Source organism: Pantoea sp. DY-5 (genome assembly GCF_019795955.1).
Taxonomy (GTDB): Bacteria; Pseudomonadota; Gammaproteobacteria; order Enterobacterales; family Enterobacteriaceae; genus Pantoea; species Pantoea leporis.
Genome location: NZ_JAIMIE010000001.1, coordinates 1 through 56,094 on the forward strand (window position 1 = coordinate 1; position 56,094 = coordinate 56,094).

General features: G+C 55.7%; 55 protein-coding genes, 1 tRNA gene and 1 pseudogene (1 of these 57 only partly in view). 40 read left to right on the top strand and 17 right to left on the bottom strand.

Annotation, left to right across the window (positions count from 1 at the left end):
* Positions 1–160 precede the first annotated feature (160 nt).
* A pseudogene (cbl, locus tag K5Y30_RS24780) lies at positions 161–477 on the top strand (HTH-type transcriptional regulator Cbl); the annotation flags it as partial.
* Positions 478–616: 139 nt separating this feature from the next.
* Here the strand turns inward: cbl and K5Y30_RS00010 are convergent.
* Complete coding sequence (locus tag K5Y30_RS00010; protein ID WP_222210214.1) at positions 617–3,286, bottom strand: Ig-like domain-containing protein; 2,670 nt, start codon at positions 3,284–3,286, stop codon at positions 617–619.
* 587 nt (positions 3,287–3,873) lie between these two features.
* Between K5Y30_RS00010 and phnF the strand changes: the two genes are divergently transcribed.
* From phnF to phnE (K5Y30_RS00075), 13 genes are all read left to right on the top strand, one after another.
* Positions 3,874–4,590 (top strand): phosphonate metabolism transcriptional regulator PhnF, encoded by a 717-nt coding sequence (gene phnF, locus K5Y30_RS00015; protein WP_008105516.1) that lies wholly within the window; start codon positions 3,874–3,876, stop codon positions 4,588–4,590.
* The gene (phnG, locus tag K5Y30_RS00020) at positions 4,587–5,033 is read left to right on the top strand and encodes a phosphonate C-P lyase system protein PhnG (protein WP_222210215.1); all 447 of its coding nucleotides are present in this window, start codon (positions 4,587–4,589) and stop codon (positions 5,031–5,033) included. Before phnF ends, phnG begins: the two co-directional genes overlap by 4 nt.
* Entirely contained in the window at positions 5,033–5,608 is a 576-nt protein-coding gene (phnH, locus tag K5Y30_RS00025; RefSeq protein WP_222182828.1) for a phosphonate C-P lyase system protein PhnH, read from the top strand. The genes phnG and phnH overlap by 1 nt, the downstream gene beginning before the upstream one ends.
* The gene (locus K5Y30_RS00030) at positions 5,608–6,684 is read left to right on the top strand and encodes a carbon-phosphorus lyase complex subunit PhnI (protein WP_222210216.1); all 1,077 of its coding nucleotides are present in this window, start codon (positions 5,608–5,610) and stop codon (positions 6,682–6,684) included. The genes phnH and K5Y30_RS00030 overlap by 1 nt, the downstream gene beginning before the upstream one ends.
* Entirely contained in the window at positions 6,677–7,525 is an 849-nt protein-coding gene (locus K5Y30_RS00035) for an alpha-D-ribose 1-methylphosphonate 5-phosphate C-P-lyase PhnJ (protein WP_222210217.1), read from the top strand. The genes K5Y30_RS00030 and K5Y30_RS00035 overlap by 8 nt, the downstream gene beginning before the upstream one ends.
* A complete protein-coding gene (gene phnK / locus K5Y30_RS00040; protein ID WP_222182823.1) occupies positions 7,515–8,276 on the top strand; it encodes a phosphonate C-P lyase system protein PhnK in 762 nt (253 codons plus the stop codon). The genes K5Y30_RS00035 and phnK overlap by 11 nt, the downstream gene beginning before the upstream one ends.
* Before the next feature lie 130 nt (positions 8,277–8,406).
* A complete protein-coding gene (phnL, locus tag K5Y30_RS00045; protein WP_222210218.1) occupies positions 8,407–9,111 on the top strand; it encodes a phosphonate C-P lyase system protein PhnL in 705 nt (234 codons plus the stop codon).
* Positions 9,108–10,244, top strand: a complete 1,137-nt coding sequence (gene phnM / locus K5Y30_RS00050; RefSeq protein ID WP_222210219.1) for an alpha-D-ribose 1-methylphosphonate 5-triphosphate diphosphatase — start codon at positions 9,108–9,110, stop codon at positions 10,242–10,244. Before phnL ends, phnM begins: the two co-directional genes overlap by 4 nt.
* Complete coding sequence (gene phnN / locus K5Y30_RS00055; protein ID WP_222210220.1) at positions 10,244–10,774, top strand: ribose 1,5-bisphosphokinase; 531 nt, start codon at positions 10,244–10,246, stop codon at positions 10,772–10,774. Before phnM ends, phnN begins: the two co-directional genes overlap by 1 nt.
* A gap of 158 nt (positions 10,775–10,932) precedes the next feature.
* The gene (phnC, locus tag K5Y30_RS00060; RefSeq protein ID WP_222182819.1) at positions 10,933–11,763 is read left to right on the top strand and encodes a phosphonate ABC transporter ATP-binding protein; all 831 of its coding nucleotides are present in this window, start codon (positions 10,933–10,935) and stop codon (positions 11,761–11,763) included.
* Between the two features lie 26 nt (positions 11,764–11,789).
* Entirely contained in the window at positions 11,790–12,716 is a 927-nt protein-coding gene (phnD, locus tag K5Y30_RS00065; protein WP_222210221.1) for a phosphonate ABC transporter substrate-binding protein, read from the top strand.
* 239 nt (positions 12,717–12,955) lie between these two features.
* Complete coding sequence (gene phnE / locus K5Y30_RS00070; RefSeq protein WP_222210222.1) at positions 12,956–13,819, top strand: phosphonate ABC transporter, permease protein PhnE; 864 nt, start codon at positions 12,956–12,958, stop codon at positions 13,817–13,819.
* Entirely contained in the window at positions 13,816–14,700 is an 885-nt protein-coding gene (gene phnE / locus K5Y30_RS00075; protein ID WP_176972909.1) for a phosphonate ABC transporter, permease protein PhnE, read from the top strand. The genes phnE (K5Y30_RS00070) and phnE (K5Y30_RS00075) overlap by 4 nt, the downstream gene beginning before the upstream one ends.
* Here the strand turns inward: phnE (K5Y30_RS00075) and K5Y30_RS00080 are convergent.
* The gene (locus tag K5Y30_RS00080) at positions 14,654–17,242 is read right to left on the bottom strand and encodes an ATP-binding protein (protein WP_222210223.1); all 2,589 of its coding nucleotides are present in this window, start codon (positions 17,240–17,242) and stop codon (positions 14,654–14,656) included. The genes phnE (K5Y30_RS00075) and K5Y30_RS00080 overlap by 47 nt on opposite strands.
* A gap of 144 nt (positions 17,243–17,386) precedes the next feature.
* Between K5Y30_RS00080 and K5Y30_RS00085 the strand changes: the two genes are divergently transcribed.
* The 6 genes from K5Y30_RS00085 to K5Y30_RS00110 all read left to right on the top strand — a co-directional run bounded on the left by K5Y30_RS00085 (position 17,387) and on the right by K5Y30_RS00110 (position 23,794).
* Positions 17,387–18,892, top strand: coding sequence for a sugar ABC transporter ATP-binding protein (locus K5Y30_RS00085; RefSeq protein WP_222210224.1), 1,506 nt, complete (start codon positions 17,387–17,389; stop codon positions 18,890–18,892).
* A 10-nt stretch (positions 18,893–18,902) separates the two neighbouring features.
* Positions 18,903–19,886 (top strand): ribose ABC transporter permease, encoded by a 984-nt coding sequence (locus K5Y30_RS00090; RefSeq protein ID WP_222210225.1) that lies wholly within the window; start codon positions 18,903–18,905, stop codon positions 19,884–19,886.
* Positions 19,887–20,107: 221 nt separating this feature from the next.
* Positions 20,108–21,046: an ABC transporter substrate-binding protein gene (locus K5Y30_RS00095; protein ID WP_222210226.1), complete on the top strand. Its 939-nt coding sequence runs from the start codon at positions 20,108–20,110 to the stop codon at positions 21,044–21,046.
* Positions 21,047–21,184: 138 nt separating this feature from the next.
* Complete coding sequence (locus K5Y30_RS00100; RefSeq protein ID WP_222210227.1) at positions 21,185–21,868, top strand: D-lyxose/D-mannose family sugar isomerase; 684 nt, start codon at positions 21,185–21,187, stop codon at positions 21,866–21,868.
* An 11-nt stretch (positions 21,869–21,879) separates the two neighbouring features.
* The gene (locus K5Y30_RS00105) at positions 21,880–22,740 is read left to right on the top strand and encodes a ketose 1,6-bisphosphate aldolase (protein ID WP_222210228.1); all 861 of its coding nucleotides are present in this window, start codon (positions 21,880–21,882) and stop codon (positions 22,738–22,740) included.
* Positions 22,741–22,744: 4 nt separating this feature from the next.
* Positions 22,745–23,794, top strand: coding sequence for a carbohydrate kinase family protein (locus tag K5Y30_RS00110; protein ID WP_222182810.1), 1,050 nt, complete (start codon positions 22,745–22,747; stop codon positions 23,792–23,794).
* On the opposite strand, the gene K5Y30_RS00115 is transcribed toward K5Y30_RS00110, so the two are convergent.
* On the bottom strand, positions 23,731–24,477 hold the full coding sequence (locus tag K5Y30_RS00115) for a response regulator (protein ID WP_222182808.1): 747 nt from the start codon (positions 24,475–24,477) through the stop codon (positions 23,731–23,733). The two genes, K5Y30_RS00110 and K5Y30_RS00115, sit on opposite strands and share 64 nt — an antisense overlap.
* 387 nt (positions 24,478–24,864) lie before the next feature.
* Here K5Y30_RS00115 and K5Y30_RS00120 point away from each other — a divergent pair, with 387 nt between their 5' ends.
* Entirely contained in the window at positions 24,865–26,163 is a 1,299-nt protein-coding gene (locus K5Y30_RS00120) for an NCS2 family permease (RefSeq protein ID WP_008105472.1), read from the top strand.
* Between the two features lie 168 nt (positions 26,164–26,331).
* On the top strand, positions 26,332–26,898 hold the full coding sequence (locus K5Y30_RS00125; protein WP_255606545.1) for a hypothetical protein: 567 nt from the start codon (positions 26,332–26,334) through the stop codon (positions 26,896–26,898).
* A gap of 50 nt (positions 26,899–26,948) precedes the next feature.
* Here the strand turns inward: K5Y30_RS00125 and K5Y30_RS00130 are convergent, their stop codons facing one another.
* Complete coding sequence (locus K5Y30_RS00130; RefSeq protein ID WP_222210229.1) at positions 26,949–28,397, bottom strand: AMP nucleosidase; 1,449 nt, start codon at positions 28,395–28,397, stop codon at positions 26,949–26,951.
* Between the two features lie 398 nt (positions 28,398–28,795).
* On the opposite strand from K5Y30_RS00130, the gene K5Y30_RS00135 reads away from it, so the two are divergent.
* The 9 genes from K5Y30_RS00135 (at position 28,796) to ybiX (ending at position 39,063) form a co-directional block, all read left to right on the top strand.
* Positions 28,796–29,911, top strand: a complete 1,116-nt coding sequence (locus K5Y30_RS00135; protein ID WP_222210230.1) for a branched-chain amino acid ABC transporter substrate-binding protein — start codon at positions 28,796–28,798, stop codon at positions 29,909–29,911.
* 82 nt (positions 29,912–29,993) lie between these two features.
* Complete coding sequence (locus K5Y30_RS00140; RefSeq protein ID WP_008105462.1) at positions 29,994–30,908, top strand: branched-chain amino acid ABC transporter permease; 915 nt, start codon at positions 29,994–29,996, stop codon at positions 30,906–30,908.
* A 10-nt stretch (positions 30,909–30,918) separates the two neighbouring features.
* A complete protein-coding gene (livM, locus tag K5Y30_RS00145; protein ID WP_222210231.1) occupies positions 30,919–32,199 on the top strand; it encodes a high-affinity branched-chain amino acid ABC transporter permease LivM in 1,281 nt (426 codons plus the stop codon).
* Positions 32,192–33,067, top strand: a complete 876-nt coding sequence (locus K5Y30_RS00150; RefSeq protein ID WP_222210232.1) for an ABC transporter ATP-binding protein — start codon at positions 32,192–32,194, stop codon at positions 33,065–33,067. Before livM ends, K5Y30_RS00150 begins: the two co-directional genes overlap by 8 nt.
* Positions 33,060–33,809, top strand: a complete 750-nt coding sequence (locus tag K5Y30_RS00155) for an ABC transporter ATP-binding protein (protein ID WP_222210233.1) — start codon at positions 33,060–33,062, stop codon at positions 33,807–33,809. Before K5Y30_RS00150 ends, K5Y30_RS00155 begins: the two co-directional genes overlap by 8 nt.
* A 120-nt stretch (positions 33,810–33,929) precedes the next feature.
* A complete protein-coding gene (locus K5Y30_RS00160; protein ID WP_222182797.1) occupies positions 33,930–35,342 on the top strand; it encodes an EmmdR/YeeO family multidrug/toxin efflux MATE transporter in 1,413 nt (470 codons plus the stop codon).
* Positions 35,343–35,526: 184 nt separating this feature from the next.
* Positions 35,527–35,694 carry a hypothetical protein gene (locus tag K5Y30_RS00165; RefSeq protein ID WP_167391193.1) on the top strand — a complete coding sequence of 56 codons (168 nt, stop codon included), beginning with the start codon at positions 35,527–35,529 and terminating at the stop codon, positions 35,692–35,694.
* A 355-nt stretch (positions 35,695–36,049) separates the two neighbouring features.
* On the top strand, positions 36,050–38,335 hold the full coding sequence (locus K5Y30_RS00170) for a catecholate siderophore receptor Fiu (protein ID WP_222210234.1): 2,286 nt from the start codon (positions 36,050–36,052) through the stop codon (positions 38,333–38,335).
* Between the two features lie 50 nt (positions 38,336–38,385).
* On the top strand, positions 38,386–39,063 hold the full coding sequence (gene ybiX, locus K5Y30_RS00175; RefSeq protein ID WP_222210235.1) for a PKHD-type hydroxylase YbiX: 678 nt from the start codon (positions 38,386–38,388) through the stop codon (positions 39,061–39,063).
* A gap of 44 nt (positions 39,064–39,107) precedes the next feature.
* Here the strand turns inward: ybiX and K5Y30_RS00180 are convergent.
* From K5Y30_RS00180 to K5Y30_RS00190, 3 genes are all read right to left on the bottom strand, one after another.
* Positions 39,108–39,183 (bottom strand) — tRNA-Asn (locus tag K5Y30_RS00180).
* Between the two features lie 103 nt (positions 39,184–39,286).
* Positions 39,287–40,063, bottom strand: coding sequence for a DgsA anti-repressor MtfA (gene mtfA / locus K5Y30_RS00185; protein ID WP_222210236.1), 777 nt, complete (start codon positions 40,061–40,063; stop codon positions 39,287–39,289).
* A 204-nt stretch (positions 40,064–40,267) separates the two neighbouring features.
* Positions 40,268–40,942 (bottom strand): hypothetical protein, encoded by a 675-nt coding sequence (locus K5Y30_RS00190; RefSeq protein WP_101763938.1) that lies wholly within the window; start codon positions 40,940–40,942, stop codon positions 40,268–40,270.
* A 570-nt stretch (positions 40,943–41,512) separates the two neighbouring features.
* On the opposite strand from K5Y30_RS00190, the gene K5Y30_RS00195 reads away from it, so the two are divergent.
* Complete coding sequence (locus tag K5Y30_RS00195; protein WP_110868365.1) at positions 41,513–42,211, top strand: phosphohydrolase; 699 nt, start codon at positions 41,513–41,515, stop codon at positions 42,209–42,211.
* A gap of 76 nt (positions 42,212–42,287) precedes the next feature.
* Positions 42,288–42,536 carry a hypothetical protein gene (locus K5Y30_RS00200; protein WP_008105442.1) on the top strand — a complete coding sequence of 83 codons (249 nt, stop codon included), beginning with the start codon at positions 42,288–42,290 and terminating at the stop codon, positions 42,534–42,536.
* 41 nt (positions 42,537–42,577) lie between these two features.
* Here the strand turns inward: K5Y30_RS00200 and K5Y30_RS00205 are convergent, their stop codons facing one another.
* Both K5Y30_RS00205 and dcm read right to left on the bottom strand, forming a co-directional pair.
* Positions 42,578–44,170, bottom strand: a complete 1,593-nt coding sequence (locus tag K5Y30_RS00205; RefSeq protein WP_222210237.1) for a methyl-accepting chemotaxis protein — start codon at positions 44,168–44,170, stop codon at positions 42,578–42,580.
* A gap of 124 nt (positions 44,171–44,294) precedes the next feature.
* The gene (dcm, locus tag K5Y30_RS00210; RefSeq protein ID WP_222210238.1) at positions 44,295–45,686 is read right to left on the bottom strand and encodes a DNA (cytosine-5-)-methyltransferase; all 1,392 of its coding nucleotides are present in this window, start codon (positions 45,684–45,686) and stop codon (positions 44,295–44,297) included.
* A 128-nt stretch (positions 45,687–45,814) separates the two neighbouring features.
* Between dcm and K5Y30_RS00215 the strand changes: the two genes are divergently transcribed.
* The 5 genes from K5Y30_RS00215 (at position 45,815) to K5Y30_RS00230 (ending at position 48,091) form a co-directional block, all read left to right on the top strand.
* Positions 45,815–46,291: a very short patch repair endonuclease gene (locus tag K5Y30_RS00215; RefSeq protein WP_101763942.1), complete on the top strand. Its 477-nt coding sequence runs from the start codon at positions 45,815–45,817 to the stop codon at positions 46,289–46,291.
* Positions 46,292–46,361: 70 nt separating this feature from the next.
* Positions 46,362–46,634 carry a hypothetical protein gene (locus tag K5Y30_RS00220; protein ID WP_008105433.1) on the top strand — a complete coding sequence of 91 codons (273 nt, stop codon included), beginning with the start codon at positions 46,362–46,364 and terminating at the stop codon, positions 46,632–46,634.
* A gap of 14 nt (positions 46,635–46,648) precedes the next feature.
* On the top strand, positions 46,649–47,551 hold the full coding sequence (locus tag K5Y30_RS00225) for a DUF808 domain-containing protein (RefSeq protein ID WP_222210239.1): 903 nt from the start codon (positions 46,649–46,651) through the stop codon (positions 47,549–47,551).
* A gap of 43 nt (positions 47,552–47,594) precedes the next feature.
* Entirely contained in the window at positions 47,595–47,729 is a 135-nt protein-coding gene (locus K5Y30_RS24785; RefSeq protein WP_255253243.1) for a hypothetical protein, read from the top strand.
* Between the two features lie 182 nt (positions 47,730–47,911).
* Positions 47,912–48,091, top strand: coding sequence for a YodC family protein (locus K5Y30_RS00230; protein WP_222210240.1), 180 nt, complete (start codon positions 47,912–47,914; stop codon positions 48,089–48,091).
* A 48-nt stretch (positions 48,092–48,139) separates the two neighbouring features.
* Here K5Y30_RS00230 and K5Y30_RS00235 read toward each other — a convergent pair whose 3' ends face one another.
* The 3 genes from K5Y30_RS00235 to yodD form a co-directional block, all read right to left on the bottom strand.
* A complete protein-coding gene (locus K5Y30_RS00235) occupies positions 48,140–49,360 on the bottom strand; it encodes a glycosyl transferase (protein ID WP_101763945.1) in 1,221 nt (406 codons plus the stop codon).
* Between the two features lie 26 nt (positions 49,361–49,386).
* Positions 49,387–50,184, bottom strand: coding sequence for a mannosyl-3-phosphoglycerate phosphatase-related protein (locus tag K5Y30_RS00240; protein WP_222210879.1), 798 nt, complete (start codon positions 50,182–50,184; stop codon positions 49,387–49,389).
* 358 nt (positions 50,185–50,542) lie between these two features.
* Positions 50,543–50,776: a YodD family peroxide/acid resistance protein gene (gene yodD, locus K5Y30_RS00245; RefSeq protein ID WP_222210241.1), complete on the bottom strand. Its 234-nt coding sequence runs from the start codon at positions 50,774–50,776 to the stop codon at positions 50,543–50,545.
* A 313-nt stretch (positions 50,777–51,089) separates the two neighbouring features.
* Here yodD and K5Y30_RS00250 point away from each other — a divergent pair, with 313 nt between their 5' ends.
* On the top strand, positions 51,090–51,248 hold the full coding sequence (locus K5Y30_RS00250) for a YqaE/Pmp3 family membrane protein (protein WP_192411592.1): 159 nt from the start codon (positions 51,090–51,092) through the stop codon (positions 51,246–51,248).
* Positions 51,249–51,316: 68 nt separating this feature from the next.
* The gene (gene dsrB / locus K5Y30_RS00255) at positions 51,317–51,511 is read left to right on the top strand and encodes a protein DsrB (RefSeq protein ID WP_176970356.1); all 195 of its coding nucleotides are present in this window, start codon (positions 51,317–51,319) and stop codon (positions 51,509–51,511) included.
* Between the two features lie 72 nt (positions 51,512–51,583).
* Here dsrB and K5Y30_RS00260 read toward each other — a convergent pair whose 3' ends face one another.
* The 5 genes from K5Y30_RS00260 to fliP form a co-directional block, all read right to left on the bottom strand.
* Positions 51,584–53,287 carry a methyl-accepting chemotaxis protein gene (locus K5Y30_RS00260; protein WP_222210242.1) on the bottom strand — a complete coding sequence of 568 codons (1,704 nt, stop codon included), beginning with the start codon at positions 53,285–53,287 and terminating at the stop codon, positions 51,584–51,586.
* A 142-nt stretch (positions 53,288–53,429) separates the two neighbouring features.
* Positions 53,430–54,065, bottom strand: coding sequence for a transcriptional regulator RcsA (gene rcsA / locus K5Y30_RS00265; RefSeq protein WP_008105413.1), 636 nt, complete (start codon positions 54,063–54,065; stop codon positions 53,430–53,432).
* Between the two features lie 629 nt (positions 54,066–54,694).
* Positions 54,695–55,483: a flagellar biosynthetic protein FliR gene (gene fliR, locus K5Y30_RS00270; RefSeq protein WP_101763949.1), complete on the bottom strand. Its 789-nt coding sequence runs from the start codon at positions 55,481–55,483 to the stop codon at positions 54,695–54,697.
* Positions 55,483–55,752, bottom strand: a complete 270-nt coding sequence (gene fliQ, locus K5Y30_RS00275) for a flagellar biosynthesis protein FliQ (protein ID WP_008105408.1) — start codon at positions 55,750–55,752, stop codon at positions 55,483–55,485. Before fliQ ends, fliR begins: the two co-directional genes overlap by 1 nt.
* Before the next feature lie 40 nt (positions 55,753–55,792).
* On the bottom strand, positions 55,793–56,094 hold the 3' end of the coding sequence (fliP, locus tag K5Y30_RS00280) for a flagellar type III secretion system pore protein FliP (protein ID WP_097097688.1). 430 nt of this gene lie beyond the right edge of the window; only the last 302 of its 732 coding nucleotides appear in the window; its start codon lies beyond the right edge, outside the window — the gene reads right to left on this strand; its stop codon occupies positions 55,793–55,795.

Below are 56,094 nucleotides of genomic sequence, written 5' to 3' on the forward strand. Positions count from 1 at the left end.
CCGCTGTTTCGCCGCACGCCTCCTGCCCTAAAGCAAATTCATCCGCCCGTCATTGAGCCGTCACGGCGCTGTCATCTGACATGCGCAATGTAATCGCCATCCCGCAGTGAACTTCGCTGCACTCCTCAACCAGATGAGGTATTGAGCGCGATGGGGATATCCAGACATCCGAGTACAACAAACCAACGCACATGATTCTGACGTGGTGAAAACCTATGTTGAACCTGGTCCTGGTGTGGGCATGCGGCCGATCAGGCGTGTGATATTCAAGAAGGTGCAGACCGGGTAAAAATCGAGACGCATCATCTGTTCGATGCCAATACGGTGCGGCTCGACCTGAAGCGCGGTGAGTCGCAGCTTAATGACGTCTGGCAACGCTCCGAACGCTGTAATGCCAATCTGTCGCTGGAGGAGATCAAACGTCAGGCGCTTTCCGACGAGGCAGAAAACGAACCGGCTATCGACTTCCAGATTTAATCTCCCTTGTCTCTTGTTGTACAGGCCCGACGTGGCTCCATGCTGGGTAAAGATTAAACAGCGTCAACATTACCTTCAAAAGAGTGAGGCCACAGTTATGAACTGTGGCCTCAATGAACTTACTTCCAAACGTTAACGCTTAAATCATTTCAATTTTGATACCTTGTTGAATAAACAACTCGCTATCATTGCCGTGGCTATAAACGTTATAGTTAACGCCGGAAATGGTGATGTTTCCATTTTGCTTCACCCAGTCGCCATTATTATCCATGCCTTGCGGCAGAATATCGGAGAGTTTCACGATATCGCCTTTATTACCTTTAACCAGCATTTGCGTTTTACCGTCGGCGATAAACAAATCTTTTTCACCGGTAGTAAGCAGACTGTCAATGTCCACTTTTAACATATTGTTTCCGCAGCCAGTGATGTCGATCTGTGCAAGTGAGGAGATTTTCTGGCTAAGAGAGCCAAGATCAATCACTTGATTATCACCACGTATAACCAGCTCGTTAACATCTAAGATGCCCTCTAATTCGCTCAGATCGGAAACTGTATTGACTATAATATCCTTACCTACCGTCATGATGTCTGATGCACTGGCGTGAGTCGATGCGCTTCCCCATTTGAAATTCATCAGATCTAAACTGGTGTCATCATCGATCCTGCCGGTGACAAATTTAACTGAGCCGATACGTTCACCCGCTGGTGCGGTGTAAGTATAATCGCCTCCATCGGGATTCGGTCGAACAGAATAAAGAAGTTTGTTATTAATTGAGTAATAATTAATGCATGTCTCTCTAAAATAATCATTGGAATCATCGTATGCGCCTAAAGTGAATGACACCTTATCTGTAGCCTCAACTTCTAATGTAACCTGGGACCATTTTGGTATTTTCATTGCATGAGTATATTTGTCTGCAGTGAGTGAGAAATTCAGTGCAATATCAATGTGGTACTTGATATTACCAAAATGAAGGCTATCAGTGCCTCGGTAATCATTACCTACCAATTGTTCTCCAAATTTAGCTTCTCCTGAGGATAAGTCAAAAAATGGATCATAGTCACGCTTGACCGAAATGTTGTCTACCGCGTAGCGATAAAGGCCTCTGGATGCAGGGTCAAAATGGAATTCTACATAAGAGATTTCATTTTTAGCCGTGTAAAATTTCAGTTGCTGGATATCATCGATAATTTTAGGGTCGTGATAAACGCGACCAATTTCCTGATGTTGATCATTATAGAATGATAAATAGTTTTCACCTTTATCCCAGTTAGAGTTTATACCTCTATCCCAGGCAATAGCGTCCAGTTGGAAGTAATTACACTTTTCAGGTAACTTTAATGTAACAATATTTTCTTCATCGCTTAATTTTTCATTTGTGTTAATAAGTAATACATTAGTTTTCAGCGTTGGATCGTAATCCACCCTGAACTCTGGATCGCTTAAATAATTGAACTCCTTACCCAACATGAAATCAAGTCCATCATAGGTAAAATGGTTGCCAAATGACCAGCCATTACCCGAATAGGTTTCAAAATCCCATTTACTTCCGGTGGATTGCTGATCATCAATGATGGTGAAATCGTAGCTGTCGCTGTAATTACCGGTGGTTGTTTTGGCCCGGAATGACCACTGAGATAGGGCAAGTTCCTGATCGGGTGTAAATTTCCAATTACCCTGCGCGTCAGCAATAACGCTAAAACCGCTTTGCCAGGCACCCCCAGCCTTTTTCATCTCAATCTGCACAATGCTGTTAGCTTCTGCCTGACCATTTAACGTAGGCTGGCGATCATCGGTCCTGCCGCCTTTATCAATCACGCCGATTTCTTTACCAACGTCATCCCAAGCTTGATCAATTGTAGGTTTGAATGATGCGGTTTCAACAATGTTCAGTTTAAACACATTGGTTCCCGGTTGCATAATACTGCTAGATTGGGCACTGAACTCATATTCGCCAGCGGCCAATTCTTTGCTCTCGTGAAACCATTGCCCCTGGCTGTCGACTACTGCGGTGCCTAATATAAGCCAACTGCCGTTTGCATTACGGTAATGAATGTAGACAATGCTGTTAGCATCGGCATGACCGTGCAGTATAGGAGTTTTATCGTCGGTAACGGCATTGTCTGCCAGCATGCCAGTAAACGGGGCCATATCATCCCACGCATGAGTGATCTCAGGCTTAATTGAGGGGCTGTCATTGGCAATTGTTATGATGAAGGGTGCCGTTTCAGCACCAATGCGTTCTTTACCAGCAAACATTTCAACAGCCACCAGCGTAAGACTATTGCTACCGTTTTTTAGATCGGTATCCGGTGTTAACTTCCAAATGCCAGTAACTTCATCCGCCACTGCACTGCCAAGGGTTTTGCCGGAAGCATCCTTGAGGTAAACAATAGCCCCTTTTTGTGCCTGACCAGTGAGCGTTGGGCGTGTGTCATCAGTGATATCTTTAGAATCAAAACTTCCTTGTTTATTACCCACATCATCATACATGTTCAACAGTATCGGCGCTTCCGGTGGGGTAGTGTCAATCACCATAGAGAACTGCGACGTATCGGAAGAGTTACCTGCCAGATCAACGTAGCGAATTGCTACGCTGTAATCGCCATCAGGGAACGGCGTTGACGCTTTCCAGCTCCACAAGCCGTTTGCATCAATGATCGTGGTAAAGGTCTGATTATTGATGGTGATAAACACTGTAGTGCCAACTTCATCAGGCAGTGGATTTTTGATACTGAACCCTGGATATGGTGTATCGTGTTCTATGGTGATGAGACTATTCATATCGGCCATGATGGAGTAAATCATTAGATAAAACCTTTTCTGATGTTTTGAAATTTTGGTGTTGAATAAAATTAAAATACAAGATGTTGCTTGCGGAGAGGCTCAGCAATCTATAAGTATTTTCAGCGATTAAGAATGGCCCGAACCTTTAACGACTTATACGAGAAATGTCTTGTAAGAAATCAGTTAAATAACGCCGTTATTAAAAAGATTGAACTAATGAGAGAATAGGTATAGCCAGAAGCTCTCGCGCTGAGAGAGTTAAGAAAAATTCTTACATTGTGTAGCGTTAATTAAATCAATCTTTACCCCCCTTCATTTGAGTTCATGCCGATGGTTTTTTAGGTTCTCTTATGACTGTTGTGCAAATGAACACACCTGTCTTGCTTTGAGCATCAGGGGTGGTTTTTTACAGAATTTTCATAAAGATTAAAGTTAAAAATAAATTATTAAATTGCCCGCCGTTCAACTGTAATTTTTCTGCCCTAAGCAAATTCATCCGCCCGTCATTGAGCCGTCACGGTGCTGTCATCTGACATGCGCAATGTAATCGCCATCCCGCAGCAAGCCCGCTGCGTTCCTCAACCAATGCGAATGAGGTATTGAGCGTGATGGAGATATCCAGACATCCGACCACTGTGTATCAGGCCGTTGCCGCCCAACTGGAGCAGGCGCTGCAGGAGCGCTATCGCTGCGGCGATTATCTGCCTTCTGAGCAACAGCTGGCCGATCACTACGAAGTTAATCGTCACACCTTGCGGCGCGCGGTTGATGAACTGGTCAACAAAGGCCTGCTGCAACGGCGTCACGGCGTGGGCATTTTGGTGCTGATGCGTCCTTACGACTATCCGCTGCATGCACAGGCGCGCTTCAGTCAGAACCTGATGGAGCAGGGCAGTCATCCCACCAGCGAGCGTCTGCTGGCGGTGCTGCGTCCGGCGAGCAGCGATGTGGCGAGCGCGCTGGGCGTGAATGAAGGCGACAACGTTATCCATTTGCGCACGCTGCGCCGCGTCAATGGCGTGGCGGTGTGCGTCATCAACCACTTCCTGGCGGAACTCAGCTGGTGGCCGGCGCTGCAACAGTTTCACAGCGGTTCGCTGCACGACTTTATGCAGCAGCAGCTTGGCCTGAGCCTGACGCGCAGCCAAACCCGCATCAGCACGCGTCGCGCGCAGGCCAAAGAGTGCAAGCAGCTGGAGATTGCGCTGCAGTCGCCGCTGCTGTGCGTGCGCACCCTGAATAAACATAGCGACGGTCAGGTAGCGGAATACTCCGTCAGCCTGACGCGTGGCGACATGATTGAACTGACTCTGGAGCACGAATGACACAGCAAATAGCCCGCCAGCACTGGCTTTCGGTGCTGGCGCACAGTGAAGCCAGCCAGCTTGAGGCGCACTGGCAGCCGTTACGTATCAACGCTGATTTTGAACGCATCCGTCCGGCAGAAACCGGCTTAACCCGCCTGCAGGCGCGCATGGGCGGCAGCGGTAAGCGCTTTGTGATGGGCGATGCCACGGTGACGCGCGCGGTGGTGAAGCTGCACGACGGCACGCTCGGCTTTAGCTACGTGCTGGGGCGCGACAAAGCGCACGCCGAACGCTGCGCGCTGATTGATGCGCTGCTACAACAGCCGGAAACCCAGGCGCTGTTGCAGGAAAAATTGATTGCCCCGCTGGCGGCCCTGCGTGAAGAGCAGCGACAGCTGCGCGCGCGTGAAATCGCCAGCTCCAAAGTGGATTTCTTTACGCTGGTTCGCGGAGATAACTGATGACTTTACTGGCAAGTTTTAACCATCCGGTGGCCGATGCCCAACGTGCCTTCCGCCGCATCCTGAAAGCGATGAGTGAGCCGGGTGTGATGGTATCGCTGCCGCTGCAACAGGGCTGGGGCGATCTCTCGCCGGCGGCCACGGCGGTGCTGCTGACGCTGGTCGATCAGGAGAGCGCGCTGTGGCTCGATGGCCGCATCGATAATGACGTGGTACGCAGCAACCTGCGTTTCCACACCGGCGTGCCAATTGTCGATGAGCGCGATGCCCCTTTTGCGCTGACGCACGCGGCGGCCAATCCGGATCCGGCGCTGTTTGCTTCTGGCGACAACATGTCCCCGGAAAAAAGCACCACGCTGATTGTGGAAGTGCCGTCACTGAGCGGTGGCTTAACGCTGCGTCTTTCCGGTCCCGGCTTACGTGAACCGCGCGCCGTTGCGCCGCAGCTGCCGGAGGCGATTCTGCACTATCTGCGCGAGCGTCCACATCCGTTCCCACAGGGCGTCGATCTGATTTTCACCTGCGGTGAAGCGATGATGGCGCTGCCACGCACCACCGACGTGGAGGTGTGCTGATGTACGTTGCGGTCAAAGGGGGCGAAAAGGCGATAGCCAGCGCCCATCAGCTACAGGCCGATCTGCGTCGTGGCGATCGCGAGGTCGCCGAATTGGGTTGCGATCAGGTGGCGCAACAGTTGGGTTTAGCGGTCGATCGCGTGATGACCGAAGGCGGCATCTACGATCCGCAGCTGGGGGCTTTAGCAATTAAACAGGCGAGCGGCGATCTGGTGGAAGCGATTTTCCTGCTACGCGCCTATCGCACCACGCTGCCGCGCCTCGCCGATAGCCTGGCGCTGGCAACCGCTGAGATGCGCCTCGAACGCCGTATCTCAGCGGTTTACAAAGATTTGCCGGGCGGCCAGGTGCTCGGCCCAACCTACGATTACAGCCATCGCCTGCTCGATTTCACCCTGCTGGCGAATGGCGAAACGCCTGCCGCGCCGCGTGACGATCAGGCGCTGCCGCAACACTGTCCGCACGTGTTCAGCATGATGACGGCGGAAGGATTGGCGGCACGCGAAGAGGATGACGGCAGCGAGCCGTGCGACATCACGCGCGAACCGCCAGGCTATCCGGCAACGCGCGCCGCACGGCTGCAACAGCTGGTGCGCGGCGACGAAGGTTTTCTGCTGGCGCTCGGCTATTCGACGCAGCGCGGCTACGGCCGCAACCATCCGTTCGCCGGTGAAATTCGTACCGGTTATCTCAGCGTGTCAATATGCCCGGAAGAGTTGGGCTTTGAGATTGAGATTGGCGAAATCCTGCTGACCGAATGCGAGATGGTGAATGGCTTCACCACCGAAACTGACAGCGCGCCGCACTTTACGCGCGGTTACGGCCTGGTGTTTGGCCGTTCCGAGCGCAAAGCGATGGCGATGGCGCTGGTGGATCGCGCGTTGCAGGCGCCGGAGTACCACGAACGCATTGCCGGCCCGGCGCAGGACGAAGAGTTTGTGCTGTCGCATGCCGACAACGTCGAAGCGGCGGGCTTTGTCTCGCATCTGAAGCTGCCGCACTACGTCGATTTCCAGGCGGAGCTTGAGCTGCTGAAACAACTGCGCCAACCGCATCAGGAGCAGAACCATGAGTGAGTTAACCGGCTACAACAACGGTTATCTGGATGAGCAGACCAAACGCACCATCCGCCGCGCCATTCTGAAGGCAGTGGCGATTCCCGGTTATCAGGTGCCGTTCGCCGGACGCGAAATGCCGATGCCTTATGGTTGGGGCACCGGCGGCATTCAGATCACCGCCAGTATTATTGGCGATGCCGATGTGCTGAAAGTGATCGATCAGGGCGCGGATGACACCACCAACGCGGTATCCATTCGTCGCTTCTTCCAGCGCGTCAGCGGCGCGGCCACCACCGAAGCGACCCGTGATGCCACGCTGATCCAGACGCGTCACCGCATTCCGGAAAGGCCGCTGGAAGAAGATCAAATCCTGATTTTCCAGGTGCCGATCCCTGAGCCGCTGCGCTTTATCGAGCCGCGCGAGACCGAAACCCGCACCATGCACGCGCTGGAGGAGTACGGCATCATGCAGGTGAAACTGTATGAAGATATCGCCCGCTACGGCCACATCGCCACTACCTATGCCTATCCGGTGAAGGTCAACTATCGCTACGTGATGGATCCGTCGCCGATCCCCAAATTTGACAACCCCAAAATGCACATGATGCCGGCGCTGCAGCTGTTTGGTGCCGGACGTGAGAAACGCATCTATGCGCTGCCGCCGTACACCAAAGTGGAAAGCCTCGACTTCGACGATCACCCGTTCAGCGTGCAGCAGTGGGAAGAACCCTGCGCGCTGTGCGGTTCGCGCCACAGCTACCTCGACGAGGTGGTGATGGATGACGCCGGTACGCGCATGTTTGTCTGCTCCGATACCGATTTTTGCCACCAGCAGCAGGAACAACAGCATGCACAGTGAACAGCCGCTGCTTGCGGTCAACCATCTCACCCACCTTTACGCGCCCGGCAAAGGGTTTGAAGAGGTGAGTTTTGAGCTCTATCCCGGCGAAGTGTTAGGCATTGTCGGGGAATCCGGATCGGGTAAAACCACGCTGTTGCGCAGCCTGTCGGCACGCTTAGCGCCGCAGCAGGGCAACATTCTTTATCGCGCACAGGATCTCTATCAGCTGAGTGAGAGCGATCGCCGCCGCTTGCTGCGCACCGAATGGGGCGTGGTGCATCAGCATCCGCTCGACGGTTTGCGTCCGCAGGTGACGGCGGGTGGCAACATAGGCGAGCGGCTGATGGCGGTGGGCCATCGTCATTACGGTGATATTCGTCAAGAGGCGATGCGCTGGCTGCAGGATGTGGAGATCCCCGCTAATCGCATCGACGATCTGCCCACCACCTTTTCGGGCGGTATGCAGCAGCGTTTGCAGATTGCCCGCAACCTGGTGACGCAGCCGACGCTGGTGTTTATGGATGAGCCAACCGGCGGGCTGGATGTGTCGGTGCAGGCGCGCCTGCTGGATCTGCTGCGCACGCTGGTGCGCGAGTTGAATCTGGCGGTGGTGATTGTGACGCACGATCTCGGCGTGGCGCGTTTGCTGGCGCATCGCCTGCTGGTGATGAAGCAGGGCCGCGTGGTGGAGAGCGGGTTGACCGACCGGGTGCTGGACGATCCGCATCATCCGTATACGCAGCTGCTGGTTTCATCGGTGTTGAGTTGAGCGCGGGTGCGGACATTAACCAGGTCGCCATGAATGACGTGTCCAATGCAACCGTATTGCCCGTAGGGTCGCCATTTATGGCGACCTTCTCAAAGACCAGCACAACCATCAAAACCATCAGGACATCACTATGCAACCTTTATTGCGCGTAGAGCATCTGAGCAAAACCTTTGTGCTGCACAACCAAAGCAGCGCTGCGCTGCCGGTATTGCAGGACGCCAACCTTGAAGTCAGCGGCGGCGAATGCGTGGTGCTGCATGGCCGTTCCGGCAGCGGAAAATCCACGCTGCTTCGCGCGCTGTACGGCAACTATCAAGCCAACAGCGGCCACATCTGGCTGCAACATCAGGGCGAATGGATCGACATGGCCAACGCGCCCGCCCGCCAGATTCTGGCGATTCGCTGCCACACCGTCGGCTGGGTCAGCCAGTTTTTGCGCGTCATCCCACGCGTGCCCACGCTGGAGATCGTCATGCAACCGCTGCTGGAGCGCGGCACCGAACGCGCCTTCTGCGAAAAACGCGCCAAAGAGCTGCTGACGTGCCTCAATGTGCCGGAGCGTTTATGGTCACTGGCGCCGTCCACCTTCTCGGGCGGCGAGCAGCAGCGCGTCAACATCGCACGCGGCTTTATCGCCGACTATCCGGTGTTGCTACTGGATGAGCCAACCGCCTCGCTCGACAGCGCCAACAGCGCTGCAGTGGTGGAATTGATTGAACAGGCGCGCGCCCGCGGTGCCGCCATTGTCGGAATTTTCCATGACGAAGCGGTGCGCGCACGCGTGGCCGATCGCCTGCACGTCATGCAGCCAATGCAAGCAGGAGCAGAAGCATGATCGTCAACAACGTCCAGCTGGTGCTGGAAACCGAAGTGGTAACGGGATCGCTGGAAATCCGTGACGGACGCATCGCCAGCTTTAGCGATAGCGTCAGCCAACAGCCGGGCGCGCTGGATGGCGAAAACGCCTTCCTGCTGCCGGGTTTGGTGGAGCTGCACACCGATAATCTCGACAAGTTCTTTGCGCCACGTCCGAAGGTGGATTGGCCAGCCTATTCGGCGATGAGCAGCCACGATGCGCTGATGGCCGCCAGCGGCATCACCACGGTGCTGGATGCGATTGGCGTCGGCGACGTCCGCGATGGCGGCCATCGTCTGGATAATCTCACCAAAATGATCGACGCGATTCAGGACAGCAATCGCAAAGGCATTAACCGCGCCGATCACCATTTGCATCTGCGCTGCGAGCTGCCGCACAACACCACGCTGCCGCTATTTGAAGCGCTGATCAACACGCCGGAGCTGTCGCTGGTGTCGCTGATGGATCATTCGCCGGGCCAGCGCCAGTACGCCTCGCTGGAGATGTATCGCACCTATTATCAGGGCAAATATCAGCTCAACGACGAGCAGATGGATCAGTTTGAGCGTGAGCAGCTGGCGCTGGCCGCCGAGTTCTCCACGCCTAACCGCAACGCCATCGCCAGCTTGTGCCGTTCACGCGGCATTCCGCTGGCCAGCCACGATGATGCCACGGCGGCGCACGTTGCCGAATCGCATGAGGTCGGCAGCGCCATCGCCGAATTCCCCACCACGCTGGAGGCGGCACGCGCATCACGCGACTGCGGCATGCAGGTGCTGATGGGCGCGCCCAACATCGTGCGCGGCGGTTCGCACTCCGGCAACGTGGCGGCGGCAGAACTCGCCAGCCACGGCCTGCTGGATATTCTCTCCTCCGACTATTATCCCGCCAGCTTGCTCGATGCGGTGTTCCGGCTGGTGGCCGATGAGCGCAACACGCTGACGCTGCCGCAGGCGGCCGCGCTGGTGACCCGCAACCCGGCGCGGGCAATTGGCCTGCACGATCGCGGGCGCATCGCCGAAGGACTGCGTGCCGATTTAGTGCTGGTGCATACCGATCATGGTCATTCGCACATTCGTCACGTCTGGTCGCAAGGCAAACGGGTGTTCTGATGGCGCGCCTGATCTGGCTTACCGGGCCTTCGGGCGCGGGCAAAGACAGCCTGCTGAACGCGCTGCGCGAAGCGCCGCCGGAGAATTTGCTGATCGCCCATCGCTACATTACGCGCGCCGCCGATGCGGGCGGCGAGAACCATGTGGCGCTAAGCGAAGCCGAGTTTCGACGGCGCGAGGCGCTGGGGTTGTTCGCCGTCAGCTGGCAGGCGCACGGCATGTATTACGGGCTGGGCGAGGAGATCGATCTGTGGCTGGCGCGCGGGATGAATGTGCTGGTGAACGGTTCGCGCCTGCATCTGCCGATGGTGCAGCAGCATTACGGCACGCAGCTGCTGCCGCTGGTGTTACAGGTTTCGCCAGCGGTGCTGGAAGCGCGTTTGCGGCAGCGTGGGCGCGAGTCAGAAGCGGAGATCGCGCAACGGCTGGCGCGTGCCGCCGAACCGCTGCCCGCGCACTGTTATGCGTTGAATAACGATGGCGCGTTGAGCACTACGCTCGAACATTTACGGCGGCTCATTGTTTCGTAGGGTCGCCATTCATGGCGACCTGGTGCATCGGTGTAATGAGGTCACCATAAATGGCGGCCCTACGCTGTCACTGTTTAATCATTTTACTGTCATCAAGCTTTCATCCGCTTTGCCCGTAATAGCGTGCAATCAACACCTCAGAAGAGATGGAGTGCAACATGGCACAGGCATTACTGAAAACCGTCGTCGACAATCCATTCCCGCCGATTATCGGGCAGGGCAACAAAGTGCTGTCGGTGCAGGGATTGTGCAAAGCGTACGGCGCCAACCAGGTGCTGGATAACGTCAGCTTCGATCTGCATGCGGGCGAGCTGGTGGCGGTGATTGGCCGCTCGGGCGCAGGCAAATCGACACTGTTACACATGCTCAACGGCACCATCAGCGCTTCGCAGGGCGCGATCTTCAGCAATCGCCACGGCGAAGTGGATCGCGATGTGGTGACGCTGAACAGCCGCCAGATGCGCGAGTGGCGCAGCGAATGCGGCATGATCTTCCAGGACTTCTGTCTGGTGCCGCGCCTCGACGTGCTGACCAACGTGCTGCTGGGTCGTTTAAGCCAGACCTCGACGCTGAAATCGTTCTTCAAAGTCTTCTCCGAAACCGACCGCGCCCGCGCAATCGAACTGCTGCAGTGGATGAACATGCTGCCGCAGGCGCTGCAGCGTGCGGAAAACCTTTCCGGCGGACAGATGCAGCGCGTGGCGATTTGCCGGGCATTGATGCAAAACCCGCGCATCCTGCTGGCGGACGAACCGGTGGCGTCACTCGATCCGAAAAACACCAAGCGCATCATGGACGTGCTGCGTCAGGTGAGCGAGCAGGGCATCAGCGTAATGGTGAACCTGCACTCAATTGAATTGGTAAAAAGCTACTGCACCCGCGTCATCGGTATTCAGCGCGGCAAAGTGCTGTTTGATGGACATCCTTCCCGGTTGACCGACGGCCTGATGCATGAGCTGTACGGCGACGAAATTAACCAGCTCCACTAACTCCCACAGCAAGAGAAAACCTAAGAATGAAACTGACTTCTTTAGCTTTACTGACTATTGCGATGGCATTTGGCGCAAACGCAGCGGATGCACCAAAAGAGTTGAACCTCGGGATTCTTGGCGGCCAGAACGCCACGCAGCAGATTGGTGATAACCAATGCGTGAAAGATTTCTTCGATAAAGAGCTGCAGGTGGATACCAAACTGCGCAACTCGTCTGACTATTCAGGCGTGATTCAGGGCTTGCTGGGCAACAAAATCGACTTAGTGCTGAGCATGTCGCCCGCCTCGTTTGCCTCGGTTTACCTGCAGAACCCGAAAGCGGTGGATGTGGTGGGCATCGTGGTGGACGACAAAGACGGTTCGCAGGGTTATCACTCGGTGGTGATCGTTAAAGCCGACAGCCCGTACAAAAAGCTGGAAGACCTGAAAGGTAAATCGTTTGGCATGGCCGATCCGGATTCCACTTCCGGCTTCCTGATGCCGAACCAGGCGTTCAAGAAAGAGTTTGGCGGCACGGTTGACGATAAGTACAACAACACCTTCTCCAGCGTCACCTTCTCCGGCGGCCACGAGCAGGACATCCTCGGTGTGCTGAACGGCCAGTTCGAAGGCGCGGTGACCTGGACGTCGCTGATTGGCGACCGCGAAACCGGTTATACCTCCGGTGCCTTTGGTCGTTTGATTCGTATGGATCATCCAGACCTGATGAAGCAGATCCGCATCATCTGGCAGTCGCCGCTGATCCCGAACGGCCCGATTCTGGTCAGCAACAACCTGCCCGCTGACTTCAAAGCGAAAGTGGTGGCCACCATCAAGAAACTGGATAAAGAAGATCACGGCTGCTTTGTTAAAGCGGTTGGCGGTGCCCAGCACATCGGTCCAGCTACCGTGGCGGATTACCAGAATATCATCGATATGAAGCGTGATTTGATGAAGGGTACGCGCGGTTAATTTAGTTGGTGCTGGCTGTCACCTTCCTCGGTCGGTGCTGGCTGTCCCCCATCCCGGCCTTCCCCCACAAGTGGGGGAAGGAGATGCTGCCACATGCGACTTCAGAGCTGCATTTTGCACTATCTTCCTCCCCCATTTATGGGGGAGGACCGAGGAGGGGGACAGCGAGCACAACCCAGCAAGCACCCTCCAGCGAGCACCATCCAGCACGAACCCTCCCAACCAACAGGAATCCCCCCTTGACCGATTTCGAACACTACTACCAACGCATCCGCCGCCAGCAAAAGCGCGACTCGCTGCTGTGGTCGCTGCTGTTACTGGCGCTCTATCTGGCCGCGGGCAAGATGGCGGAATTTAACCTGCTCACCGTCTGGCAGTCGCTGCCACACTTTTTCGATTACATTGGCGAAACGCTGCCGGTGCTGCATCTCTCGTTGCTGTTTGCCGATGGCAAAACTGAAGGTTCGCTGGCCTATTGGGGCTATCGCCTGCATTTCCAGCTGCCGCTAATCTGGGAAACCTTACAACTGGCGCTGTCGTCCACCATCATAGCGGTGGCGGTGGCTGGCGTGCTGGCGTTCTTCGCCGCCGACAACACCCAAACGCCACGCAGCCTGCGCATGGCGATCCGCGCGTTTGTCGCCTTCCTGCGCACCATGCCCGAACTGGCGTGGGCGGTGATGTTCGTGATGGCGTTTGGCATTGGGGCCATTCCTGGCTTCCTCGCGCTGGCGCTGCACACCGTCGGCAGCCTGACCAAACTGTTCTACGAAGCGATTGAGAGCGCCTCGGATAGACCGGTGCGCGGCCTCGCGGCGTGCGGTGCCAGCAAACTGCAGCGCATGCGCTTTGCCTTCTGGCCGCAGGTCAAACCAACGTTTCTCTCCTACAGCTTTATGCGTCTGGAGATCAACTTCCGTTCCTCCACCATCCTCGGGTTGGTCGGTGCGGGCGGTATCGGGCAAGAGCTGATGACCAATATCAAACTCGATCGATACGATCAGGTCAGCATTACGCTGTTGCTGATCATTGTGGTGGTGTCGCTGCTGGATACGCTGTCCGGCTGGCTGCGTCGTCGCGTAGTGGAAGGAGACGCAGCATGATCGCCTTAGCGCCGGATGTCGCCAAACTCAAGCAGGAGCATGCCGCCCTGTTTGCCGCGCAGCACCGCTATCTGCGCCGCGTTGCGCTGGTAGCGCTAGCCATTGCGCTCTATTACCTGTTCTTTTTCGAGTTCTTTGGCATTGAGTGGAGCCGTTTTCTCATCGGCTGCCAGCAGCTCAGTCGCTATTTCCTGCGTATGTTTGTCTGGCAGGATTTCCTCAACTGGCCGTTTGGTTACTACTTCACGCAGGTTGGGATTACGCTGGCGATTGTGTTTTCCGGCACGCTGACCGCTTCACTGATCGCTTTGCCGGTCTCGTTTCTGGCGGCACGCAACGTGATGCACGATCCGCTGACGCGACCGATTTCGCTGGTAGTGCGTCGCGTGCTGGATGTGCTGCGCGGCATCGATATGGCGATTTGGGGGCTGATCTTCGTGCGCGCCGTCGGCATGGGGCCGCTGGCTGGCGTGCTAGCGATAGTGATGCAGGATGTCGGCCTGCTCGGCAAACTCTATGCTGAAGGGCACGAAGCGGTGGAGCGTTCGCCGAGTCGCGGCCTCAGCGCGGTAGGCGCGAACAGCCTGCAAAAACATCGCTACGGCATTTTCACCCAATCGTTCCCGACCTTCCTCGCGCTCAGCCTGTATCAGATTGAGTCCAACACCCGTTCAGCGGCGGTGCTGGGTTTCGTTGGCGCAGGTGGCGTCGGCCTGGTGTATGCCGAGAACATGCGTTTGTGGAACTGGGATGTGGTGATGTTCCTGACCCTGATTCTGGTGGCGGTGGTGATGATCATGGATGTTGTCTCCAGCAAGCTGCGTAAACGTTACATCACGGGGAAAGGGGTGCCGTTGTGGCAGCCTGCCGCGCGCGACTAAGTCGTTCACTGCGCTGCCAGGCGCGCTCCAGCGCCTGCACCAGCTGCGCCTGATGCCAGGGTTTCGCCAGCCGCTCACACAGCGGCAGCGTGACCTGCGTCTGGCGCAGATCCTGACCGCTGATCAACACCGTTGCCAGATGCGGCCACTGCGCCTGCGCCTGGCGAATCACATCCGCGCCGTTAATGCCGCCCGGCAGCATCAAATCACTGATTAACAGATCGATATCCGGCGTCTGGCGCAGCAGCCTCAGCGCGCTTTCGCCGTCGCCACACTCCAGCGTCAGATAACCCAGTTGATGCAGATGTTCGCACAGCGTTTGTCGCACCGTCGGTTCATCATCCAGCACCAACACCAGCCGATCGTTGCTGGCCTGCGGCACCAGCGGCGGCGGCACGCTAAGCGGTTGCGCCGCTTCGGGCGCGCGCGGTAATAACAGCCGCACGGTGGTGCCTTGTCCCGGCGCGGTTTCCAGCTCAATCTGGCCGCCGGATTGCCGCACAAAGCCATACACCATCGATAAGCCCAAACCGCTGCCGCTGCCGATGGCTTTGGTGGTGAAGAACGGCTCGAACACCTGTTCACGCACCTCGGCCGACATGCCGCAGCCGTGATCGATCACTTCAATGGTGACGCGATCGCGCTTGCCGTCGGCTTCCTGTTTACGCTGATTCCAGATACGCAGGCGGATTTCGCCGCTCTGCTGCGCCATCGCATCGCGCGCGTTGACCACCAGATTGATCAGCGCGTTCTCCAGCTGTCCGGCATCGATCCACGCTGGCCAGCCGGGACGCTGCGCATCAATTACCAGCTGCTGGCCGGGCAGCAGCGCGTGCTGCAGCAGGGAATGCAGATTATCCACCAGCTCCACCACCGACACCGCGCGCGGATAGAGCGCCTGCTTGCGCGAGAAAGCCAGCAAGCGCTGCGTCAGCTGCGCCGCGCGGTCGGCGGCCTGACGCGCGCGTTCGATGCGGCTGGCGAGCGTGCCGGGCGGTAGCTGATCGACGGTTAACGCCAGGCTGCCGATGATCACCGCCAGCAGATTATTGAAGTCGTGCGCCAGTCCGCCGGTCAGCTGTCCCACCGCTTTCATCTTCTGGCTGTGCAGCAGCGCCTCCTCCAGCGCCTTGCGCGTGGTGCGCTCCAGCACGGTATTCACCATGCCGCGCCGCGGCACCGGGCTGAAGCGCAGCTCCAGCGTGCGTCCATCCGCCAGCCGCACTTCCTGCGCATCGGCTATTCCGTTGAGCTCGACATCAACGCGTTTTAATAGCTGCTGATAGTGCAAACCGCGATGTAGTTCGCGCGGCGCGATGCCGAGCAGCTCGGCATATTGCGCATTCCACACCACCAGCTGACCGCTGTTATCGAACAGCGCAAAGCCGTCGCGCATGGCGAGAAAGGTCGATTCCAGCTGGTTACTTTTCTCTTTTAGCAGGCGCGAGGTGTGCGCCAGCGAGGCGGTATTGCGCGCAAACACGTTGAAGGCGCGCGCCAGATCGCCCAGCTCATCGCGCCGCGCCAGGCCCGGCACGTTGACGCTCTTTTCACCCTGCGCCAGCCGCGTCATGGCGTGGGCGATGGCGGTCAGACTCGAACCGAGATTGCGGTAGATGTAGTAACCGGCGTAACCGGTGATCAGCAGCGCCAGCAGCATAAACAGGCCGATAAAGCCGATGATCGAATCCAGCTCTTCATGCGTCACCGCGCTGCGTGCATCACTCTGTTGCGCCACCAGCTGCACGTAATGAGTGATGTCGTCGTTGAGCATCGCCACCAGCGCTTTGATGCGATAAGTAGCGTAGGCAATAGCGATATCGCTTTGCTCCAGCTGTTGCGCCACCGGCTGCAAATCCATGCTGGTGGCGATCAGCCGCTGCACCTGGGTATTCAGCGCGCCGTTAAGCCTTAACGCTTGCCACTGGCGCAGCACCGAAGGCAATTGCTTTACTGCAGCCTGCGGAGCGCTGGATTGAATCGCCACGCTGAATAAGCTGTGGGTTTGCTGGCGCAGCGCGGCAGAAGGGGAATCGGTGCGCGTTAGCAGGTCAATGCGATTGAGTAACAGCTGTGATTGCCACAAGCCGCTCAGCATCACGTTGCGCTGCAGATGGCGCTGATGCCCGGCGCGCAGCAATTGATTGATGGTTTGTTCCAGCGTCTGGCTGCGCTCACGAATACGCGCTAGCAGCTGCGGCTGCTGTGCCGCCAGCGGCGCACTTGCCAGCAAGCTCAGCGACTGTTGCAGTTCCCGCTGCGTTTGCTGCAGGCGCGCCGATTCACTCTGATACTCCAGCGCGCCGACCACCTGCGATAACCGCACCGCCGCAATGGCCACATTGGCGATGTCACGCGCCAGCGCCAGGCTGCCGTTCATATCGGCCAGCGTTTGTGCCTGCGCCTGTTCCTGAATGTGACCTGCGTGGCGAAATCCAAAAATCGCGACCAGGCTCACCGCCAGCGTCACTGACATCACCAGCAGATTAAACAGCAGCAGGCGACTGCGCGCGCCCGCGTGCCAGTGCAGACTGTGACTCATGGCTGCCACTCCTTACCGCTCAACTGCTGGCGAGTATATAAGCGCGATCGGGGCGAAATATGACAAATATGAATGGCCGCTGACATTTTCCATTTATCTAAGCAGGTTTTACTCGCTGCAACCTTTGCCAGCAGGAGTCTGTAAATGGATGCCACACCGATACTCTCCATGCGGGGAATCACCCGACGCTTCGGCAACTTCTATGCGCTCAAGGGCGTGGATCTCACGGTCTGGCCCGGTGAAGTGCATGCGCTGATGGGCGAAAACGGCGCGGGCAAAAGTACATTGATGAAAATTCTGGCCGGTGCCTATACCGCCAGCAGCGGGGAAATTCTTATCGACGGCCAGCCGTATGTCATAAAAGGCCCAAAAGAGGCGCTGGCGGCGGGCATCACCCTGATTTATCAGGAGATCAATCTGGCACCCAATCTGACGGTGGCGGAGAACATCTTTCTCGGCAGTGAAATCACTCGCGTAGGTCTGGTGAAGCGTCGCCAGATGGCGGAAGAGGCGCAGCGGGTGATTGATCGTTTGGGTGCGCAGTTCAGCGCCACCGATCTCGTGAGCCGCCTGAGCATTGCCGAGCAGCAGCAGGTGGAAATTGCCCGCGCGCTGCACCGCAACAGCCGCATTCTGGTGATGGATGAGCCGACTGCCGCACTCTCCAACCGTGAAACCGAGCAGCTGTTTGCGCTGATTAAACGGCTACGCAGCGAAGGCATGGCGATCATCTACATCAGCCATCGCATGGCGGAAGTGTATGAGCTGTCGGATCGCGTTAGCGTGCTGCGCGACGGGCAGTACGTTGGCAGCCTGACGCGCGAGCAGCTCAACGCCAGCGAGCTGGTGCGCATGATGGTCGGGCGTCCGCTCAGCGATCTGTTCAACAAAGACCGCAACATTCCGCTCGGCGACATCCGTCTCGCCGTCAATCACCTGTGCGACAAACACAAAGTGCATCCCAGCAGCCTGTCGGTGCGTGCTGGCGAGATCGTTGGTCTTGCCGGACTGGTCGGCGCCGGGCGCAGCGAACTGGCGCAGCTGATTTTTGGCGTGCATCAACCGAGCGGCGGTGAGATCTGGATCGACGGGGAAAAAGTGCAGATTCACTCGCCGCGCGACGCCATCGCGCGCGGCATCGGTTTTCTTACTGAGAACCGCAAAGAGCAGGGCTTGTTCCTTGAACTGGCGGCGCAGGACAACATTGTGATGGCAACGCTGGAACGCGACGCCAGCTACGGCCTGCTCAATCGCCGCAAAGGGCAGAAGATCGCCAGCGAGGCGATTGATGCGCTGAACATTCGCGTGCCGCATGCGCAGGTGCGCGCGGGCGGTTTATCCGGCGGCAATCAGCAGAAGCTGCTGATTTCACGCTGGGTGGCGATTGCGCCGCGCATCCTGATTCTCGATGAGCCGACGCGCGGCGTCGATGTCGGCGCCAAGAGCGAAATCTACCGCATGATGCAGCAGATGGCGCAGCAGGGCGTGGCGATTTTAATGATCTCCAGCGAGTTACCGGAAGTGGTGGGCATGAGCGATCGCGTCTATGTGATGCGGGAAGGCGCCATCGCCGGTGAGTTGAGCGGGGCAGAGATTAGCCAGGAAAACATTATGACACTGGCCACCGGCGCGCAGCCGGTTCAGGCCTGAGGAGAGCACAATGACCAGTGAATCCGCACGCGTAAAAAGTCCCACCCTCAAGCGCGCGTTAATGAGCGACCTGCTGCAAACCGTCGGCATCCTGCCGATTCTAATCCTGATCTTGGCGGTATTTGGCTTTGTCACGCCTAACTTCTTCACCGAGGGCAATCTGCTCAACATTACGCGTCAGGCCTCGATCAACATCGTGCTGGCGGCGGGCATGACCTTTGTCATTCTCACCGGCGGCATCGATTTGTCGGTGGGCTCGATGCTCGGTACCACGGCGGTGGTGGCGATGGCGGTATCGCTCGATCCGGCGTTTGCGTCACTGACGATTCCGGCGGCGTTAGGTGCCGGGCTGATTATGGGCTTGTTCAACGGCATTCTGGTGGCGTGGGCAGGGCTACCGCCCTTTATTGTCACGCTCGGCACCTACACCGCGATGCGCGGCGCGGCTTATCTGCTGGCGAACGGCACCACGGTGATTAACTCCGACATCAACTTTGAGTGGATAGGCAACGGCTACCTCGGGCCGGTGCCGTGGCTGATCATCATCGCCTTTGCGGTGATAGCGCTGTGCTGGTTCATTCTGCGCCGCACCACCTTGGGTGTGCACATTTATGCCGTCGGCGGCAACGTGCAGGCGGCGCGGTTGACCGGCATCAAGGTCAGCGTGGTGCTGTTGTTTGTCTACGCCATGAGCGGTTTGCTGTCGGGGCTGGCCGGATTGATGAGCGCCTCGCGGCTCTACAGCGCCAACGGCAATCTTGGCGTCGGCTATGAGCTGGATGCGATAGCGGCGGTGATCCTCGGTGGCACCAGCTTTGTCGGCGGCATCGGCGCCATCACCGGCACGCTGATTGGCGCGCTGATTATCGCCACCCTGAATAACGGCATGACGCTGATGGGCGTCTCCTATTTCTGGCAGTTAGTGATTAAGGGCGCGGTGATCATTATCGCGGTGTTGATCGATAAGTACCGGACGCGGCATCACGTGGGTTGAGTTGTATTGTGCTGGCTGTTTCAGACTGTGCTGGCTGTCCCAGACTGTGCTGGCTGTCCCCCTCCTCGGTCCTCCCCCACAAGTGGGGGAGGAAGATGCTGCCATATGCTCGTACTGAAGCTACATGTGGCAACGTCTCCTTCCCCCGCTTGCGGGGGAAGGCCGGGATGGGGGACAGCGAGCACTCATCATAAAAACCAAAAAGCAGGAGAACATCGACTATGCGTTTTAATCCGATTCTAACCGGACTGCTGGCGGCTACGCTTCTGAGCGCGCCATTGGTGCAGGCCAAAGAGCTGAAATCCATTGGTGTGACCGTCGGCGATCTCGCCAACCCGTTCTTCGTGCAGATCACCAAAGGTGCGGAGCTGAAGGCGCGCGAACTGGCGGGCGACAAGGTCAACGTGACGCTGGTCTCCAGCGGCTACGATCTCGGCCAGCAGGTGGGGCAGATTGATAACTTCATCGCCGCCAAAGTGGACATGATCATCCTCAACGCCGCCGATTCCAAAGGCATTGCACCCGCGGTAAAACGTGCGCGTGATGCCGGGATTGTGGTGGTGGCGGTCGACGTGGCGGCAGACGGCGCTAACGCCACTATCACCTCCGATAACACCGCCGCCGGCGCGATGGCGTGTAAATACATCTCCGACCGCCTGAAGGCCAAAGGCAACGTGGTGATCATCAACGGACCGCCGGTTTCTGCGGTGCAGAACCGTGTCGAAGGCTGCATGACCGAGCTGAAAACCCATCCGGACATCAAGCTGCTCTCCTACAACCAGAACGCCAAAGGCAGCCGCGAAGGTGGCCTGGAAGTGATGACCGGCCTGCTGTCGGCCAATCCGAAGATTGATGCAGTGTTCGCAATTAACGATCCCACGGCGATTGGTGCCGATCTGGCGGCGAAACAGGCGCAGCGTAATGAGTTCTTTATTGTCGGCGTCGATGGATCGCCAGACGGTGAAGAGGCGCTGAAACGCAAAGGCTCGCTGTTTGTGGCCACGCCAGCGCAGGACCCGCAGGTGATGGCGGCGAAAGCGGTGGAGATCGGCTATAACATCCTGCAGGGCAAACCCGCGCCAGATAAGCCGGTGCTGATTCCGGTGACGATGATCGATCGTAACAGCGTCAGCAGCTACAAGGGCTGGACGGTGAAGTAAGCAGCCGCTGTCCCTCACCCTAACCCTCTCCCATAAATGGGAGAGGGGATAGTTAGGTTCGCTCGGTCAGCTCCCTCGCCCGCTTGCGGGAGAGGGCTGGGGTGAGGGCCAGCGTGCACTCACCCAAAGGAGGAGAAGATGCAACGCTCAGAAGTGAATGCGATCTTACAACGCACCCGCGAATTCTTTATGCGCCAGGATGTGCATCTGCCGCCGTGGGCCGATTACGGCCTCAGCCAGTGGCGCGCGTTAGATAAAAATGACGCCGATGAACTGCTGGCGCTGCATCTTGGCTGGGATGTCACCAGCTTCGGCGCTGACGATTTCAATCAAACCGGTTTAGCCCTGTTCACACTGCGCAACGGTTCGCGGGGTGGTCAGCCGTGGGCCAAACCTTATGCCGAAAAAATCATGCATGTGCGCGAAGGGCAAGTCACGCCGATGCATTATCACCCGCAAAAGATGGAAGACATTATCAATCGCGGCGGCGGCAATCTGATCGTCACGCTGCATAACCGAACGGGCAATCAGCTGGCCGAGACGGCGGTGAACGTCACGCTCGATGGCATCCGCCAAACCCACGCCGCCGGTTCGCAGCTGCGTTTATCGCCGGGCGAAAGCGTCACCTTGCTGCCTGGCATCTGGCACAGCTTTTGGGGCGAAGAGGGCTACGGCGACGTGCTGGTGGGTGAAGTGTCGATGCCCAACGACGACGAACACGACAACGTGTTTCTCACCCCGCTGGCGCGCTTCAATCCGCTTGATGAAGATGAAGCACCGCGCTGGCTGCTGTGTAACGAATATCACCGCTGGCTGGCCTAAAGGAGCCTGATATGGCACTGATTTCCCTGGCGCAGGGTTTGGCCCATGCGCAACAGAACGGCTACGCGCTTGGCGCGTTCAATGTCCTCGACACCCATTTTCTGCGCGCGCTTTACCAGGCGGCTGAGCGGCAGCGCTCGCCGTTTATTATCAGTATCGCCGAAGTGCATTTTAAGTATGTCAGCCTCGAACATCTGGTCGCCGCTGTGCGCACCGAAGCGGCGCTGCACGATATTCCGGTGGTGCTGCATCTCGATCACGGCCTGCATTTTGAGGCGGTGATGCAGGCGATTCGCCTTGGTTTCACCTCGGTCATGTTCGATGGCTCGACGCTCAGCTACGAAGAAAATGTGCGCCAGACGCGCGAAGTGGTGAAGATGTGTCACGCACTCGGCGTGTCGGTGGAAGCCGAACTCGGTGCGGTGGGCGGCGATGAAGGCGGTGCGCTGTTTGGCGAGGCCGACAGCGATAAATTTACCGATCCGGCACAGGCCGCTGATTTTGTGCACTCCACCGGCATTGATTGCCTGGCGGTGGCGATTGGCAATGCGCACGGCAAATACAAAGGCGAACCCAAACTCGACTTCGACCGGCTGGCAGCGATTCGTTCGACGGCCGGCATTCCGCTGGTGCTGCATGGCGGTTCCGGCATTAGCGACGCGGATTTCCGCCGCGCCGTCAGCCTTGGCATCAACAAAATCAATTTCTATACCGGCATGTCGCAGGCGGCGCTCGGGGCGATTGAAGCGCAGATCGTCCAACGCGATGCGCGCTACGACGCCTTTGCTGAGTTGCTGATGGCGGTAGAGCGCGACATCGCCAACGTGGTGGCGCAGCAGATGCAGGTATTCGGCAGCGCCGGGAGGGCATAACCGCATGGTGCGTAACGGAATCATCGGTGCCGGCAGCATGCTGGTGGATCACGTGCAGCGCATCAGCCATTGGCCGGAACAAGGCTGGCTAACCGAGATTCAGCACAGCGAGAAGTGCAGCGGCGGCGCGGCGCTCAATGTGCTGTTTACGCTGGCGCGAATGCAGCTGAATCTGCCGCTGGCGGGCGTCGGCATGGTGGGTGAGGACAGCGACGGCGACTACATCCTGCAACTGCTGGACGATCATCACATCGACCGTCATTTTGTGCAGCGCACCGCGAGCATCAACACGGCGATGACGCAGGTGATGGCCACGCCGGACGGCCAGCGTACCTTCTTCCATGCGCGCGGCGCCAATGGCAAGCTCGATCTGGCGCACTTCGCCGACGTCTCCACTGCACACCGCATCTTCCATCTCGGGTATTTACTGCTGCTGGATAGCCTTGATGTGCCGGACGATCAATACGGCACACGCAGCGCACGGCTGCTGGCACAGATGCAGCAGCGCGGCTATCTCACCTCGCTCGATTTGGTGTCGCGCGTGGGCGAATATCGTCCGCTGGTGGTGCCTGCGCTGCGCTGGCTCGATTATCTGGTGATTAACGAGCTGGAGGCACAATCGCTCACCGGCGTAAGTTTGCGCACGCCGCACGGGCTTGCCGCACCTACCGCTTTTGCCGAGGCGGCGACCTGGCTGCTGCAGCAAGGTGTACGTCAACGCGTTGTGATTCATGCCCCAGAAGGCGCGTGGGGCCAGCAAGCGGACGGCGAAGGGCGCTGGCAACCGGCGTGGTGCTTAGCGCCAGAAGAGATTGTCGGCAGCGTTGGGGCGGGCGATGCGTTTTGTGCCGGTGTGCTCTATGCCAGCCATGAAGGCTGGTCACTGATTGAAACGCTGAAGCTGGCGCATACCTGCGCCTGTTTTAATCTGCATGCAGCAAACGCGCTGGACGGCACGCGGCCATTAGCCGAGATGCAGCGCTGGATGGATCAGGCGATTTGCGTTTCGCGCGCCGAAGAGGCAGGACGCATCACGTCGGCGGAGAAAACATAGCCGAGACCGCGAATGGTGCGGATCAGGCTCGGTTGATGCGGATTGATTTCTATCTTGCGTCGCAGCCGCATAATCAGCACATCAATGGTGCGATCAAACACCTCAAGGCTTTCGCTGTGCGTCAGTTCGAGTAGCTGATCGCGGGTTAATACCTTGCGCGCATGCGCCACCAGCGCGCGCAGCAGCGTGTATTCACCTTGCGTTAGCGGCACGCTTTCGCGCTGCGGATTGAACAGCTGGCAGCGTGCATCGTCGAGACGCCAGCCGTTAAATTGCCAGCCTTCATCCGCTAACGCTTCTGGCTGCGCCAGCCGTCCGCAGCGCCGCAGTGCAGCGCGTGCCCGAGCCACCACCACGCGCGGGTTGAACGGCTTGGCGATGTAATCATCCGCGCCCATCTCCAGTCCTACCACCATATCTGCTTCCGAACCCATGCCAGTTAACATGATCACCAGCAGGTCGGGACGCTGCCGCTGCATCTGTTGCAGCACCAGCAAGCCGTTGGTGTCTGGCAGCATCATATCCAGCATCACCAGTGAAATTTCCGGGTGCAGCGCCAGCAGAGACAGCGCATCTTTACCCTGATGGCAGCAATAAACGGTAAACACATGTTCATTCAACACATCGTGCAGCAATTCGCACACTGCACGATCATCATCGACCACCAGAATCGCGGGCTTCATGGATGCGCCTCTTTTGTTACGAAAGGGTTAAAAGCAGTGTAACCCGATGTTTTTTACCTGCTGATTCAGGCAACAGAAACGTGAGCGCCATCGCCTGGCAGAGTGCGGAAGCGTGCAGTGCCGCACTCTTTTTGCCAAACCATCGTCAGTTAGGAAAACGATTGCGCGGCGCTGGTGCAATGCACCATAATCGCGCCTCATTCTGGTTCGGAATTATCCTAAGCGAAGCATTATTCGGAAACGTAATCGATTGCGTAGGGTGATGGCATAGCTATTGCTATGTGGACAGGGGAAGGCTAAACGCCTTGCGTCCAATACAACAATAAGTCTGTAAACCACATTGGCAAGGAGCGCGCGCATTCGTGCCGACTCCGCTCATGAGAGATGATGATGTTAGAAAAACTCTTCAAACTAAAAGCGCACAACACCACGGTTCGCACCGAAATCATTGCGGGTATCACCACCTTCCTGGCAATGGCTTACATCCTGTTTGTTAACCCGAGCATTCTCGGCGCAACCGGCATGGATAAAGGTGCGGTCTTCGTGGCGACCTGTCTGGCGGCGGCGATTGGCTGTGTGTTAATGGGCCTGATCGCAAACTATCCGATTGCACTCGCACCGGGCATGGGCCTCAACGCCTTCTTCACCTATACCGTGGTGCTGCATATGGGTTACACCTGGCAAGTCGCGCTGGGCGCGGTGTTCTTGTCGGCGGTGATCTTCTTCGCCATGTCGCTTTTCAAAATTCGTGAGTGGATTATTAACAGCATTCCGCTGCCGCTGCGTGCCGGTATTGGTGCCGGTATCGGTCTGTTCCTGGCGATTATCGCGCTGGAAGGCGCGGGTATCGTGGTGGATAACCCAGCAACGCTGGTTGGCCTGGGCGACCTGACCAAACCGGGTCCACTGCTGGCGCTGCTCGGCTTCTTCATCATTGTGGTGCTGGAAGCGCGTCGCGTTACCGGTGCGGTGCTGATCGGCATTCTGGTGGTGACCTTCATTTCTATGGGCATTGGCCTGACGCCGTTTGGTGGCGTGTTCTCCGCTCCGCCATCTATCGCGCCAACCTTTATGCAGCTGGATATCGCCGGTGCCTTTAACGTCGGTTTGGTGAGCGTAATCTTCGCCTTCCTGTTCGTGGACGTGTTCGATAACACCGGCACCTTGCTGGGTGTGACCAAGCGCGCCGGTCTGGCGGATGAGCAGGGCAACGTGCCGAAAATGGGCCGTGCGTTGATCGCAGATAGCGCCGCCGCGCTGTTCGGCTCGCTGCTTGGTACTTCAACCACCACCAGCTATGTGGAATCTGCTGCCGGCGTCAGCGCCGGTGGCCGCACCGGCCTGACGGCGATTGTGGTGGCGATTCTGTTTCTGCTGAGCCTGTTCTTCTCGCCGCTTGCGGGCAGCGTACCGGTTTATGCCACCGCGCCAGCGCTGCTGTTTGTGGCGGTGCTGATGGCGTCTGGCCTGGCGGATATTGACTGGAAAGATATCACCACCGCCGCGCCGGTAACCGTGACCGCGCTGACCATGCCGCTGACCTACTCGATCGCCAACGGTATTGCGTTCGGCTTCATCACCTGGACGGTGGTGAAACTGCTGAGCGGCCGCACCAAAGAGGTCAACCCGGCGCTGATCATTCTGTCGATTCTGTTTGTTATCAAACTGGGCTGGCTGAGCGCGTAAATGTTACTTAACGGAAGCCCGCTCGGGCTTCCGTGTCTGCTATTGCATCCCTTCGTTTATTTTCTGCGTGACACTTCGCAATCCTTTTTGATGCTCACTTTCCTTACATCTCAAAACAGCTCAGGCTGTGCGTGTTATTAGAACCTGCCCGCAAAAAATGTGCTGTGAATGGCGGGATCGTGGAATGTTAATGCTGCGCGAATCTGTTTCACTAACGGTGTGGTGGAAAGATTGAGCAGCGCGATGGAAGAGGATTCGGTGATGGATTACCCCATTAGCAATACAACTCGTGTGTTCCCACCGCTTATTTTTGACGTTGGTAACAAAGGAGATCATCAAATGGAACAACTCACCAAACGGGTTGAAGAGCTGGAAAAAACCACGCAGCAGATTCAGATGGATGTTGCTGTGCTAACCGCGCGTTCAGAACATTTTGCGACTAAAGCAGATATCGAAAAGGTCAGAGCCGAGCAGGGCGTGATGCGTGTGGAGATTATGGGCGAGCTGGGGGCGCTTGAACAACGTCTCGATAAAAAGTTTGAGCGGATGGAAGACAAATTCGATAAAAAGTTCGAAAGGATAGATGAGAAGTTCGAAAGAGTTGCTCAAAGATTTAACCAGCTCGAGGGTAAAATATCTGCCTTCAATAACAGCATCACCTGGAAAATCATGATACCGACCGGCCTTCTGGTGCTGGCGTGGTTTGTGCAGAATATCGTTTTGAAAATGTCATGACGCGCTTTACTGCACGGTTCCGGCCCTTCATGGGCCGGAACTCATCATGATTACCTAAACGGCGGCTCGTTGAAGGTTCTCAGCTTCCTCGAATGCAGCTTGTCGCCTTCAGCTCGCAGCAGTTCGACCGCGCAGATACCAATCTGCAGGTGCTCGGAGATTGCGCCCTCATAGAAGCGGTTTGCCTGGCCCGGTAGCTTGATCTCGCCATGCAGCGGTTTATCGGATACGCATAGCAAGGTGCCGTAAGGCACGCGGAAGCGATAACCCTGCGCGGCGATGGTGGCGCTCTCCATATCAACCGCTACGGCGCGGCTCAGGTTGAAGCGCAGCGCCGAAGCGGAGTAGCGCAGCTCCCAGTTACGGTCATCGGTGGTGACCACGGTGCCGGTGCGCAGGCGCTGTTTGACTTCTTCGCCGGGCATGCCGCTGACCGCTTTGGTGGCGTCATACAGTGCGCGCTGCACTTCGGCGATGCTGGGGATTGGGATATCTGGCGGCAGTACGCTATCCAGTACGTGATCGTCGCGCAGGTAGGCATGCGCCAGCACATAGTCGCCGATGGTCTGGCTTTCGCGCAGTCCACCGCAGTGGCCAATCATCAGCCAGGCGTGCGGACGAATCACCGCCAGATGGTCACAGATGGTTTTGGCATTGGATGGGCCAACGCCGATGTTCACCAGCGTTATGCCGCGACGATTCGGTGATGTCAGGTGCCAGGCGGGCATTTGATGCTTTTTCCACGCCAGATCGGACATCATCGCCGTCGGATCTTGAGTATCGGCGGTGATCACCACTTCCCCGGCGCAGGCCAGGCTGTCATACGGCGTGGTGGGATCTTGCACCTGCTCAATCGCCCAGCGCACGAACTCATCGACGTAGCGCGTGTAGTTGGTGAACAGCACGAACGGCTGAAAGTGCTCTACGCTCGTGCCGGTGTAGTGGCGCAGGCGTGCCAGTGAGAAATCGGTGCGCAGGGCGTCAAAGTGCGACAGCGGGAAAATCGCATTGGCGTGGAACAGGCCGTCGGCGGTTTCATCACCGATTTGCGACAGTTCGGTGGTGGGGAAATGGCGTGCGATGCTGGCGCTCATTGAGCGGTCCAGTGACAAGCCATCAATCACGTAAGGATAAGGAATTTCCTGCTGTGAGGGCGTGACCTCAATCAGCACGTCGTACTCCTTCTCCAGCATCTGCAGCTGCTCGCTGAGATAGTGGCGCAACAGCGCCGGGCGCGTGATGGTGGTGCTGTAGCTGCCGGTATGGGTAAAACGTCCCCACGCGCGGGTGCGATTTTGCTGCGGACCTTCACCCAGCCAGGTGATGCGCAGTTGCGGATAAACAAACAGCCCTTGCTGGCGCGCGGCGTCATCCGGCAACTGTCCGCTGGCGGTGAAATCGCGAATGGCGTTGCGCAGCGCGTCAACGGCTGCATCGTACAGGCGTTCTAGTTCGTCCAGCGCTTGCTGGCTGCTCAATCCGTTCCGTTGTGTATTCATGGGTTCTCCTTCAGAAACATGGACCGTTTTCACCAGAGCATAGCGGATAAACCCCTCGCTACGATGAAGAATCTGTGATCGACCGCATTCTGCACCATCACGGTGCTGGTGCGTGGCGTAACCGCGGCTATGTTTATGATCAGCAGGGATGTTACATCGCGTGTCTCCTGTTCTGGAGCGATGCCCGAGTAATAAATCGTCCACCGTCGCGGTATTGGCGAGCTTATTGCTTAGTTTTCAACCGTGGCCTTAATGTAGCTAGACCGTTCTTAAAGTCGGTCGCCATGAATGGCGGCCCTACGGGGTTATGGCCGCACACTGTTCTGCCAAAGTTTCAGAAATTGATTTCTCCCAGGCCGTGGTATGGCTCCGTTCCTGACCCGTTGAGGATTGAAAGCATGTCTTTGAAATTCATAAAACACCCAATGAAGGTGGCGATTGCAGGTTGTATAAGCGTGGCCTTTTACGCTCAGGCAGATATTAAGATTGGTGTGGCCGGTCCGTTCTCTGGGCCTAATGCGACGTATGGCGCGCAATACTGGAAAGGCGCAAGCCAGGCTGCGGAGGATATCAACGCGGCGGGCGGCATCAACGGCGAGAAAATCGTGCTGGTGCAGGGCGATGACGCCTGTGAACCGAAACAGGCGGTATCCGTCGCTAACCGTCTGGTCGATCAGGACAAAGTAATGGCGGTGGTCGGCCACTTCTGCTCTTCATCCACCATGCCCGCCTCGGAAGTCTATGATGAGGCCGGCGTTTTGGCGATCACGCCCGGATCAACCAACCCGAAAATTACCGAACGCGGCATGAAAACCCTATTCCGCATGTGTGGGCGTGATGATCAGCAGGGCGCCATCGCTGCGGATTACATCATCGACAAGCTCAAAGCGAAGAAAGTGGTCATCATTCATGACAAAGACACTTACGGCCAGGGTTTAGCGGATGCCACCAAAGCCTCACTTGAGAAGCGCGGCGTAAAAGAAGTGCTGTATGAAGGGTTGTCGCGCGGTGAGAAAGATTTCAATGCGCTGGTAACCAAGATCGGCGCGCTGAAACCGGATGTGGTCTATTTCGGCGGCTGTCATCCGGAAGCCGGTCCGCTGGTGCGTCAGATGCGTGAGCAGGGCGTTAATGCCGCCTTCTTCTCCGGCGACTGTATCGTGACTGAAGAGATGGTGACGGCCGCTGGCGGCCCGCAATATACCAAAGGCGTCTACATGACCTTCGGCAACGATCCGCGCACCATCGCCGATGGCAAAGCGGTTATCGACAAATTCCGCGCCGGCGGATTTGAGCCAGAAGGTTACACCCTGTATGCCTACGCTTCCGTGCAGACGCTGGCCGCCGCTTACAAAGCAACCGGGAAAGACAACACCAAGGCCAGTGACTGGCTGAAAGCCAACAGTGTCGATACCGTCATGGGCAAAAAAGCCTGGGACAGTAAAGGCGATCTCAAGGTGTCGGATTACGTCGTGTATCAATGGGACGACAAAGGCAAGTATCACCAGCTGTAATGTGCCACGCGGCCCCGCGCAGTGCGGGGCCATTCGCGATTGAGCGCGAGGTGTGCGCTCCCATTGAGTACGAGACGACATTATGGACGCCTTCTTCTTACAGCAGCTGATCAACGGTTTAACGCTCGGTGCCGTGTATGGCTTGATCGCCATCGGCTACACCATGGTTTACGGCATCATCGGCATGATCAACTTCGCCCACGGCGAGGTGTATATGATCTCCGCCTATCTGTGTGCCATTGGCTTATCGCTACTCAGCTTTTTCGGCATTCACTCTTTCCCGCTACTGATATTCGGCACCTTAATCTTCACCATTATTGTCACCTCGGCTTACGGCTGGGCGATTGAGCGCATCGCCTATCGACCGCTGCGCAACTCGACGCGCCTCGCGCCGCTGATTTCAGCGATCGGCATGTCGCTGATTTTGCAAAACTACGTGCAGCTCAGCCAGGGACCGAATCAGCAGGGCATTCCGACGCTGCTGACCGGCGTGTTGCGCATGGAATTTGATGGCGGCGTGGTACAAATCACCTGGACCAAAATCTTCATCCTGATCGCGGCGTTTTGTGGCATGGCGCTGCTAACCTGGATTATCCAGTACACCAAACTCGGGCGCATTTGCCGCGCGGTGCAGCAGGATCGGCGCATGGCTTCGATCCTCGGTATTAATACCGATCGCGTTATCTCGCTGGTGTTTGTGATTGGTGCGGCGATGGCGGGATTGGCCGGCGTGCTGGTGACCATGAATTACGGCACCTTTGATTTTTACGCCGGATTTATCATTGGCATCAAAGCGTTCACCGCTGCGGTGCTCGGCGGCATCGGTTCGCTGCCGGGCGCGATGCTTGGAGGATTGCTGCTGGGCGTCGCGGAAGCGCAGTTCGCCGGGATGGTGAATTCTGACTACAAAGATGTGTTCTCGTTTTCGCTGCTGGTGGTGATTTTGATCTTCCGCCCGCAAGGACTGCTGGGACGTCCGCTGGTCGCTAAAGTGTGAGGAAGCCCCGATGAATGCAATGACGCAAAATCCTGTGCGCCAGGCGCTGCTCGATACGCTGCTGGCGGGGTTAGTGGCGCTGGTGGTATTTGGTCCGATTGTTGGCGTGGTGCTCGACGGTTACAGCTTCAAACTGTCGCCACAGCGCGTGGCGCTGCTGGTGGCGGTGGTGATGGCGGGGCGTTTGCTGTTCAGTTTGTTTCTGCACGCGCCTGTTGGTCAGCGCATCATGCGCAGGTTTGCCAGCAGCGATGACGGGGTTTACGTGCGCGAGCCCGGCTATCGTTCGCGTTTGCGCTGGATATTGCCGCTGCTGCTGATCGTGGCGCTGGCCTTTCCGTTTCTCTCCAGTAAATATCTGCTGACGGTGGCGATTCTCGGCCTGATTTATGTGCTGCTCGGGTTGGGCTTGAATATTGTGGTTGGGCTCGCCGGATTACTTGATCTCGGCTACGTGGCTTTTTATGCCATCGGAGCGTACGGCCTGGCGCTTGGCTATCAATATCTCGGATTGGGTTTCTGGAGCATGTTGCCGCTGGCGGCGCTGCTGGCAGCTTTTGCTGGCGCGCTGCTCGGTTTCCCGGTGCTGCGCATGCACGGCGATTATCTGGCGATTGTCACGCTCGGCTTCGGTGAAATCATTCGTCTGGTGCTGACAAATTGGGTCGCCTTTACCGGCGGTCCGAACGGGGTTTCCGTACCGTCGCCGACCTTCTTTGGCCTCGAGTTTGCCCGCCGCGCGCGCGATGGCGGCGTGCCGTATCACGAGTTTCTGCACGTCACTTACAACCCGAATATGAAATTTATCTTCATCTATGTTGTGCTGGTTCTGGTGGTGTTGCTGGTGCTGTGGATTAAGCATCGCCTGACGCGTATGCCGATTGGCCGCGCCTGGGAAGCGCTGCGTGAAGATGAGATTGCCTGCCGCGCGATGGGCCTTAACCATGTGTTGGTGAAGCTTTCAGCCTTTATGTTGGGCGCGTCAACCGCGGGCATCGCCGGGGTGTTTTTTGCCAGCTATCAGGGCTTCGTTAATCCCACCTCGTTCACCTTTTTTGAGTCGGCGCTGATTCTCGCCATTGTGGTGCTCGGTGGGATGGGATCGACGCTCGGCGTGGTGCTGGCGGCGTTTGTGCTGACGGTGGCACCGGAACTGCTGCGCAGCTTTGCCGAATACCGCGTGCTGCTGTTCGGCATGTTGATGGTGCTGATGATGATCTGGCGACCGCGCGGGCTGGTGCGCACCGCACGCGTTGGCGTGCCACTGCGAAAAGGAGTGCGCCATGAGTGATGCCATCCTGCAAGTGGACAACCTGATGATGCGCTTTGGCGGCATCAAGGCGCTGAATGACGTCAGCCTGGCGGTGGAGCGCGGTTCGGTGACCTCACTAATCGGCCCCAACGGCGCGGGTAAAACCACGGTGTTTAACTGCCTGACCGGTTTTTATCGCGCCACCGGCGGACGTATTGTGCTCAACGCCAATCAGCGCAGCACCGATGTGATTCAGGTGCTGGGGCAAAAAATTCATGCGGGCGACTGGATCAATCCCACCCGGCTCGGCTCGCGGCTCTGGTACAAGATGTTTGGCGGCGCGCATCTGGTGAATCGCGCCGGGCTGGCGCGTACTTTCCAAAATATTCGGCTATTCCGCGAGATGTCGGTGATTGAGAATCTGCTGGTGGCGCAGCATATGCAGGTCAATCGTCAGCTGCTGGCGGGCGTGCTGAACACGCGCGGCTACCGCGAAGCAGAAAATCGCGCGCTGGATCGCGCTTTTTACTGGCTGGAGAACGTTGATTTGGTCGCCAGCGCCAACCGCCTGGCGGGCACGCTCTCTTACGGTCAGCAACGACGGCTGGAGATCGCGCGCGCCATGTGTTCGCGACCGGAACTGATTTGTCTGGATGAACCGGCGGCTGGGCTGAATCCGGTGGAAACCGAGGCGTTGAGCGCGATTTTGCATCGTCTGCGCGCCGACCATCGCATCAGCGTGTTGCTGATTGAACACGACATGCCAATGGTGATGCGCATTTCCGATCACATCGTGGTGCTCGATCATGGCGATGTGATTGCCCAAGGCACGCCGCAGCAAATTCGACACGATCCCAAAGTGATTGCCGCCTATCTCGGCGCAGAAGAGGAGAGCGATCATGGCTGAACCGATGCTGGCTTTTGAGCAAGTCGATGTGTTTTACGGTCCTTTGCAGGCGTTGAAACAGGTTTCGTTGACGGTGAATCAGGGCGAAACCGTGGCGCTGATTGGCGCTAACGGCGCGGGAAAATCCACGCTGCTGATGTCGATCTTTGGTCAGCCGCGCATTGCCAGCGGCGAGATCCGCTTGCGCGGCGAAGCGATCAGCCAGCGTTCGACGCACTTCATCGCGGCCAGCGGCATTGCGCAGGCCCCGGAAGGACGACGCATCTTCCCTGATATGACGGTGGAAGAGAACCTGCTGATGGGCACCATCGCTATCGGCGAACGTTTTGTTAAACAGGACAAAGATCGCATGTATCAGCTGTTTCCGCGCCTGCTGGAGCGGCGTAAGCAGCGCGCCATGACGCTCTCCGGCGGCGAGCAGCAGATGCTGGCGATTGCCCGCGCGCTGATGAGTCGACCTAAGCTGTTGCTGCTCGACGAACCCAGCCTTGGCCTCGCGCCGATCGTGGTGAAGCAGATCTTTGGCATCCTGCGCGAGTTGACCCAGCAAGGCATGACGCTGTTTCTGGTGGAGCAGAATGCTCGCCATGCATTGCAACTGGCGGATCGCGGCTATGTGATGGTGAACGGCGAGATTCGCCTGAGCGGCAGCGGTGCAGAGCTGCTCAATAATGATGAAGTGCGCAGCGCCTATTTGGGCGGCGCAGCCGATCCTGCGGTGGTGGCGACAAAAAGTTTGTAATAATGATTAAATGGTGAGGGGAAACACTTTGCATAATTCTCAGTGGCCTATCATCATTATTACTCTTCTTCCTCTCCAAAGTGATTTGGTAATCCCTTGCAAAATCCTGGCGTAGCAGTGATGCGGGCGGTCAGAAACACGGCGTGGTATCCCAAGCGCCGCTCTTACCGTACGTTGTTCTGGCGAGAAATCACCCCATTAGCCGTGCCCATCTTTATCGAAAACCTCTGCGTGATGCTGATGGGCGTCCTCAGTACCTTTTTGGTGAGCTGGCTGGGTAAAGAAGCGATGGCGGGCGTCGGTTTGGCCGACAGCTTTAACATGGTGATCATCTCCTTCTTTGCCGCCATCGATCTCGGTACCACGGTGGTGGTGGCGTTCAGCCTGGCAAAACGCAACGGCAAACGGGCGCGAGCCGCCACCAGACAGTCGCTGGGATTGATGACCGCGCTGGCGTTTGTGCTGGTGATCGCCATCGAGTTTTGGGGGCATCTGATCATTGATGTGATTGCCGGCAGCGCCGATCCCAAAGTGAAAGAGCTGGCGCTGAGCTATCTGCAAACCTCGGCGTGGAGCTATCCTGCAGCGGCGATTGCGCTGATTGGCAGCGGCGCGCTGCGGGGTGCGGGCAATACCAAAATCCCGATGCTGATCAACGGCGGTATGAATATTCTCAACATCGTGATCAGTAGCGTGCTGATTTACGGCTGTCTGGGTTGGGAAGGGCTCGGTTTTGTTGGTGCAGGATTGGGCTTAACCATCTCGCGCTATATCGGTGCGGCGGCGGCGATTTACGTGCTGTATCGCGGCATTACGCCGGCCCTGAAAATCTCCATCGCCAGCTATTTCCGGCGCTGGGACCGCAATATTCTGATGGAAGTGTTGGGCATTGGTGTGCCCGCCAGTATTGAATCGGTGCTGTTTAACGGCGGTAAGTTGCTGACGCAGATTTTTGTCGCGGGCATGGGCACCAATGAAATCGCCGGTAACTTTATCGCCTTCTCGATTGCTTCGCTGATTAACCTGCCGGGTAACGCGCTGGGATCGGCGTCGACTATTATTACCGGCCGCAGGCTGGGGCTGAATCAGGTGATGCAGGCTGAACGGCAAATCAAACACGTGTTCTGGCTGGCGATGATTGGATTATGTTCGCTGGCGTTGATCACCGTGCCGCTTGCCGGAACACTCGCGCAGTTTTACAGCCGCGACCCGGAAGTGATTTCAGTCACCAAGCATTTGATTTGGCTTAATGCCGCCTTTATGCCGATCTGGACCGCTTCATGGGTGCTGCCCGCCAGCCTGAAAGGCGCGCGCGATGCGCGTTACACCATGTATGTGTCGATGTTCAGTATGTGGGGCGCCCGCGTCGTAGCCGGTTATTTCCTTGGGATTGTGCTGGGAATGGGCGTGATAGGCGTGTGGCTCGGCATGTTCCTCGACTGGACGGTACGCGGCGTATTTTTCTGGTGGCGACTCAACAGCGGCAAATGGCTGAACAATTATCGCAAGATGATGGCGAAGAGCAGGGGATAAGCGCGTTGGGCTGGTCGCCATGAATGGCGACCCTACGGTTGTTTGTTAGGGTTTTCGTGGGGTGGGCATTTATGCGCACCGACATATATGCATGAATTGGCAAAGAAGCGCACAACTAATCGTTTTGGTTATAGGGGAGAATGCGGTTTACTGTCAGCCTCAATCATTTGTGGAGCAGCTGACAATGAAACACCTCTTGCAGCAGTGGTTTAACCAACTGATCAATGGCGAGACTGGACCCGCAGAAGAGCGCGAATTCGATCTCAGTAATCATATCGACCTGCTGATTCCCATCAGCCAGCTGTACGGTGTTGAGTTCCATCCTTCGGTATATCGCTACTATGAGAGATGAGCGCCTGCACCATGTGATCCGCTACAGCTACTGGAATGAGCTGTGCGCTGTTGAATAGAAAACCCGCTCTAGGCCAGCGGGTTTTTTTATGCCTGAAATTTGACCCTTCGTTCAAAAAAACTCATCAGATTTTCCCACTCTCTATCAATTGTATTGATTCCGTAATTATCTCGTAAAGAAATGTATTCCTAACTCGCGGCGTGCGTGTAAGATAGAAAAGTAAATGATAACCATTGGCGTTATCATTTGGGTGTCACGCCAGCTCAACGCCTTGCCGCCGGAATTCTTCTGCGCCAGGCCATCCGCTGATGTGACGTGCGCGTCAATAATTACAAGAAACTCACTCCCTTAAAAAATGGATAAAAATCGCAACCTGCCGTTTGGCAGTTTCAATTCGTTGACCCTGTTCACCGGGCTTTGCATTGGTATTTCTCCTGCTGCCGCATTAGCTGCAGATAATTCCAACAAAAAATCTGACGATACCTTAGTGGTTGAAGCGCATACGCCATCGCTGTATGCCCCCAACGCATCTGCCGATCCGAAATTCAATCGCCCGCTGGTGGATACCACCCGCACCATGACGGTGATTCCGGATCAGGTGATTAAAGATCAAGGCGTGACCAATCTTACCGACGCGCTGAAAAACGTGCCGGGCGTGGGTGCGTTCTATGCGGGGGAAAACGGTAGTTCCTCAACCGGTGATGCGGTGTATATGCGCGGCATCGACACCTCCAACAGCATTTACGTTGATGGCATTCGCGATATTGGCAGCGTGACGCGCGATACCTTCAACACTCAGCAGGTTGAAGTGATTAAAGGGCCATCGGGCACCGATTACGGACGCAGCGCGCCGTCGGGTTCGATCAATATGATCAGCAAACAACCGCGCCTCGATACCGGGCTCGACGCGTCAGTCAGCGTTGGCAGCGCGTGGATGCGTCGCGGCACGCTGGATTACAACCAGGCGATCAACGATAACGCCGCGTTCCGCCTTAATCTGATGGGCGAGAAAACTCACGATGCGGCGCGTGATAACGTGCAGAACGAGCGTTATGGCGTAGCGCCATCGCTGGCGTTGGGTCTGGATACTTCAACGCGCTTGTACCTCAACTATCTGCATGTGCATCAAAATAATACGCCAGATGGCGGCATTCCAACCATTGGCCTGCCGGGCTATTCGGCGCCGAATGCGGCGACGTCGGCATTGAATAATTCTGGCAAAGTCGCGACCAGTAATTATTACGGCACCGATTCTGACTTTGATAAATCGACCACCGACAGCGCGACCCTACGCTTCGAGCACGATATCAATGACAGCACCACCATCCGCAATACCACGCGTTGGTCACGCGTGAAGCAGGAATATCTGCTGACGGCGGTGATGGGCGGCGCCACCAATATCACTGCCCCGAACCGGAACGATGTGAATAGCTGGAGCTGGTCGCGCCTGGCGAACACCAAAGACATCAGCAACCGCATTCTCTCCAACCAAACCAACATCACCTCGAAGTTTTACACCGGTGCGGTTGGTCACGATGTCAGCGCGGGCGTGGAGTTTACGCGTGAAAATCAAACCAACTACGGCGTCAATGCGATCACGCCGCCATCGGTTAATATCTACCATCCTATCAGCAGCATTTCGGTGGGTGGGTTGGACAGGAATGGCGCCAATGCTAACGGGCAAACCGATACCGCAGGCATTTACGCCTTTGATACGCTCGCGATTACCAACAGTTTTGAGCTGAACGGCGGCATTCGTCTCGATAACTATCACACCGAGTATGACAGCGCGACCGCCTGTGGCGGCACCGGACGCGGTGCGTTGACGTGCCCAGCTGGCGTGCCGCGCAATACGCCGGTTACCACCGTGGATACCGCAAAATCGGGTAATCTGGTGAACTGGAAAGCCGGTGCGCTTTATCGTCTGACCGAGCAGGGCAACGTCTATGTTAACTATGCCATTTCTCAGCAACCGCCAGGTGGCAGCAGCTTTGCACTGGCCGCAGGTGGCACCGGCAACAGCGCCAACCGCACCGACTTCAAACCGCAGAAAGCCAAGTCCAGCGAAGTGGGCACCAAATGGCAGATGGTGGATAAACGTCTGTTGCTGAATGCAGCGCTGTTCCGTACCGATATTGAAAATGAAGTCACCGCTAACGACGACGGCACCTATTCGCAAGCGGGTAAAAAACGTGTGGAAGGTTATGAGCTCTCTGCCACTGGCAACCTCACGCCAGATTGGGAAGTGATCGCCGGCTATACGATGCAGCACGCGTCAGTGACCGAAGGAGATAGCGTATCGCAGGATGGATCTTCTGCGCTGGCTTACACGCCGAAGCACGCCTTTACGCTGTGGACCAACTATCAGGCAACCGATGCGATTTCAGTCGGTGCCGGTGCGCGTTATGTGGGCAGTCTGCGTCGCGGCAGCGATGGTGCGGTCGGTACGCCGGATCACACCGAAGGTTATTGGGTCGCCGATGCTAAGTTGGGCTACAAGGTGAACAACAACCTCGATCTGCAGCTCAATGTGTATAACCTGTTCGATACCAACTATGTTGCGTCAATCAATAAGAGCGGTTATCGCTACCATCCAGGCGAGCCACGGACTTTCCTGCTGACGGCAAACGTGCACTTCTAAGTTAACGTCGTGGGGCGTGCGCGCCCCACAATATTTGAGAGAACAACGCGATGATGTATCACATTCCTGCTGTACTGACGCCGGAAGAGGTAGCGAGTTTTAGCGCGCTGCTGCAACAGGCCGAATGGATCGACGGAAGGGCGACGGTCGGCAGCCAGGGCGCGACGGTGAAAAACAATCAGCAGATCGATACCCGCACGCCACTGTACGACCAGCTGCAAACCGCGGTGATGCAGGCGCTGAACAACAACCCGCTGTTCTTTTCCGCTGCATTACCACGATCGATTTCCACGCCGCTGTTTAACCGTTATGAGCAGGGCGAAACCTACGGTTTTCATGTCGATGGCGCGGTACGCCATAACGGCGCGGCGGGCTGGATGCGAACCGATCTCTCCGCCACGCTGTTCCTCAGCGAACCTGAAAGCTACCAAGGTGGCGAGTTGGTGATTGAAGACACGTATGGTCAGCACAAGGTGAAACTACCAGCGGGCCATCTGGTGCTGTATCCGTCGAGCAGCCTGCATTGCGTCACGCCGGTTACCCAAGGTGCGCGCGTCGCTTCATTCCTGTGGATTCAGTCGATGGTGCGCGACGATAAACAGCGTGCCATGCTGTTTGAGCTGGATCGCAATATTCAAAGCTTGAAAGCGCGTCACGGTGATAGCGCAGAGCTGTTGTCGCTGCTGAACATGTATCACAACCTGCTGCGCGGCTGGACGGAAGTGTAAAAGCAAAAAGCCCGCTTAGTTTCCTAAGCGGGCTTCTCTAAATATGGCTCCTCTGACTGGACTCGAACCAGTGACATACGGATTAACAGTCCGCCGTTCTACCGACTGAACTACAGAGGAATCGTGTGAACGAGGCGAATATTAATGGCGCCCCTTGCAGGTGTCAACAGCTTAAAACACATTTGTATTCAACTGGCTAGCATTAGTACAAAGCGATCGCGATTTAAGCAGGTTCTGCTGTTAGCATCGCCAGTCGCGCCAGGGGATCCTGACGATAGAACTGCTGCAGATGGCGATACATCGCCGGGAAACGGTTAGCCAGTAAATCCGGTGCGCTGAAGAAATACTCCGACAGCACCGCGAAACACTCTGCTGCATCGCTAGCAGCGTAGGGATCGATGGTTGCCGCCTGTTCACCGACTAATTCCACTTCCGCTTCAATCTCCGCCATCGCCTGCTGCAAATCTTTCTCCCAGCTGGCGACATCACGCAGCGCCATCACCGGAATGCCGCTGGTATAGCCGCTGCCGCGCGCATCGAGTTTATGCGCCACTTCGTGGATTACCAGGTTAAAGCCGGAAAGATCGAGTGAATCCTGAATATCCAGCGCATTCAGCACCACCGGACCTTGCGTCCAGCTCTGTCCGGCGTGCACCGCCGGCGCGTGATGCACCAGGCCGTTATCATCTTCCCAGCGATCGTCGACGTTAAAAGGTTCGGGATAGATCAGCACTTCATGGAAGCCATCGAGCCATTCGAGACCGAGCTTCAACACCGGTAAACAGAACAGCAGGGCCAGACGGGTCAACAGCAGTTCGTCGAGCTGCAGGCCTTGCAGCGGCGAGATTTTTTTCTGCTGCAGGAAGCGTTGCGCCAGCGTGACGAGAGCGGTTTTTTCATCAGGATCGAGCAGTGAAAAGATCGGCTGCGCCAGCGCCTGTTGCCAGGGAAGCGCCAGCACTGAAGTCTCTATTTGCGCATGCCACGGCCATTTGAACATTGCGTCACTCACTCTTCAGACGAAAACAGTATCCTGGCGCGGCAAAGGGGAAATTACCAGCGCGTAATCAAAGCCGGATATTCAACCAGTTAGTGGGGGATTTGTCTGTGATTGGCGTGGCAAAGCGGGAAATTCATCGTGAGGAAATAAAAAAGGTCGTCATGAATGACGACCCTGCGTTTGCATGCTTCGCTGCGTTTATCTTTAGCGTTCAACCCGCTGGAACGCGATTACCCAAACCCACGGGTTCACTTCCCAGCTGGTGGCGCCGTACTGTTTCTGCCACGCTTTGCGGTACGCTTCTTTTGGCGATTCGGAATTCATATTCATGGTGAAAAAGTTATTCAGGAAGTGCGAATCGGTCTGCACGCCTTCCGCCATGATGTCATCTTCACTAATGTCCTGAATCTTCTCGGCTCGCACCGAGGTGATTTGCAGGTCGATGCGGCTGGCCCAGCGCGGCATGTGAATCGCGGTTTGCCAGCCAAACTGCTCGGCATTCTGCATATTCTCATCCAGCTGTCCTAATTCATTGCTGTCAGCGCGATATTGGCAGTAAGCCGCATTGCGGAACGGCAGAGGATCGCGTTCGTAATCCGCCAGCATCGCCTCCGGCACGATCGGGCCGCGCCAGGTTTCACGTACCCACAAACCATCGCCCGCCTGACCAAATGGGCAGTGCGAACTGACATCGGTCATCGACATCAATTTATAGCCGTGCAGATGATTGGCGCTGACATCAAATGCGTGTACGCCTTCATGATGATCCTGACCCGGACCAAAGGCTTGAGTTTTCATAATGCGCCGGGTCTGCGTTTGCTGGCCAACCAGCAGGGCGCGTACCCGCTGTTCGGAAAAAAGAATCGGCCGTTCTTTCATTGCATACCTCTTAATGTGTCACAAACCCGGAAACTGCGAAGAATCCCCTAACATCCGTAGATGTGAGAGCTAGCATAATGGGTTTGAATCAGTTTGCTTAATAATTTGTCGACTTAGTATCAGGCTATTCTGGCAATTTTAGATGTAAAAAATGGTTCATAAGCAAAATGTGTGCTGAAAAGGACTTTGCAAGGGATCAGAAGCCATAAATTTTCCAGATACAGTACGTTATAAAGGCCATTATGGGAACCTTTTCAGATTATGCCGTGTTGATCTGCCTCTAAGAAGCCCCATTTATCAGCATAGATAACTGGAATTTATCCCTAAAGCGAAATTTGTTGATGACGCGAATATATTAAACCTATTGAACAGAGTTATTTAACTAAAACGCACTAAGGAAATACCGAAATCGCAATGGCTGCTGTGCAAGCGGCGTTAACAGCGTTATAACAAGATCGGGATCTCATTTTTACGCCTGGCACCGCCTGGACGGATGTAAAAAAAGTGTCATGACCAGGCCGCTATGATGTCCGCAGGAACGTAGATAACAGCAATAACAGGAGAAGCACGATGTCACTTACTCACTGGCAACAACGCTACGAGAATTGGCTGCAGCTCAACTGGCTGCACGACGACAAAGCCCACGATATCGCGCACCTGCGCCGCGTCTGGATGAGTGCTAAGCGCATCATGCAGCACAGTGACGCCGATCCTATGGTCGTGATGACCGCCTGCTATTTTCACGATGTGGTCAACCTGCCGAAAAACCATCCCGAACGTCATTTAGCGTCAACTTATGCCGCGGAAGAGACGCGCCGCATACTGCAGCAAGATTTCCCCGACTTCCCGTTCGAACGACTGGATGCCGTTGCGCACGCGGTGCAGGCTCATAGCTTTAGTGCGCGTATCGCGCCGCAAACGCTGGAAGCGAAAATCGTGCAGGATGCCGATCGTCTCGAATCATTAGGTGCTATCGGCCTGGCGCGCGTTTTCTACACGGCGGGCGCATTAGGTCGTCCGCTGTTTGATAGCGAAGATCCGTTAGGAAAGGATCGCGAACTGGATGATGTGAAGTGGACCTTGGATCACTTCCAGAAAAAGCTATTGGGTTTACCGCAAACCATGCAAACCGAAGCTGGACGCCTGCTGGCGGAACATAACGCCGATTTTCTCGTCCACTACATGGGCAAACTTTGCGCCGAGCTGCAGGGCAATCTGACCTCCATCGATGAGTCGGTGTTAAGAGATTTCAGCCCTATACACTCGTAATATTAAATTTTTATGACAGTCTGTTAAGTTGCATCTGCTTCCGCTACGTTGTTGTAAATCAAAAGGGAGTATGAAAATGACCGAGACCGTTAACTTAACCATCAAAATTGACCCGGCACTGAAAGAGCACATCAAACAGTTAGCCGCCGATAACCAAATCTCCATGAGTCAGGAGATCGTTAATCGCCTGCAGGCCAGTTTAGATGCGGGTGCGCAACCGGCCATTGACAGTCTGGACACTCAGGAAGCGGTGGAAGATCAGCTCTCCGCTGCGGAACTGAAGCAGATTCGTGCACTGCTGAAGAAAAGTAAGAAGAAGAAATAAGCAGAAAACCCGTCACTGACGGGTTTTTTTATGCCTGCAGATTAAATACGGAACTGCTGCGCGCGCTGCGCCAGGCGGTCCGATAAGGCGCGCAATTGCACTGCCGATTGCACCTGATGGACGTTAAGCGCTTCGTTCTGCTGCAGCTGTCCGCTCATCTCCACCACTTCCAGCGCAATCTTTTTCACCCGATGACTCTGCGCAGCACTGTTGTGCTGCAGCTCGTTCAACTGCGTCACCACGCCAGACACCGCGCTGCTGATCTGCGCGAACAGCACCTCCAGCGCTTTCACCTTATCGAAGCCAGCATGCACATGTTGCTGCGTATGCTGAATCAATCCGTCAATCTGGCGCGTCGAGGCACCGCTTTGCTGCGAGAGCAAACCCATCTCTTTGGCGACCACCGAGAAGCTGCGGCCGTAAGCGCCGGCATGTGCCGACTCAATTGCGGCATTTAGCGATAACAAACGCGTCTGCATCGACAAGTCATCCAGCATGTCAACAATCCCGGCGATATCATCCGACGCGGTGACAATTTGCTGCATCTGGATTTCCATCTTATCGACTTCCAGTGCGCAGTTACGCATCAACGCATCGGCAGATTGCGCTTCCTGCGTCGCCTGCTGCGAGAACTGGGCACCAATCTCCACCTCTTCAGAGACGCGATCTAAGCGCTGCGACAGATGATGGAAGCTGGCATTTTGCTGCTGGTGTTGCTGCATCACTTTCTCATTATGCTGCTGCATATCTTCTGCGCCGGCGGCCACGCTGACCGCCACCGTGTTGATGTCGCGCACAATCTGCTGCAAGCCGCGTCGCATGGTCTCAATTGACTGGAACAGCTGGCGCGTTTCCAGCGATTGACGACGCGGAAGGTTTTGCGCATCGACCAGATCACCGGTGGCGATCTGGTCCAGCTGCGCATTGGCGCGACGCAGCGGCAACAATACGCCGCGCATCAGCAGGCTGGAGGCCAGCACTAACAGCGCCATCAGCACCGCGCTGACCATCAGCGACAGATTGCGGCTCTGCTTCAAGGTGCTGAGGGTGTTTTGATTCACGCTGCTGAGCTGCTGATTGGCCTGCTCGATTTCACTGAACCAGGCATCATTAAACTGCTGTTGAAATGCCTGCATCGGCACCATAAAAAAGGCGTTGATGTCGTTGGCCGCTAATCCTTTCAGCTGCTCCTGCAATCCTGCTGCCAGCATGGCGAAGCCTTGCGCCAGCGGGCTATCCGCATGGGCGTGGTAGGCGGCGAACTGTTGTTGCGCATGCTTCAACGAGTCATCGGCTGCCGCCGCCAGACTTTTCCAGCTATCCACCGAGCCGCTTTGTTGATCCTGCATCAGATAAATACCGGCGCGATGGCTGTTATCACTGGCGGTGAGCAGTTCGATGCGCGCTTTATCCAGCAGGGCCAGACGTTCGCGCAGTTGATTCGCCTGCTGCAACGAGGTTTGCGTCTGGTTAACGTGGGTATTCAGTAGCAGCACGCCGGCAAACTGCAGCAAGCAGAACAGCGCAATGAACAGCAAAAACTGGCTACGTAAACTGGTGAGCCACAGCGGAATACGCGGGGAGAACCGCGCGCGTAACCGCAGCGGCAGAGTGATAACAGACAGGAGTGACATCACACGCCTCCAAAAAATAAAACAGGAGTATTGGCAGCACGCGTGACAGTTTGGTGACAGCGGGCGCGATTAGGCGGAAAACAGCATAAAGCGCGGCCCTAAATAAAATTGTGGTCCTGAATCGCTACGCCTTTTGCGCGGCGTGCTGTTCAATCAGCGGTAATAACAGTTGCGCCACCGCAGCAAATACCGGCACCACCACCGAGTTGCCGAACTGTTTGTAGGCCTGCGTATCGGAAACCGGAATGCGCAGTTTGGCTTCTCCCGGCGCTTCAAAACCCATCAGGCGGGCACATTCTCGCGGGGTTAAACGACGCGGACGGCGCGCCATATTCCCGGCTTGCTGGAAATCCGCTTCGCCTTGCGCATGATCCCAGCCGCGATCGATGAGGATTTCCGAACCATCTTTGTAATAGCGCGCCGATAAAGTGCGCACACAAATGTTCAGATTACGCGGATCGTTAAGGCCAAAGCCGAAGCCATTGCCTTTGGCTTTATGCTTTTTCGCGTATTGATACAGATAGTTCCACAGCGTGGGCGACAGCGTGTATTTCGCTTCCGGCTCGGGTTCCAGCAGGCTGTGAAGCGACGGCACCTTTTGTGGATAGAGCGCGGGCAGGGCTCGCAATGAAAAGCCGTTGCTGAGCCCGCTATCACGGCGAATGCCCACCAGTACGATGCGCTCACGATGCTGCGGCAGGAAATGGCGCGCATCGATAATTTTCGCATCCGGCAAACCGCTGTCGTTGGCATCGGCCACGTCATAGCCGAGTTCATCCAGCGTGGCCATGATGATGGCGAAGGTGCGGCCTTTGTCGTGGCTTTTGAGGTTTTTCACGTTCTCCAGCACGAAGAACGGCGGCTTCTTGGCGGCCAGAATGCGCGCCACATCGAAAAACAGCGTGCCTTGCGCTTCGCACTCAAAACCGTGCGCGCGACCCAGCGCATTCTTCTTGCTCACGCCCGCCAGCGAAAAGGGCTGGCAAGGAAATCCGGCCAGCAGAACCTGATGATCGGGAATGGTGCGATCGATATGCTGATAAATTTCTTGCTCATCGCTGATGCCAGCGGGCTGCGTTACCAGACGAATATCACTGTTGAAGTGATGCAACTGTGGATCGCTATACAGATTGGCTTTATAGGTGCGCACCGCTTCTTTATTCCATTCGCTGGTGAACACGCACTGACCGCCAATCTGCTCGAAGCCACGACGAATGCCGCCGATACCGGCAAACAGATCGACAAACTGGAATTTGGCGTCGTCATAGTGCGCCGGACGCTGCGGCAGCAAGGCCTGCAGGCTGGCCACTTCGCGGCTGGAGAGCGCCGGCGCGGCACTTTTACCGGCGCGGATGCGATTCAAACGCGGCACGCTCCAGTCGCGGCCACCGGCTTCAGTTAAGGTGATAACCACATCGCGTGCGGCATAGATATCGAGCACCTGCAGTAACAGCGACGTCGCGTCATCCTGATCGGCGGTTAACGGGGAGGGCGAGACGGGGTCGATAGCGAGCATGCGTTTTTCCTTAACAGTGAAGCGGCTATGCTAACACTCATCACGCAACGAGGAAATTGGCGTGCGGTGTGCTTTCGCTTTTGGCTTAAACCGCTAAAGTTGTAGAAGCGCTAATACAAGGAGACGCCATGGCAGACGTTCACTCGCAAGCCATTCGCAGCAAAAACATGCGCGCGATTCGCAATCAGGATACCGCGATTGAACAGCGTATTGCGTTGATTCTCAAAGATCGCGGCTTCACCTATCGCGTACAGGATAAAGCGCTACCGGGCCGCCCGGATTTTGTCCTGCCCGCCGAGAAAGCGATTATCTTTGTTCATGGCTGCTTCTGGCATCGACATCACTGCTACTTATTCAAAATGCCGGCCACGCGTACCGAATTCTGGAGTGGCAAAATTAACAGTAACGTTGAGCGCGACCGGCGTTACGTCGAACAACTGCGCGAAGGAGGTTGGAAAGTACTGATTGTTTGGGAGTGCGCGCTGCGCGGCAAACTGCAGCTGCAGGACAGCGCGCTGATTGAACGTTTAGAAGAGTGGCTGCTGGCCGCAACCGACAGCAGCGAAATCGACCATCAGGGCTTGCATCACTATCGCGTTGAATAGTGCGAGATTGTTGCTTTTAGCCGCTATAACAGTTTAGATCTCCCTTTTCTCTGGGACGCGTAATTGAGCCATGAGCAGCATCAAACTTACCGTTAAGCGCCTGTATCAACTCCGCGATGAGCGGATGGTGACAACCCAAGCCACGGCGCGCATTTATCTTGGCGACCGGCTGGTAGCCACCGAAGAGATCAGCGGCATGACGGAAAGTCCGGTGAGCAAGTATTTGCACGCCGGGGATCTGACGGGGCCGTTACGCGTCGAATGGGACTGTGCGGGCATCGCCGATATGTCAGTAACGGCGATTGAGCGTTGCCCCTGTTGTCAGGATCACGAACCGGAATAATAAGGAATACCACTTTGGCAGGAACCAGTTTACTCACCCTTCTGGATGATATTGCAACACTGCTCGACGATATCTCGGTCATGGGCAAAGTTGCGGCAAAGAAGACCGCAGGCGTATTGGGTGACGATCTGTCGCTGAATGCGCAGCAGGTTAGCGGTGTCAAAGCCAACCGTGAATTGCCCGTTGTATGGAGCGTTGCAAAGGGCTCCTTTCTTAATAAATTCGTTCTGGTGCCGCTGGCGTTATTGATCTCGGCGTTTGCGCCCTGGCTGATTACGCCGCTGCTGATGATTGGCGGTGCCTATCTTTGCTACGAAGGCGTGGAGAAAGTGCTGCATAGCCTCAATCACGATAAGGCCGAGCAGAGTCCGGAGGCGCGTCAGCAGCGTCTCGACAAACTGGCGCAGCAGGATCCGCGGGCGTTTGAAAAGGACAAAGTAAAAGGCGCAGTGCGCACTGACTTTATCCTCTCGGCGGAGATTGTCGCCATCACGCTGGGCATCGTCTCAGAGGCGCCGCTGCTGAATCAGGTGCTGATTCTCGCCGGTGTCGCCATTCTGGTGACCATTGGCGTGTACGGCATCGTGGCGATGATTGTTAAAATTGACGATTTGGGCTTTTGGTTAAAAGAGAAATCTTCCACGGTCGCGCAGGCCATTGGCGGCGTATTGCTGGCCTTTGCCCCCTGGTTGATGAAAGCCTTAACGTTAGTCGGCACGCTGGCGATGTTTTTGGTTGGTGGCGGCATTGTGGTGCACGGCATCACGCCGCTACATCACGCCATTACGGAATACAGCGCCGGATTCAATGGTTTGGTCTCGGCACTGCTGAGCAACGGCGCCAATCTGGTGATCGGCTTTATCATTGGGTCGATCGTGCTGTTGGGCGTAAATCTGATTGCTAAGCTGCGCGGCTAGCAGTTATAAAGCGCTGTAAATTTTAATCACGGTCAGGAGAACGATGATGAACGACGATATGTTTGAATTTGATATCGATGCACAGCTGGAACAGGCTGAAGCTAAAGCGGCAGAAAAAGCCAACGAAGTGCCTGCGGATATCAGCGACGAGGCGGATTGCGAAGGCTGCAAAATCTAATTTTCCTGTCCAGGACGTGCTATCAAAGCCGACAATAAATTTTGTCGGCTTTTTTTATTTACAGAGTTTTTAACTGCTTATTCTGATTTAGTAGCAGTAATAGATTAATCGTATAGGAAAAAATCGGTCACAGCTGCTATACCTAAATTCGGTCATTTAACGATGAAAGAGGGAGGTGCGGTATGATCTTTGCAATCAGTGACGAAGTTCAGCACAAACAGGGCGGACCCACCATGGTGGTCACCGGCTATGCCAGCGGAATGGTAGAGTGTCGTTGGTATGATGGTTACAGCGTGCGACGTGAGGCGTTTCACAGTGATGAACTCAGTCACGTATCGAGCGCGCAACAGCTGGCCAGTTAAACACATTCGGGACGATGCCCGTCGTCCCGAATGTGGTTCAATCCTGCATTACACCTTGCCGTCGTTATCCTCTTCCACCGCCTGATAAATCCGCTGCAGAATATCCGGAAAAGCAGATTGCACGCGGCTCCAGCTGGGAATAAAGGGTTTCTCATTCGGACGCTCAATAAAGGCTTGTCCGGCATCGAGAATCGCCTGAGTGAACATCTCTACCGCCGCTTCCTCAATGTGCTGATCAAACTTGAGGCCGTTCATGGTGGCTTCGTGGTTGTAGATCTCCATCATGTCCAGCGCATTACGGTAGTAAGTGGCTTTCAACACCCGGAACGAATCGCTGGTGAGCGGCACGCCCATGGTGGCCAGCTTACGCAGCAGCGACTGCACGATGTCATTGCTCATGCGTTTCAATCCGCCGGTACCATCATCTTCGGCCAGCGGCTGATGCTTGTGGTCGTAGTTATCGGCGATCTCAACCTGGCAGGTCTGACGCGTGGTGTAGTTACGATAAATCTCCGACAGCACGCCAATCTCTAATCCCCAATCGCCAGGAATCTTGATGCCGTTGAGCACATGCGTGCGCATGGCAAACTCGCCAGAGAGCGGATAGCGGAAGCTGGTGAGGTAATCGAGATATTCCGAGTGACCGTAGACTTTCTGTAAGGAGCGCAGCAGCGGACCGACCAGCAAACGCCCGACGCGGCCATTCAGCTTGCCGTCGGCGACGCGCGCATAAAAACCTTTGCAGAACTCATACTGAAACGACGGATTGGCCAGCGGATAGAGCAAACGCGCCAGCATGCCGCGTTCATAGGTGACGATATCGCAGTCGTGCAGCGCCACGCACTGAGTGCGGTCGGAAGCCAGCGTGTAGCCAGTACAGAACCACACATTGCGCCCTTTGCCGGGTTGGCTCGGCGATAAACCCTCTTTATCCAGTTCGGCATCCAGCGCTTTCAGGCGTGGCCCGTCATTCCATAAAATGCGATGGCGCTGCGGCAGGCGGGAGAAGAACTCACGCGCAAACAGAAACTGGTCGCGATCGGCGCGGTCGAGGCCAATCACAATTTCCTCCAGGTAAGGTACCTTCGCCAGTTCGTTAACGATATTATCCAGCGCCGGGCCTTCCAGTTCCGAGAACAGCGACGGCAAAATCAGCCCCATTTTGCGTTTGCGTGAGAAGCGCACCATCTCTTTTTCCAGCGATTCGACGCTGCGGTGGGTGAGATTATGGAAATTAGTAATGACACCATTCTGGTAAAAATCACTCATCGTCTCATCCTTTTGGTTAAAGGCCGTTACTCATTCGGCGCAAGAAAATAGTCCAGACCTTCACGCCAGCCCTGCGGACCGACGTGCGCGGTGTGGTAAACGTTCTCAGTATCGGTGCGTTGCAACTCCACCGGCGTTTTACTGAAGCCTTTTATCACCACGGCATAATCAACGCGCTCCAGCATCGGCACATCGTTGGGACCATCGCCCAGGCCGATTGTGGTGCGCGCTTCTCCTTCCTGCGCGGCGAGATGCTGCTGAATGTCTGCCAGCGCGATACCTTTGCCGGTGCCGGCGGGCATCACATGCCAGAAACGCCCGCCCTGGGTTAACGCCAGATGGTGTTCTGCCAGCGCCGCGCGGAATTCCGGTAAACGCTGTTCGTCATCGCGCCACAACACCACTTCCGACGCTTCGCGCAGGCGGCTTTGGCTGGCTTCGGCAAGGGTTAAACCGGTAAAACGTGCGACTTCGGCATCACTAAATTCATGAAAGCCGTTGAAGCGAAATCGTGCCTGCAACGCCTGCAGCGTCTGGCACAGCGCATGATAGCTGGCGCTGGTTTCGATCGGCGGCGTGTGTTCACCGCCCAACACCACGCGCGCACCGTTTTCAGCAATAAAGGGCGCACCGACAATGCCTAACTTCTTTTGTAGCGGAATAATCTCGGCCGCCGTTTTGCTGGAACAAATCACCAGCGGAATCTGATGTTGTTTCAGACGCGCCAGCCATTCACTGGCCGCATCCCAGTTATAGTCATGATGATCCAGCAATGAGCCATCAAGATCGGTAATGATCATTAGGGAAGAGTTAAGACTCAGCATCATCACACTCCTTACGCCAGTGGCATCCGTAAAGCGAAGAGTAATCAGTATAATAGCGGAATCGCGATCACACTTTTTCCCGCGACCCGGCCAGCGACATCCAGGATAATTCCTAAATGGCAAACATGGCGGGAGGCGCGATGCACATTTCGTGCACAGCTGAAACCAGCAGTGACGCGGCGCATAGGACGATTCACATGAATGCTTATACAAAATTGTTCGATTTACATGCAGGGATGAGTCTTGTCTTAATCAGACTAAGGCGTAATCTGACAGGGTGTTAAGAATTCCCTGGTGTAACGAACTTACTGATTTACTTTACCCGGCCATCCCGCCGGGTATTTTTTTGAAATCGATTTCAGCGGTTCACTTCGCTGCTGGCGAAGTCGCGAATGTCGAGTTCGAAGGCTTCCGCTAGCTCGGAGTAAGAGTCATAGGCTGCGCCATTTACCGTAACGCGATGCGCGTCTTCGACTTCCATAAACTCTTTTACCTCGCCCGACGTTCTCTTCTGAATCGCTTCCAGCAACGCATCAACATCGACATTCACTTCGCGCTGAACTCTCTCGCTGTACTCTTTTGCAGTGGTCATGGCGGCCTCCCGGAGGCAATCGGATCTACACCAGTATAGTCGTTGGTGAAAAGAGGGCGCGGAGGGCAAATGGCAGGCAAAAAAAAGCCCGCGCTGCGCGGGCAAAAATCCTTGTTACTTTTAGGTTGACTGCGCCTTTGGGGTTGGTGCAGTACTGAGAAGTGTACGAGCAGCCTGCGTCAAAAGTCTCTCTGCGAAACGTTAAGAAAGCGAAAAAGCGCATCTTGACAGAGTTTTACCTGCCTTTAAGTGCACAGTGCGTAACAGCGACTATGCTTAGCGATTGATTGTTAAGTGATATCAGGGAGTGAATATGGACTTTTTACGTATTGTCATCGCCATTTTGGTTCCGCCACTGGGCGTATTCTTGCAAGTCGGTTTTGGTGGGGCTTTCTGGCTCAACATTCTGCTGACGCTGTGCGGCTACATTCCGGGCATCATACATGCGGTGTGGGTTATCGCCCGACGCTGATCGCGATCAGGCAGTGTTGATTATCTTCCGTTAAACTGTGTCGCAGGACAATTTGTGGAGAGTAATCAATGAAGGTGAACGATCGCGTTACGGTTAAAACCGACGGCGGCCCGCGCCGTGTGGGTACGGTGCTGGCAGTGGAAGCATTCAATGAAGGCATCATGTATCTGGTGGCGTTAGAAGATTACCCGCTGGGGATTTGGTTCTTTAATGAAAGCGATCATGCTGAAGGGGTTTTTGTGGAGCCGTATGAAGGGGCATGATGCCAGGTGCGCATAAATGCGCACCCTACAACGTAGGGTCGCCATTCATGGCGACCTCTGCAAATTCAACGCTTAAAACTTCTCCCAATTATCATTCCCCGATGTCGCCAATGCCGGACGCGGCGCCAGATTTGGCGTACGCAACGCAGACTGCGCCGCTTTAGCCACGTGCGCCACCGGCGCGTCATTCAAACGGAACACCGCCACCGCCTGCGTCAATCTGCCGGCCTGATCTTCCAGCGAAGCCGCTGCCGAAGAGGCTTCCTCAACCAGCGAGGCGTTCTGCTGCGTCACGTTATCCATCTCGGTCACCGCCAGGCTCACCTGCTGGATGCCACGGCTCTGCTCATCCGACGCGGCGGCAATCTCCGCCATAATGTCCGTCACGCGCCGCACCGCTTCAACAATCTCGCCCATGGTATTACCGGCTTCACCGACCTGGCGTGAACCGTTGGTGATCAACCCCACCGATTCAGCAATCAGCGTTTCAATCTCTTTCGCCGCCTGCGCACTGCGTTGCGCCAGGTTACGCACTTCGCTGGCCACCACGGCAAAACCACGGCCTTGCTCACCGGCACGTGCCGCTTCTACCGCGGCATTCAGCGCCAGAATATTGGTCTGGAAGGCGATACTGTTGATGACGTTGGTGATCTCGGCAATCTTTTTCGAGCTGCCAGAAATATTGTTCATGGTTTGCACCACGCCGCTCACCAGATCGCCACCGCTGCGCGCTTTGCCTGAGGCATCGGCGGCCAGCTGGCTGGCGTGATGGGCGTTCTCGGCGTTCTGTTTCACCGTGGCGGTGAGCTGCTCCATGCTTGCGGCGGTTTGCTCCAGCGCGGAGGCCTGCTCTTCAGTACGCGATGAGAGATCGGTGTTACCGGCGGAAATCTCGCTGGAACCCTGATAAATCGCTACCGCGCCTTCTCGCACCGTACCAACGGTACGCACCAGCGAGGCCTGCATTAGCTGCAGGTTATGCAGCAAGCTACCAATCTCGCTGCGGCCATAGGCTTGTTCCGGCGCGGTGAGATCGCCTTGCGCGATACGCTCAATGCGATCGACGGACTGACGTAGCGGGGTGATCACCACGCGACGCAGGAACACGAAGGTCAGCAGCACCAGCAGCAAGGCGGCAGCAAACGCCACCGCCATAGCAATAAAGCCAATGCGTGATTGATGCGCGGCTTCGGCATTAATCGCTTCGGCGCGGTCAGTACGGATTTTAATCGCCTTCAGCAGCACGGCGTTGTAGGCATCATCCAGTTTGCGCGTGACGTCAGTTTCCTGCGCCACAATGCCTTCGAAGCTGCCCTGTTTAGCCGATTCAATCATTGGCTTGAGACCTTTATCAATATAGGCATTGAAGCTGGCGGTCAGCGGTTCATCGAGGGCAATATCCGCCGGCGTTTTCGCCTTGCGATCCATATAGAGTTTAAAACCTTCGCGCGCTTGTTTAATACGCGTCTCGGTGCGCGCTAAATCGGCACGATAACCATCCATTTCACCAATACGCGCGGCGGCACCGGATTGCAGCACGTTGAGTCGCGCAGTACGCAGATGGTTAGAACTGTTAGAGATGCCCATACGAATTTGAATTTCTTCGGTGGCATCGTTTAGGGAATTATTACTCTGAATCAAAAAGTAGCTGGCGAGTCCAATGCACAGGGCAAAAAGCAGCAGAATGCCACCAAAGATCATACTGAACAAAGGCATCAGGCGCAGGTTCTGCCAGATGCTGAGCTTATATTGCTCATCAATCGATGCTGTTTTCATATCCTTGCTCTCATGTAGGTAGGTGTTATGAGAATAAGCATCGGCAGGCAGGGAGAAAGGATTAGGTAGGAAAGTGGGATCAAACTCTCAAAACGTGAAAAGGGCCAATCAGATGATCAGCCCTTTTATTCACTGTAGGTAATTATCGCACGTTAACATAAATCCCTGAGGTGACATTATCAGTCAAACGAACGACATGATAAATAACCTGCTTATTATGGGTTTTAATTTTACGTTTAATATTACCTTTATGTGACGATACGGTTTTGGCTTTAATTTGCATGTTCTCAGATATCTGAATGGTATCATGACCTGACATCCACATTTTCAGCATATTTGATTCAGTCTGACTTAATGTCAGTGGATGCACGTCGAGCCCGGCAGAAATACGCGGCGAAGCGTTGAGTTTCTTTTGCAAATAGGTGCCTAATAACGAATCCAACGTCGAAGTTTTTATCGATTTTGATGTAATAATCAGGTTCTTACGAACGTAGAGGTATTCCTCAAAATGGATATTCGAGATCGCCATGAAAATAAAGAATAAGGTATCAGGATGCTGCATGATAATAGCACGAATACGATCGCTGGAATCAGATTCGTGAATAAAGCACTCTTCGTTGATAAACACAACGCCCGGCTTAATTTGCTCACATCTTTGTTGCAATTGGTCGATATCCGAGACAGGAGTAATATTTTTCTTTTTAACTCCTTTCGCAGACATATAGTCAGACAAACCCAGGCGTGTGTAATTACATGAATCCATAATAATCGTTGGCATTATAGCGACCCTCACCAATTTGTTATCCGTTTAAATCAACGATGAATACGCGTTTGCGGTACGAGAGAAATTTCCAAAGACACTTTTTTATTCTGCTCAGCAGATTGGCGATAGTTGTCCATGCGCCATCATGACTCTTCCCTGAACCGTGCTGCGAAGTTTTTTTTATAGTACATCCACGTCACTCTCATCTCAGCCATAGTGGGAATGGCTAAGGATTTGCATTAAGTGTTTTATTCGCTCTGTTTTGAGAGCCCTGTCACTATCGCGCAGATCACAGACAAATCTGATAGGACAAATCTTAAAAACATTTGTGTGGCGAAAGTATGACGCTTCAGCGAGCGTTGACAATGCCGGAAAAAAGGGATTTAGACAAGAAAAATCGCTGTGAAATTTTTTTTGTTTAAAAACAGCCCTTTGAGCATTTAATCAACCGATTCAGCAGGTTTAACCCCTTAGGAATCGTCTGACTAAAATACGCGAAGCGCGGTTTAATAAGAATAATTTTCACCAAAAATGCGCACTTATCAGAATTTCCTCAGTTGATTTCTGAGAAATATGGTTCAGAAAATGCACTAACAGATTTTGAATGCTTAACTATTACTTAAGGGCGTCTACAGAATAGTTAATCAACGGGCGCGGGAAAGTTCTGACACAAACTGGGCGAGTAAATCAAAGACTTCGCTAAACAGATGTTCGCAGAAGGGAGCAAGCAGCGGCATCATCAACCCTACGCTGAGGATGCCCACCGTTAAGGTAATCGGGAAGCCAACCGCGAAAATAGAGAGTTGTGGTGAAACACGGTTTAACAAACCTAGTGCCATGTTTAGCGTGAGGAGCAGAACTATTAAGGGCAGCGCTAACATCATGCCATTAAGGAAAATTAATCCCGCGGATTTCACCAACGCCATAAAAGCATTGGCGTTGAGCGGCTGATCGCTGATTGGCAACGTATGAAAACTGTCCACCAGCAGTGAAATCAGCCACAGATGTCCGTTGAAGGTAAGAAACAGCAGCATGGCTAGCATATCGAGAAAACGAGCCAGCACCGGCATGTTCAGGCGGCTACCCGGATCGAAGAAGGTGGCGAAGGACAACCCCATCTGTAAACCAATCACTTCCCCCGCCATACGCACCGCCGCAAAGGCGAACTGCATGGTCAGGCCGATGCTCACGCCAATCAGCAGCTGTTGCAGTAGCAACCAAAATCCCGCGGGTGTAAACAGGGTCGCCTCCACCGGCGGCAGTACCGGCAGGATGATCCAGGTGGTCAATACCGCGAGGCCAATCTTGACGCGTTTGGGAATCGATTTTTCGCTCAGCACCGGCGCGCTGGCGAACAGCGCCAGTAAACGCACCATCGGCCAGAAGAATTGTGCGACCCAATGAATCAGCTGGCTGCTGTCGAGGTTAATCATTAGCCAATAATGTACGGCAGATTGCTAAACAGCGTGCGAATGTAATCCAGCATCAGATTAAGCATCCACGGACCAGCGATTACCGCCGTAGCGGCAACGGCCAGAATTTTGGGGATAAAGGAGAGCGTTTGTTCGTTAATCTGGGTCGCGGCTTGCAGCACGCTGATGATCAACCCGCTGATTAACGCCACCAGCAACATCGGCGCGGCCATCAGCAGGGCGACGCGCATCGCTTCCTGGCCCATAACCATCACTGATTCAGGTGTCATGCTGCACTCCTCGAGAAAGAAAGGTGAGGGCGAACGCCACTCAAGAGTAGAAACTTTGCGCCAGTGAACCCACCAGCAGCTGCCAGCCATCCACCAACACGAACAGCATCAGCTTGAACGGCAGGGAAATGGTCGCCGGCGGCACCATCATCATCCCCAGCGCCATCAGTACGCTGGCGACCACCAGATCGATGATCAGGAACGGAATGAACACGGTGAAACCAATCTGGAAGGCGGTTTTCAGTTCACTGGTGACATACGCCGGCAGCAGAATACGCATCGGAACCGCTTCCGGACCCTGAATCGGTGCGGTGTTAGCCAGACGGGCAAACAGCGCTAAAT

Bases quoted from the DNA above. Each gene is read 5' to 3' on its own strand.
- phnN (WP_222210220.1), top strand. From the start codon at position 10,244: ATGGCGCGCCTGATCTGGCTTACCGGGCCTTCGGGCGCGGGCAAAGAC.
- ybiX (WP_222210235.1), top strand. From the start codon at position 38,386: ATGATGTATCACATTCCTGCTGTACTGACGCCGGAAGAGGTAGCGAGT.
- K5Y30_RS00165 (WP_167391193.1), top strand. From the start codon at position 35,527: ATGAAACACCTCTTGCAGCAGTGGTTTAACCAACTGATCAATGGCGAG.
- K5Y30_RS00130 (WP_222210229.1), bottom strand. From the start codon at position 28,397: ATGAATACACAACGGAACGGATTGAGCAGCCAGCAAGCGCTGGACGAA.
- K5Y30_RS00230 (WP_222210240.1), top strand. From the start codon at position 47,912: ATGATCTTTGCAATCAGTGACGAAGTTCAGCACAAACAGGGCGGACCC.
- K5Y30_RS00220 (WP_008105433.1), top strand. From the start codon at position 46,362: ATGAGCAGCATCAAACTTACCGTTAAGCGCCTGTATCAACTCCGCGAT.
- K5Y30_RS00030 (WP_222210216.1), top strand. From the start codon at position 5,608: ATGTACGTTGCGGTCAAAGGGGGCGAAAAGGCGATAGCCAGCGCCCAT.
- phnD (WP_222210221.1), top strand. From the start codon at position 11,790: ATGAAACTGACTTCTTTAGCTTTACTGACTATTGCGATGGCATTTGGC.
- K5Y30_RS00110 (WP_222182810.1), top strand. From the start codon at position 22,745: ATGGTGCGTAACGGAATCATCGGTGCCGGCAGCATGCTGGTGGATCAC.
- K5Y30_RS00155 (WP_222210233.1), top strand. From the start codon at position 33,060: ATGGCTGAACCGATGCTGGCTTTTGAGCAAGTCGATGTGTTTTACGGT.
- K5Y30_RS00120 (WP_008105472.1), top strand. From the start codon at position 24,865: ATGATGTTAGAAAAACTCTTCAAACTAAAAGCGCACAACACCACGGTT.
- K5Y30_RS00105 (WP_222210228.1), top strand. From the start codon at position 21,880: ATGGCACTGATTTCCCTGGCGCAGGGTTTGGCCCATGCGCAACAGAAC.
- K5Y30_RS00260 (WP_222210242.1), bottom strand. From the start codon at position 53,287: ATGAAAACAGCATCGATTGATGAGCAATATAAGCTCAGCATCTGGCAG.
- K5Y30_RS00200 (WP_008105442.1), top strand. From the start codon at position 42,288: ATGACCGAGACCGTTAACTTAACCATCAAAATTGACCCGGCACTGAAA.
- K5Y30_RS00195 (WP_110868365.1), top strand. From the start codon at position 41,513: ATGTCACTTACTCACTGGCAACAACGCTACGAGAATTGGCTGCAGCTC.
- dsrB (WP_176970356.1), top strand. From the start codon at position 51,317: ATGAAGGTGAACGATCGCGTTACGGTTAAAACCGACGGCGGCCCGCGC.
- phnH (WP_222182828.1), top strand. From the start codon at position 5,033: ATGACTTTACTGGCAAGTTTTAACCATCCGGTGGCCGATGCCCAACGT.
- fliQ (WP_008105408.1), bottom strand. From the start codon at position 55,752: ATGACACCTGAATCAGTGATGGTTATGGGCCAGGAAGCGATGCGCGTC.
- phnE (WP_176972909.1), top strand. From the start codon at position 13,816: ATGATCGCCTTAGCGCCGGATGTCGCCAAACTCAAGCAGGAGCATGCC.
- K5Y30_RS00205 (WP_222210237.1), bottom strand. From the start codon at position 44,170: ATGTCACTCCTGTCTGTTATCACTCTGCCGCTGCGGTTACGCGCGCGG.
- K5Y30_RS00135 (WP_222210230.1), top strand. From the start codon at position 28,796: ATGTCTTTGAAATTCATAAAACACCCAATGAAGGTGGCGATTGCAGGT.
- K5Y30_RS00170 (WP_222210234.1), top strand. From the start codon at position 36,050: ATGGATAAAAATCGCAACCTGCCGTTTGGCAGTTTCAATTCGTTGACC.
- K5Y30_RS00080 (WP_222210223.1), bottom strand. From the start codon at position 17,242: ATGAGTCACAGTCTGCACTGGCACGCGGGCGCGCGCAGTCGCCTGCTG.
- K5Y30_RS00190 (WP_101763938.1), bottom strand. From the start codon at position 40,942: ATGAAAGAACGGCCGATTCTTTTTTCCGAACAGCGGGTACGCGCCCTG.
- phnL (WP_222210218.1), top strand. From the start codon at position 8,407: ATGCAACCTTTATTGCGCGTAGAGCATCTGAGCAAAACCTTTGTGCTG.
- phnM (WP_222210219.1), top strand. From the start codon at position 9,108: ATGATCGTCAACAACGTCCAGCTGGTGCTGGAAACCGAAGTGGTAACG.
- mtfA (WP_222210236.1), bottom strand. From the start codon at position 40,063: ATGTTCAAATGGCCGTGGCATGCGCAAATAGAGACTTCAGTGCTGGCG.
- fliR (WP_101763949.1), bottom strand. From the start codon at position 55,483: ATGATTAACCTCGACAGCAGCCAGCTGATTCATTGGGTCGCACAATTC.
- K5Y30_RS00115 (WP_222182808.1), bottom strand. From the start codon at position 24,477: ATGAAGCCCGCGATTCTGGTGGTCGATGATGATCGTGCAGTGTGCGAA.
- K5Y30_RS00085 (WP_222210224.1), top strand. From the start codon at position 17,387: ATGGATGCCACACCGATACTCTCCATGCGGGGAATCACCCGACGCTTC.
- phnG (WP_222210215.1), top strand. From the start codon at position 4,587: ATGACACAGCAAATAGCCCGCCAGCACTGGCTTTCGGTGCTGGCGCAC.
- K5Y30_RS00035 (WP_222210217.1), top strand. From the start codon at position 6,677: ATGAGTGAGTTAACCGGCTACAACAACGGTTATCTGGATGAGCAGACC.
- K5Y30_RS00160 (WP_222182797.1), top strand. From the start codon at position 33,930: ATGCGGGCGGTCAGAAACACGGCGTGGTATCCCAAGCGCCGCTCTTAC.
- K5Y30_RS24785 (WP_255253243.1), top strand. From the start codon at position 47,595: ATGATGAACGACGATATGTTTGAATTTGATATCGATGCACAGCTGGAA.
- phnK (WP_222182823.1), top strand. From the start codon at position 7,515: ATGCACAGTGAACAGCCGCTGCTTGCGGTCAACCATCTCACCCACCTT.
- phnC (WP_222182819.1), top strand. From the start codon at position 10,933: ATGGCACAGGCATTACTGAAAACCGTCGTCGACAATCCATTCCCGCCG.
- yodD (WP_222210241.1), bottom strand. From the start codon at position 50,776: ATGACCACTGCAAAAGAGTACAGCGAGAGAGTTCAGCGCGAAGTGAAT.
- K5Y30_RS00095 (WP_222210226.1), top strand. From the start codon at position 20,108: ATGCGTTTTAATCCGATTCTAACCGGACTGCTGGCGGCTACGCTTCTG.
- K5Y30_RS00150 (WP_222210232.1), top strand. From the start codon at position 32,192: ATGAGTGATGCCATCCTGCAAGTGGACAACCTGATGATGCGCTTTGGC.
- K5Y30_RS00240 (WP_222210879.1), bottom strand. From the start codon at position 50,184: ATGCTGAGTCTTAACTCTTCCCTAATGATCATTACCGATCTTGATGGC.
- livM (WP_222210231.1), top strand. From the start codon at position 30,919: ATGAATGCAATGACGCAAAATCCTGTGCGCCAGGCGCTGCTCGATACG.
- K5Y30_RS00140 (WP_008105462.1), top strand. From the start codon at position 29,994: ATGGACGCCTTCTTCTTACAGCAGCTGATCAACGGTTTAACGCTCGGT.
- dcm (WP_222210238.1), bottom strand. From the start codon at position 45,686: ATGCTCGCTATCGACCCCGTCTCGCCCTCCCCGTTAACCGCCGATCAG.
- K5Y30_RS00250 (WP_192411592.1), top strand. From the start codon at position 51,090: ATGGACTTTTTACGTATTGTCATCGCCATTTTGGTTCCGCCACTGGGC.
- K5Y30_RS00215 (WP_101763942.1), top strand. From the start codon at position 45,815: ATGGCAGACGTTCACTCGCAAGCCATTCGCAGCAAAAACATGCGCGCG.
- K5Y30_RS00010 (WP_222210214.1), bottom strand. From the start codon at position 3,286: ATGATTTACTCCATCATGGCCGATATGAATAGTCTCATCACCATAGAA.
- phnF (WP_008105516.1), top strand. From the start codon at position 3,874: ATGGAGATATCCAGACATCCGACCACTGTGTATCAGGCCGTTGCCGCC.
- K5Y30_RS00090 (WP_222210225.1), top strand. From the start codon at position 18,903: ATGACCAGTGAATCCGCACGCGTAAAAAGTCCCACCCTCAAGCGCGCG.
- K5Y30_RS00235 (WP_101763945.1), bottom strand. From the start codon at position 49,360: ATGAGTGATTTTTACCAGAATGGTGTCATTACTAATTTCCATAATCTC.
- rcsA (WP_008105413.1), bottom strand. From the start codon at position 54,065: ATGCCAACGATTATTATGGATTCATGTAATTACACACGCCTGGGTTTG.
- K5Y30_RS00125 (WP_255606545.1), top strand. From the start codon at position 26,332: ATGGCGGGATCGTGGAATGTTAATGCTGCGCGAATCTGTTTCACTAAC.
- K5Y30_RS00100 (WP_222210227.1), top strand. From the start codon at position 21,185: ATGCAACGCTCAGAAGTGAATGCGATCTTACAACGCACCCGCGAATTC.